Origin of the sequence: Pseudomonas sp. BJa5 (assembly GCF_030272875.2) — a bacterium.
Classification (GTDB): domain Bacteria; phylum Pseudomonadota; class Gammaproteobacteria; order Pseudomonadales; family Pseudomonadaceae; genus Aquipseudomonas.
Window position 1 is genome coordinate 57,672 of sequence record NZ_JALRNG020000016.1, and the last position, 56,278, is coordinate 113,949.

54 protein-coding genes and 1 pseudogene (2 of these 55 only partly in view) are annotated in these 56,278 nt (G+C 64.2%); 34 read left to right on the forward strand and 21 right to left on the reverse strand.

All coding sequences use genetic code 11. The features are described 5' to 3' along the window. Together selO and trxC are read left to right on the forward strand one after the other, a co-directional pair. Positions 1-1,003, forward strand: the 3' portion of a protein-coding gene (gene selO, locus M2D63_RS11580) for a protein adenylyltransferase SelO (protein WP_285863054.1). The gene continues 458 nt to the left of window position 1, outside the view; 1,003 of the gene's 1,461 nt are visible here — the last part of the coding sequence; the start codon falls outside the window, past its left edge; the stop codon is at positions 1,001-1,003. Between the two features lie 102 nt (positions 1,004-1,105). After that, the gene (gene trxC / locus M2D63_RS11585; RefSeq protein ID WP_285863055.1) at positions 1,106-1,540 is read left to right on the forward strand and encodes a thioredoxin TrxC; all 435 of its coding nucleotides are present in this window, start codon (positions 1,106-1,108) and stop codon (positions 1,538-1,540) included. Here trxC and M2D63_RS11590 read toward each other — a convergent pair. Beyond that, complete coding sequence (locus tag M2D63_RS11590) at positions 1,537-2,310, reverse strand: ParA family protein (protein WP_285863056.1); 774 nt, start codon at positions 2,308-2,310, stop codon at positions 1,537-1,539. The genes trxC and M2D63_RS11590 overlap by 4 nt on opposite strands. 316 nt (positions 2,311-2,626) lie before the next feature. Here M2D63_RS11590 and M2D63_RS11595 point away from each other — a divergent pair, with 316 nt between their 5' ends. The 17 genes from M2D63_RS11595 to M2D63_RS11675 are packed head-to-tail and all read left to right on the forward strand — an operon-like array spanning position 2,627 to position 17,482. Further along, a complete protein-coding gene (locus M2D63_RS11595; protein WP_285863058.1) occupies positions 2,627-3,340 on the forward strand; it encodes a beta-ketoacyl synthase chain length factor in 714 nt (237 codons plus the stop codon). Next, positions 3,316-4,128 (forward strand): 1-acyl-sn-glycerol-3-phosphate acyltransferase, encoded by an 813-nt coding sequence (locus M2D63_RS11600; RefSeq protein ID WP_285863059.1) that lies wholly within the window; start codon positions 3,316-3,318, stop codon positions 4,126-4,128. The genes M2D63_RS11595 and M2D63_RS11600 overlap by 25 nt, the downstream gene beginning before the upstream one ends. Continuing rightward, positions 4,103-4,375 (forward strand): phosphopantetheine-binding protein, encoded by a 273-nt coding sequence (locus M2D63_RS11605; protein ID WP_285863060.1) that lies wholly within the window; start codon positions 4,103-4,105, stop codon positions 4,373-4,375. The genes M2D63_RS11600 and M2D63_RS11605 overlap by 26 nt, the downstream gene beginning before the upstream one ends. Positions 4,376-4,384: 9 nt before the next feature. Next, complete coding sequence (locus M2D63_RS11610) at positions 4,385-4,639, forward strand: acyl carrier protein (protein WP_285863061.1); 255 nt, start codon at positions 4,385-4,387, stop codon at positions 4,637-4,639. Continuing rightward, positions 4,636-5,181, forward strand: a complete 546-nt coding sequence (locus tag M2D63_RS11615) for a hypothetical protein (RefSeq protein WP_285863062.1) — start codon at positions 4,636-4,638, stop codon at positions 5,179-5,181. Before M2D63_RS11610 ends, M2D63_RS11615 begins: the two co-directional genes overlap by 4 nt. Then, positions 5,178-6,857 carry an acyl-CoA synthetase family protein gene (locus tag M2D63_RS11620; protein ID WP_285863063.1) on the forward strand — a complete coding sequence of 560 codons (1,680 nt, stop codon included), beginning with the start codon at positions 5,178-5,180 and terminating at the stop codon, positions 6,855-6,857. Before M2D63_RS11615 ends, M2D63_RS11620 begins: the two co-directional genes overlap by 4 nt. Then, positions 6,850-7,584: a glycosyltransferase family 2 protein gene (locus M2D63_RS11625; RefSeq protein WP_285863064.1), complete on the forward strand. Its 735-nt coding sequence runs from the start codon at positions 6,850-6,852 to the stop codon at positions 7,582-7,584. Before M2D63_RS11620 ends, M2D63_RS11625 begins: the two co-directional genes overlap by 8 nt. Beyond that, entirely contained in the window at positions 7,581-8,519 is a 939-nt protein-coding gene (locus tag M2D63_RS11630; RefSeq protein WP_285863065.1) for a glycosyl transferase, read from the forward strand. Before M2D63_RS11625 ends, M2D63_RS11630 begins: the two co-directional genes overlap by 4 nt. Beyond that, positions 8,500-10,044: a histidine ammonia-lyase gene (hutH, locus tag M2D63_RS11635; RefSeq protein ID WP_285863066.1), complete on the forward strand. Its 1,545-nt coding sequence runs from the start codon at positions 8,500-8,502 to the stop codon at positions 10,042-10,044. Before M2D63_RS11630 ends, hutH begins: the two co-directional genes overlap by 20 nt. Beyond that, on the forward strand, positions 10,037-10,462 hold the full coding sequence (locus M2D63_RS11640) for a thioesterase family protein (protein WP_285863067.1): 426 nt from the start codon (positions 10,037-10,039) through the stop codon (positions 10,460-10,462). The genes hutH and M2D63_RS11640 overlap by 8 nt, the downstream gene beginning before the upstream one ends. Beyond that, positions 10,459-11,061, forward strand: coding sequence for an outer membrane lipoprotein carrier protein LolA (locus M2D63_RS11645; protein ID WP_285863068.1), 603 nt, complete (start codon positions 10,459-10,461; stop codon positions 11,059-11,061). The genes M2D63_RS11640 and M2D63_RS11645 overlap by 4 nt, the downstream gene beginning before the upstream one ends. Further along, positions 11,051-13,369 (forward strand): MMPL family transporter, encoded by a 2,319-nt coding sequence (locus M2D63_RS11650; protein WP_285863069.1) that lies wholly within the window; start codon positions 11,051-11,053, stop codon positions 13,367-13,369. Before M2D63_RS11645 ends, M2D63_RS11650 begins: the two co-directional genes overlap by 11 nt. Then, positions 13,366-13,872, forward strand: a complete 507-nt coding sequence (locus tag M2D63_RS11655; RefSeq protein ID WP_285863071.1) for a hypothetical protein — start codon at positions 13,366-13,368, stop codon at positions 13,870-13,872. The genes M2D63_RS11650 and M2D63_RS11655 overlap by 4 nt, the downstream gene beginning before the upstream one ends. Next, positions 13,869-15,068 (forward strand): beta-ketoacyl-[acyl-carrier-protein] synthase family protein, encoded by a 1,200-nt coding sequence (locus M2D63_RS11660; RefSeq protein WP_285863072.1) that lies wholly within the window; start codon positions 13,869-13,871, stop codon positions 15,066-15,068. Before M2D63_RS11655 ends, M2D63_RS11660 begins: the two co-directional genes overlap by 4 nt. Next, the gene (locus M2D63_RS11665; protein WP_285863073.1) at positions 15,065-15,535 is read left to right on the forward strand and encodes a hotdog family protein; all 471 of its coding nucleotides are present in this window, start codon (positions 15,065-15,067) and stop codon (positions 15,533-15,535) included. The genes M2D63_RS11660 and M2D63_RS11665 overlap by 4 nt, the downstream gene beginning before the upstream one ends. Next, on the forward strand, positions 15,528-16,256 hold the full coding sequence (gene fabG / locus M2D63_RS11670; RefSeq protein WP_285863074.1) for a 3-oxoacyl-ACP reductase FabG: 729 nt from the start codon (positions 15,528-15,530) through the stop codon (positions 16,254-16,256). Before M2D63_RS11665 ends, fabG begins: the two co-directional genes overlap by 8 nt. Next, positions 16,256-17,482 (forward strand): beta-ketoacyl-ACP synthase, encoded by a 1,227-nt coding sequence (locus M2D63_RS11675; protein WP_285863075.1) that lies wholly within the window; start codon positions 16,256-16,258, stop codon positions 17,480-17,482. The genes fabG and M2D63_RS11675 overlap by 1 nt, the downstream gene beginning before the upstream one ends. 11 nt (positions 17,483-17,493) lie before the next feature. On the opposite strand, the gene M2D63_RS11680 is transcribed toward M2D63_RS11675, so the two are convergent. Beyond that, positions 17,494-18,384 (reverse strand): LysR family transcriptional regulator, encoded by an 891-nt coding sequence (locus M2D63_RS11680; RefSeq protein ID WP_285863076.1) that lies wholly within the window; start codon positions 18,382-18,384, stop codon positions 17,494-17,496. 119 nt (positions 18,385-18,503) lie between these two features. Between M2D63_RS11680 and M2D63_RS11685 the strand changes: the two genes are divergently transcribed. After that, positions 18,504-19,766: an MFS transporter gene (locus M2D63_RS11685; RefSeq protein WP_405309819.1), complete on the forward strand. Its 1,263-nt coding sequence runs from the start codon at positions 18,504-18,506 to the stop codon at positions 19,764-19,766. Positions 19,767-20,010: 244 nt separating this feature from the next. Here M2D63_RS11685 and M2D63_RS11690 read toward each other — a convergent pair whose 3' ends face one another. From M2D63_RS11690 to pilM, 11 genes are all read right to left on the reverse strand, one after another. Next, on the reverse strand, positions 20,011-20,358 hold the full coding sequence (locus M2D63_RS11690) for a YgiW/YdeI family stress tolerance OB fold protein (protein ID WP_285863078.1): 348 nt from the start codon (positions 20,356-20,358) through the stop codon (positions 20,011-20,013). A gap of 111 nt (positions 20,359-20,469) precedes the next feature. Further along, positions 20,470-21,534, reverse strand: coding sequence for a uroporphyrinogen decarboxylase (gene hemE, locus M2D63_RS11695; protein WP_285863079.1), 1,065 nt, complete (start codon positions 21,532-21,534; stop codon positions 20,470-20,472). Between the two features lie 191 nt (positions 21,535-21,725). Continuing rightward, the gene (locus M2D63_RS11700; protein ID WP_285863081.1) at positions 21,726-23,144 is read right to left on the reverse strand and encodes an FAD-dependent oxidoreductase; all 1,419 of its coding nucleotides are present in this window, start codon (positions 23,142-23,144) and stop codon (positions 21,726-21,728) included. A gap of 33 nt (positions 23,145-23,177) precedes the next feature. Then, entirely contained in the window at positions 23,178-27,623 is a 4,446-nt protein-coding gene (gltB, locus tag M2D63_RS11705; RefSeq protein WP_285863082.1) for a glutamate synthase large subunit, read from the reverse strand. A gap of 363 nt (positions 27,624-27,986) precedes the next feature. Then, entirely contained in the window at positions 27,987-29,609 is a 1,623-nt protein-coding gene (locus M2D63_RS11710) for an AAA family ATPase (RefSeq protein ID WP_285863083.1), read from the reverse strand. A 16-nt stretch (positions 29,610-29,625) separates the two neighbouring features. Continuing rightward, positions 29,626-30,723, reverse strand: coding sequence for a 3-dehydroquinate synthase (aroB, locus tag M2D63_RS11715; RefSeq protein ID WP_285863084.1), 1,098 nt, complete (start codon positions 30,721-30,723; stop codon positions 29,626-29,628). A gap of 99 nt (positions 30,724-30,822) precedes the next feature. Then, entirely contained in the window at positions 30,823-31,341 is a 519-nt protein-coding gene (gene aroK, locus M2D63_RS11720; RefSeq protein WP_274294971.1) for a shikimate kinase AroK, read from the reverse strand. Between the two features lie 4 nt (positions 31,342-31,345). Next, the gene (locus tag M2D63_RS11725; RefSeq protein ID WP_285863085.1) at positions 31,346-32,635 is read right to left on the reverse strand and encodes a type IV pilus secretin PilQ; all 1,290 of its coding nucleotides are present in this window, start codon (positions 32,633-32,635) and stop codon (positions 31,346-31,348) included. A gap of 23 nt (positions 32,636-32,658) precedes the next feature. Continuing rightward, positions 32,659-33,594: a pilus assembly protein PilP gene (locus M2D63_RS11730; RefSeq protein ID WP_285863086.1), complete on the reverse strand. Its 936-nt coding sequence runs from the start codon at positions 33,592-33,594 to the stop codon at positions 32,659-32,661. Continuing rightward, entirely contained in the window at positions 33,591-34,109 is a 519-nt protein-coding gene (locus M2D63_RS11735; protein WP_285863087.1) for a PilN domain-containing protein, read from the reverse strand. Before M2D63_RS11735 ends, M2D63_RS11730 begins: the two co-directional genes overlap by 4 nt. Continuing rightward, on the reverse strand, positions 34,106-35,044 hold the full coding sequence (gene pilM, locus M2D63_RS11740) for a type IV pilus biogenesis protein PilM (RefSeq protein ID WP_285863088.1): 939 nt from the start codon (positions 35,042-35,044) through the stop codon (positions 34,106-34,108). Before pilM ends, M2D63_RS11735 begins: the two co-directional genes overlap by 4 nt. 178 nt (positions 35,045-35,222) lie before the next feature. On the opposite strand from pilM, the gene M2D63_RS11745 reads away from it, so the two are divergent. Further along, positions 35,223-37,676 (forward strand): penicillin-binding protein 1A, encoded by a 2,454-nt coding sequence (locus M2D63_RS11745; RefSeq protein WP_405309845.1) that lies wholly within the window; start codon positions 35,223-35,225, stop codon positions 37,674-37,676. Positions 37,677-37,846: 170 nt separating this feature from the next. Here M2D63_RS11745 and M2D63_RS11750 read toward each other — a convergent pair whose 3' ends face one another. The 3 genes from M2D63_RS11750 to rpmE all read right to left on the reverse strand — a co-directional run bounded on the left by M2D63_RS11750 (position 37,847) and on the right by rpmE (position 40,333). Next, positions 37,847-39,115, reverse strand: coding sequence for a malic enzyme-like NAD(P)-binding protein (locus M2D63_RS11750; protein WP_285863090.1), 1,269 nt, complete (start codon positions 39,113-39,115; stop codon positions 37,847-37,849). 178 nt (positions 39,116-39,293) lie between these two features. After that, the gene (locus tag M2D63_RS11755; RefSeq protein WP_285863091.1) at positions 39,294-40,115 is read right to left on the reverse strand and encodes a thermonuclease family protein; all 822 of its coding nucleotides are present in this window, start codon (positions 40,113-40,115) and stop codon (positions 39,294-39,296) included. Positions 40,116-40,117: 2 nt separating this feature from the next. Further along, complete coding sequence (gene rpmE, locus M2D63_RS11760) at positions 40,118-40,333, reverse strand: 50S ribosomal protein L31 (RefSeq protein WP_128321752.1); 216 nt, start codon at positions 40,331-40,333, stop codon at positions 40,118-40,120. A 168-nt stretch (positions 40,334-40,501) separates the two neighbouring features. Between rpmE and M2D63_RS11765 the strand changes: the two genes are divergently transcribed. The 3 genes from M2D63_RS11765 to M2D63_RS11775 all read left to right on the forward strand — a co-directional run bounded on the left by M2D63_RS11765 (position 40,502) and on the right by M2D63_RS11775 (position 45,299). After that, positions 40,502-42,721, forward strand: coding sequence for a primosomal protein N' (locus M2D63_RS11765; RefSeq protein WP_285863092.1), 2,220 nt, complete (start codon positions 40,502-40,504; stop codon positions 42,719-42,721). Positions 42,722-42,871: 150 nt separating this feature from the next. After that, positions 42,872-44,608, forward strand: coding sequence for an arginine--tRNA ligase (gene argS, locus M2D63_RS11770; protein WP_285863093.1), 1,737 nt, complete (start codon positions 42,872-42,874; stop codon positions 44,606-44,608). Position 44,609: 1 nt separating this feature from the next. Further along, complete coding sequence (locus tag M2D63_RS11775; RefSeq protein ID WP_285863094.1) at positions 44,610-45,299, forward strand: SPOR domain-containing protein; 690 nt, start codon at positions 44,610-44,612, stop codon at positions 45,297-45,299. Between the two features lie 43 nt (positions 45,300-45,342). Here the strand turns inward: M2D63_RS11775 and M2D63_RS11780 are convergent, their stop codons facing one another. Next, on the reverse strand, positions 45,343-45,762 hold the full coding sequence (locus M2D63_RS11780) for a TM2 domain-containing protein (RefSeq protein ID WP_285863095.1): 420 nt from the start codon (positions 45,760-45,762) through the stop codon (positions 45,343-45,345). A gap of 153 nt (positions 45,763-45,915) precedes the next feature. Between M2D63_RS11780 and M2D63_RS11785 the strand changes: the two genes are divergently transcribed. Next, entirely contained in the window at positions 45,916-46,560 is a 645-nt protein-coding gene (locus tag M2D63_RS11785; protein WP_285863097.1) for a C40 family peptidase, read from the forward strand. Here the strand turns inward: M2D63_RS11785 and M2D63_RS11790 are convergent. After that, positions 46,557-47,585, reverse strand: coding sequence for a type IV pilus twitching motility protein PilT (locus tag M2D63_RS11790; RefSeq protein WP_285863098.1), 1,029 nt, complete (start codon positions 47,583-47,585; stop codon positions 46,557-46,559). The genes M2D63_RS11785 and M2D63_RS11790 overlap by 4 nt on opposite strands. Before the next feature lie 66 nt (positions 47,586-47,651). Here M2D63_RS11790 and M2D63_RS11795 point away from each other — a divergent pair, with 66 nt between their 5' ends. From M2D63_RS11795 to M2D63_RS11805, 3 genes are read left to right on the forward strand one after another with little or no spacing between them, the layout of a single operon-like run. Then, positions 47,652-48,338 carry a YggS family pyridoxal phosphate-dependent enzyme gene (locus M2D63_RS11795; RefSeq protein WP_285863099.1) on the forward strand — a complete coding sequence of 229 codons (687 nt, stop codon included), beginning with the start codon at positions 47,652-47,654 and terminating at the stop codon, positions 48,336-48,338. Positions 48,339-48,376: 38 nt separating this feature from the next. Further along, positions 48,377-49,195: a pyrroline-5-carboxylate reductase gene (gene proC, locus M2D63_RS11800; RefSeq protein WP_285863100.1), complete on the forward strand. Its 819-nt coding sequence runs from the start codon at positions 48,377-48,379 to the stop codon at positions 49,193-49,195. Between the two features lie 11 nt (positions 49,196-49,206). Beyond that, positions 49,207-49,797 carry a YggT family protein gene (locus tag M2D63_RS11805; RefSeq protein ID WP_285863101.1) on the forward strand — a complete coding sequence of 197 codons (591 nt, stop codon included), beginning with the start codon at positions 49,207-49,209 and terminating at the stop codon, positions 49,795-49,797. Between the two features lie 409 nt (positions 49,798-50,206). On the opposite strand, the gene M2D63_RS11810 is transcribed toward M2D63_RS11805, so the two are convergent. Both M2D63_RS11810 and M2D63_RS11815 read right to left on the reverse strand, forming a co-directional pair. Then, a complete protein-coding gene (locus M2D63_RS11810; RefSeq protein ID WP_353050862.1) occupies positions 50,207-50,674 on the reverse strand; it encodes a DUF2778 domain-containing protein in 468 nt (155 codons plus the stop codon). Then, positions 50,671-51,152, reverse strand: a pseudogene (locus tag M2D63_RS11815) (Hcp family type VI secretion system effector). The gene M2D63_RS11810 and the pseudogene M2D63_RS11815 overlap by 4 nt, the downstream one beginning before the upstream one ends. 589 nt (positions 51,153-51,741) lie before the next feature. On the opposite strand from M2D63_RS11815, the gene M2D63_RS11820 reads away from it, so the two are divergent. From M2D63_RS11820 to M2D63_RS11845, 6 genes are read left to right on the forward strand one after another with little or no spacing between them, the layout of a single operon-like run. Beyond that, the gene (locus M2D63_RS11820; RefSeq protein ID WP_285863102.1) at positions 51,742-52,881 is read left to right on the forward strand and encodes a homoserine O-acetyltransferase; all 1,140 of its coding nucleotides are present in this window, start codon (positions 51,742-51,744) and stop codon (positions 52,879-52,881) included. A 7-nt stretch (positions 52,882-52,888) separates the two neighbouring features. Further along, positions 52,889-53,509, forward strand: coding sequence for a methionine biosynthesis protein MetW (gene metW / locus M2D63_RS11825; protein ID WP_285863103.1), 621 nt, complete (start codon positions 52,889-52,891; stop codon positions 53,507-53,509). Between the two features lie 24 nt (positions 53,510-53,533). Beyond that, a complete protein-coding gene (locus M2D63_RS11830; protein WP_285863104.1) occupies positions 53,534-53,968 on the forward strand; it encodes a DUF4426 domain-containing protein in 435 nt (144 codons plus the stop codon). Beyond that, positions 53,965-54,561, forward strand: a complete 597-nt coding sequence (gene rdgB / locus M2D63_RS11835; protein ID WP_285863105.1) for an RdgB/HAM1 family non-canonical purine NTP pyrophosphatase — start codon at positions 53,965-53,967, stop codon at positions 54,559-54,561. The genes M2D63_RS11830 and rdgB overlap by 4 nt, the downstream gene beginning before the upstream one ends. Then, positions 54,558-55,772, forward strand: a complete 1,215-nt coding sequence (hemW, locus tag M2D63_RS11840) for a radical SAM family heme chaperone HemW (protein ID WP_285863106.1) — start codon at positions 54,558-54,560, stop codon at positions 55,770-55,772. The genes rdgB and hemW overlap by 4 nt, the downstream gene beginning before the upstream one ends. A gap of 9 nt (positions 55,773-55,781) precedes the next feature. Then, on the forward strand, positions 55,782-56,105 hold the full coding sequence (locus M2D63_RS11845; protein ID WP_285863107.1) for a DUF3392 domain-containing protein: 324 nt from the start codon (positions 55,782-55,784) through the stop codon (positions 56,103-56,105). A 68-nt stretch (positions 56,106-56,173) separates the two neighbouring features. Here the strand turns inward: M2D63_RS11845 and trmB are convergent, their stop codons facing one another. Then, positions 56,174-56,278: the end of a tRNA (guanosine(46)-N7)-methyltransferase TrmB gene (gene trmB, locus M2D63_RS11850; protein ID WP_285863108.1), read on the reverse strand. The gene runs 618 nt beyond the window's last position; the window shows 105 of its 723 coding nt (coding positions 619-723); the start codon falls outside the window, past its right edge; its stop codon occupies positions 56,174-56,176.

The window sequence follows — 56,278 nt, forward strand, 5'->3', positions numbered from 1 at the left end:
ACTGTGCGTGATCGGCTCCAGCACCCCGGTGTGGCGCGAAACCCAGGAGCGTGCCGCCATGCTCCTGCGCCTGGCCCCGAGCCACGTACGTTTCGGCCACTTCGAGTACTTCTACTACACGCGCCAGCCCGAACAGCAGCGGATCCTTGCCGAGCATGTGCTCAACCTGCATTTTCCCGAGTGCCGGAACGAGCCCGAGCCTTACCTGGCCATGTTCCGCCAGATCGTCGAGGCGAACGCCGAACTGATCGCCCTGTGGCAGGCCTACGGGTTCTGCCATGGGGTGATGAACACCGACAATATGTCGATCCTGGGCATCACCTTCGATTTCGGCCCGTTCGCCTTCCTCGACGATTTCGATGCCAACTTCATCTGCAACCACTCCGATGACAGCGGACGCTACAGCTACAGCAACCAGGTGCCCATCGCCCACTGGAACCTCAGCGCCCTGGCCCAGGCCCTGACGCCGTTCATCAGTGTCGAAGCCCTGAAGGAAGCCTTGGCCCTGTTCCTGCCGTTGTATGAAGCCCACTACCTGCACCTGATGCGCCTGCGTCTGGGCCTGACCCAGGCCGAAGCGGACGACAAGGCCCTGATCGAACGCCTGCTGCAACTGATGCAACAGGGTGCCGTCGACTACACCCTGTTCTTCCGCAAGCTTGGCGATCAACCGGCCGAACAGGCACTGCATGTGGTGCGCGACGATTTTGTCGACCTGGCCGGTTTCGACCGCTGGTCGCAGGACTACCTGGCGCGCCTGGCCCGCGAGCCCGACAACGCCCAGGGCCGGCGCGAGCGCATGCATGCGGTCAACCCGCTGTACATCCTGCGCAACTACCTGGCCCAGCGCGCCATCGAAGCGGCCGAGGGCGGTGACTACGAAGAAGTACGGCGCCTGCACCAGGTGCTGTGCAAGCCGTTCGAAGAACAGCCGGGGATGGAAGCCTATGCCGAGCGCCCACCGGAGTGGGGCAAGCATCTGGAGATCAGTTGCTCGTCGTAAGCCGCCCCACACGTGTAGGAGCGGGCTTGTCCCGCGATTGAACGCACCGCCCCCTCGCGGGACAAGCCCGCTCCTACACCCACCTTCAACCCTGGAGTACCAATGACCGATCCATTAGTAATCCCCTGCCCCCAGTGCAACGGCCTGAACCGCATCCCCGCCGACCGCCTGGGCGACGCGCCCAAATGCGGCCGCTGCAAAAGCCCGGTACTGCTGGATAAACCCTTCGAACTCAAGCAAGGCGACTACGCCAGCCAGATCAAGGGCGACCTGCCGTTGCTGATCGATGTGTGGGCCGACTGGTGCGGGCCGTGCAAGTCGTTCGCGCCGATCTTCGAGCAGGCCGCCAGCCAGCTCGGCGGACGCTGCCGCCTGGCCAAGCTGGACAGCGAGGCCAATGCGCAACTTTCGGGACAACTGGGCATTCGCTCGATTCCCAGCCTGATCCTGCTCAGGAACGGCCGGGAAGTGGCGCGCCAAAGTGGTGCATTCCCACTCCAGCAACTGCTGGAGTGGCTGCGCAGCCAGGGGATCTAGGCGTTTTCTTCGAGCAGCGCGTGCAACTCGACAAACTGCTGGGTCAGCTTGTGGCGCGGTTCAAGGTGAATCAGCGGCAGGTTGGCCTGGTGTGATTCACGCATCTTCACCGAACTGTTGAGGTACACCGGCAGCACCGGCAAGCCTTCGGCCAGCAGCTCGTCGAGCATCTGCTGGGGCAGGCTGGCACGGGCCTGGAACTGGTTGACGACGATGCCTTCGACTTGCAGGTCTTCGTTGTGATCGTCCTTGAGCTCTTCGATCTCGGCCAGCAGGCCATACAGCGCCTGGCGGGAAAAGCTGTCGCAGTCGAAGGGGATCAGCACACGATCAGCGGCGATCAACGCAGAAACCGCATAGAAGTTCAAGGCAGGCGGGGTATCCAGGTAAATCCTGTCGTAGTCTTCGTCCAGTTCGTCGAGCAGCTTTCGCAGCTTGTTGATCTTGTGCTTGGCCTCAAGCTTGGGCTGCAGGTCGGCAAGCTCGGGCGTGGCCGTCACCACATGCAGGTTGTCGAACGGGGTTTCGTAGATGTCGACCTTGTTCTTCTTGGCGAACGGCCCGGTGGAGAGGGTTTGCTTGAAGAAATCGGCAATGCCCATGGGAATGTCTTCGCCGGTCAGTCCGGTGAGGTACTGGGTCGAGTTGGCCTGGGCATCCAGGTCGATCAACAGGGTCCGATAGCCTTCACTGGCACTCACCGCCGCCAGGTTGCAGGCAATGCTCGACTTACCCACACCACCTTTCTGATTGAACACCACGCGCCGCATGGAAAGACCTCCGTGTGTCAGGGAAGGTCCGAGTATGTGGGGCTGGCCCCGGCTTGACCAGCACCGTCTGGCTCAAGTTGCCAGAGAAACGACCGACAACCGTTTACCGCCGTATGTCGGAAAATTGCAGAACTGTCTGACAAATCCTGTGGCTGGAGGTCTTTTACAGATCGGGATCCTTGTATCCACCATTTGCTACGTACCCACGTCACCGGGATAATGCGCGCCACTCGGCGACTGCGCCAACCCCTGTCAGGTCGTGAAGCCCGAGTCACACCCTCGGCAAGGCAGTCCTTCAGGGCGGGAAACGAGTATTGTGATCACCTTCAATATCAGCCAATGGCGGGCGTGGGCGCCCGGCCTGCAGTCGGCCGCCGACTGGCAGGGCTGGAGCCAGGCGCGCCAACCCTTCGAGCCAGGCGATGCGGCGCCGGATGTGTCGTTCTTGCCCGCCATGCAACGCCGTCGCCTGAGCCACCTGGCAAGAATGGCGTTCGCCGTGGGCTGGCCGCTGGCCGAAGGACTGCAGGACCTGCCGCTGGTGTTCATCTCCCGCCATGGAGAAACACCGCACACGTTCGCCATCCTCAGTGACCTGGCAAACGCGCAGCCCTTGTCGCCTACCCGCTTCAGCCTGTCGGTGCACAATGCCGTGATCGGCCTATGGTCGATCATGCGCGGCGAGACCTGCGAGATGACCGCCCTGGCCGCTGCCGGTGACGGCTTCGAACACGGCCTGCTGGAAGCCGCCGGCCTGTTGCACGAGGGCGCTGCGGCCGTGTTGCTGATCATTACCGAAGAACGACCGCCCCAGGCCTACAACGACTGGGTCAAGGACGTGCCGTTCGACTACGCCCTGGGGCTGATAGTGACCCCCGGTGACGACTGGACGCTGAGCCTGAGCGAAGGCGCCGCGCCCGTCGCCAATGAACCGCATGCGCTGCACTGGTTGCGCAGCCTGCTCTGCGGCCAAACCACCTGTACCCATCGCTGGAACAACCGTACATGGAACTGGCAACACAAGCCTTGAGCAGACCACGGGACGCCTTCTACTGGCGCCTGCTGGCCACCGCCTGCAGCTTCCTGCTGTTCGGCGTCGGCAGCCTGTGCCTGCGCGTGCTGGTTTTCCCGCTGCTGGCCTGCCTGCCCGGTGACCGCCTGCACCATCGTCAACGGGCACGGCACACCATCAGTTGGCTGTTCTGGCGGTTCGTTCGCTTCATGTACTGCAGCGGCGTGCTCACCTATGAGGTGCAGGGCGCCGAGCGGCTCGGGCGTCCCGGGCAGATGATCGTTGCCAACCACCCGTCGCTGATCGATGTGGTGTTTCTCATCGGCCTGGTGCGCCAGGCCAACTGCGTGGTCAAGCAGACCCTGTTTCACAACCCCTTCACCCGTGGCCCCGTGCGCGCGGCACAATACATCAGCAACGATGGCAGCATGGCCATGCTCGACACTGCGGCCCAGGCCCTGCAGGCGGGCCAGACCCTGGTCATCTTTCCCGAAGGCACCCGCACCGTGCCCGGCCAGGCCCTGGCCTTTCATCGTGGCGCCGCCGCCATTGCCTTGCGCGGTGCGAAAATCATCACGCCAGTGACCATCAAGGTCAGCCCCACGACCCTGACCAAGGCCGAACCCTGGTACCGGATTCCCCGACGCCGCGTGCATTTCAGCCTGCGGATCGGCGAGGATATCGACCCCCAGGCGTTCGCCGCCCAAGGGCCTGCGCCCCAGGCCTCGCGCAAGCTGAACGATTACCTGCACCAGTATTTCACCAAGGAGCTCGCCACAGATGAGCGTTCCACAGCAAGACCTTAACCGTGACATCAAGCTGCTGATCATCGAGGCCCTGGGCCTGGAGGACATCAGCGCCCAGGATATCGACGACGAGCAGACCCTGTTCGGCGAAGGCCTGGGCCTGGACTCGGTGGACGCCCTGGAGCTCGGCCTGGCGATCCAGAAGCGCTATGGCATCAAGATCGACGCCGATGCCAAGGACACCCGCAACCACTTCACCAGCGTGGCCAGCCTTGCGGCTTTCGTCACCGCCAAACAGGCAGCCTGAGACAGCACCATGCAAACCCGCGAAGACATCTTCAACATCCTGCGCGATGCGCTGGTCGAACTGTTTGAACAGGACCCCGACGACATCAAGCTGACCTCGAACCTGTACCAGGACCTGGAAATCGACAGCATCGATGCCGTCGACCTGCTCGACCACATCAAACGCCAGACCGGCAAGAAAATCTCCGCCGAGGATTTCAAGGCCGTGCGTACCGTCAATGACGTGGTAGAGGCGGTGCATCGCCTGGTCAATGCTGCTGCATGAAACGCCTGATCGGCCTCGGCCTGGTCCTGGCCGGTCTGCTCTACCCGTTTGCGGTGTACTTCGGCATGGCCCACTTTGCCCCCTGGCAATTCGCCCTGCTGCTCGGCGGGCTGTGGCTGGGCCGCGCCTTGAGCCAGGCGCAGCAGCCCGGTGGGCGCTGGATGGCCGTGGCCGCCCTGGCGTTCTGCGCCCTGCTGGCGCTGTTCAACAGTCCGCAATGGCTGCGCTGGTACCCGGTGCTGATCAACACCTTCATGCTCGGCCTGTTCGGCTTGAGCCTTAAATTCGGGCCGCCACTGGTCGAGCGCCTGGCGCGCCTGCGCGAACCTGAACTGCCCGACGCCGCCGTCCGCTACACGCGGCAGGTGACCCAGGTCTGGTGCCTGTTCTTCCTGGCCAATGGCCTGGTCGCCGGCGCCTTGACCCTGTGGGCGCCGCTGAGCTGGTGGACCCTGTACAACGGCTTGATCGCCTATGGCCTGATGGGCCTGCTGTTCGCGGTTGAATGGCGGGTAAGACAACGCGTGCGAGGACGCTCATGACCTGGCTGAACCTTGAGCAACTGCTGCACCCCACGGGGGCTGCGCGCCCGGTGGCACTGGCACCGTTGCTGGACCACAGCGATCTGAGCCGGCAAGCCCTGCAACTGGCCGCCGGCCTGCAGCGGCGCGGCGTGCGCCGCCTGGCCCTGTACCTGGAAGATGCCGGGCTGCTGGCCGTGGCCCTGCTCGGTGCCTGGCGTGCCGGGGTGCAAGTGCTGCTGCCTGCGGACCTGCAGGCGCAAACCCGCCAGCGCTGGCTTGGCGAGGTCGACCTGTGGATCAGCGAACAGCCCCAGGACCAGTCGCTGCAAGCGCTGTTCGAAGCCCCCCTGCCCGCCGCCGACCTGGACCTCGACAACTGCCACCTGAGCCTGTGCACCTCCGGTTCCAGCGGCGAACCCAAGCGTATCGACAAGCAGCTGCGCCAACTGGCCAATGAAGTGCTGGCCCTGGAGCAGCTGTGGGGTGAAGACCTGGGTGAGGCCTGCATCATCGGCAGTGTGGCCACCCAACACATCTACGGCCTGCTGTTCCGGGTGCTCTGGCCGCTGTGCGCCGGGCGACCGTTCCTGCGCCGCCAATTGCCGTTTCCCGAAGACCTGCAACGGGCCAGCCGCGAACACCCGGCCTTTGCCTGGGTCGCCAGCCCCGCGCTACTCAAGCGCATGGGCGACAACCTCGACTGGCCGGCCCTGAGCCGGGTACGACGGGTGTTCTCTTCCGGTGGCGAACTGCCGTTGAGCGCAGCACGCGCCCTGCAGCAACGCCTGCAGCAGTGGCCAACGGAAATCCTCGGCAGCTCGGAGACCGGCGGCATTGCCTGGCGGCAGGCCGACCAGCCCTGGCAGCCCTTTGCCGGGGTGCGCCTGAGCCAGAACGAAGACGGCGCACTGCGCATCGAATCGCCTTACCTGCCGGCCGGCCATGTCGAGCAGAGTGCCGACGCCGTGGCGTTCACCGCGGATGGTCGTTTCCACCTGCTCGGTCGCCTGGACCGCATCGTCAAGCTGGAAGAAAAGCGCATCTCCCTGCCGATGCTGGAAAAGGCCTTGCTCGACCACCCTTGGGTCGAAGACTCGCGCCTGGCGCTGATCCAGGAAAACCGCGCCTCGCTGGGGGCCTTGCTGGTACTCACCAGCGCCGGGCTGCATGCCCTGCGCAACCGGGGCCGACGTGCCGTCACCGAGGCGTTGCGTATGCACTTGAGCCAGCACTGCGAAGCCCTGGCCCTGCCGCGCCGCTGGCGACTGCTGCGCCAGTTGCCGTTCAATGCCCAGGGCAAAGTGCTCCAGGCCGAGGTCGAGGCCCTGTTGCTGGCGCCACGCCCGAAGGGCCCGGAGGTCATCAGTCGCGAGCACAAGGATGCTGAGCTGCAGCTGCAACTGGCGGTGTCCGCAGACCTGGCCTACTTCAGCGGACACTTTCCACAGACACCGGTGTTGCCCGGGGTGGTCCAGGTCGACTGGGCGATCGAACTGGGCCAGGCGCTGCTCGATCGGCCACGGCGCTTCGCCGGCATGGAAGTGCTGAAGTTCCAGCACCTGGTGCGCCCGGGTGACACCCTGGAGCTGACCCTGCGCTTCGACGCCGAACGCGGCAAGCTCTATTTCACTTACCGCAATGCCGGGGTGCCCTGCTCCAGTGGCCGCATCGTGCTGGAGGCCAGCGGTGAATAAGCCCTGTGCGGTGATTCCGGTGTACAACCACGAGCAGGCCGTGCCCGCCGTGGTGGCCGGGCTGCTCGCCGCCGGGCTGCCCTGCGTGCTGGTGGATGACGCCAGCAGCCCGGCCTGTGCACGTGTGCTGCGCCAGCTGGCCGAACAGGAGCATGTGTTCCTGCTGCCGCTGGCGCACAACCAGGGCAAGGGCGGTGCGGTCATGGCCGGACTGCGTGAAGCGGCGCGCCTTGGCTTCAGCCATGCCTTGCAGGTGGATGCCGACGGCCAGCACGACCTGGCCGATGTCGAGCGCTTCCTGCAGCAGTCCTGCGAACACCCTCAGGCGCTGATCTGCGGTTATCCACAGTACGACGCCAGCGTGCCCAAGGGCCGCCTGTACGCACGCTACCTGACCCACGTGTGGGTGTGGATCAACAGCCTGTCGCTGCAGATTCCCGATTCCATGTGCGGCTTCAGGGTCTACCCCTTGCCACCGACCCTGGCGCTGATCGATTCGGTCAACCTCGGCCGGCGCATGGACTTCGACCCGGAAATCCTCGTGCGCCTGAGCTGGCGCAACCAGCCGATGCGCTGGTTGCCGACCCGGGTGCACTACCCGGCGGACGGGCTGTCGCACTTTCGCCTGGTGCATGACAACGCGCTGATCTCGAAGATGCACGCCAAGCTGTTCGTCGGCATGCTCCTGCGCGCCCCGGCGATCCTCTGGCGACGGTGGCTGGCATGAGCAACGCTGAGCAGCACTGGGCCGGGCACCAGGAGCGCGGCAGCTTCTGGCTGATGAAACTGACCGCCCTGGGCATCAAGCTGCTCGGCCGGCGGGTGTTGAGCCCGGTCCTGCATGGCATCGTCCTGTACTTCTTCCTGTTCGGTGGCCGGGCGCGGCGCAGTATCTGGCAGTACCAGCAACACCTGGCCGACTGGAGCGGGCAAGCCAGCCTGGCCCCCAGCTACCGGCGGGTGTTCGGCCAGTTCATGGCCTTCGCCGATGCCCTGCTGGACAAGCTCGACGTGTGGAACGGCAAGCTCGACCTTGAGCAGGTCGAGATGATCGACCCGGCTCTGCTACGCCCGCAATTGCATGGCGGACGCGGGCAGATGCTGGTCGGTGCGCACCTGGGCAACCTTGAGGTCTGCCGCGCCCTGGCCGAGCTGGGGGAGCGGGTCACCATGAACGTGCTGGTGCACACCCGTCACGCCGAACACTTCAACCGCCTGCTCGGCGAATCGGGGGCCAGCAACCTGCGCCTGATCCAGGTCAGCGAACTGGACCCGGCGACCATGCTGCAGCTGAGCCAGCGCCTGGACCGTGGCGAATGGCTGGCGATTGCCGGCGACCGTGTGCCGCTGCAGGGTACGCGGACGGTCGAGGTGGATTTCCTCGGCCACCGCGCCGCCTTGCCCCAGGGCCCCTGGCTGCTGGCCGGGCTGCTCAAGTGCCCGCTCAACCTGTTCTTCTGCCTCAAGCAGCACGGCCGCTACCAGGTGATCCTCGAACCCTTCGCGCCGGCCATCGAATGGCGCCGCGGCCAGCGCGACCAGGTGATCGCCGACTGGGCCGGCCGCTATGCCGAACGCCTCGGTCACTATTGCCTGCAGGCACCGCAGCAATGGTTCAATTTCTACCCTTTCTGGAAGTCCGATGACGATGCATCCCCATGATCCCGTAACCTTCGGCGAGTCGCCGCTGGCGATCGAAGACATCCTCGCCCTGGCCCACGGCCAGGCCGAAGCCCGCCTCCAGGACGATGGCCAGTACCGTGCGCGCATCGCCCGTGGCGCGCAGTTCCTCGACACGCTGCTGGACCAGGAAGGGGTGATCTACGGGGTTACCACCGGCTACGGTGACTCCTGCGTGGTCGCGGTGCCGCTTGAACATGTCGAGGCGCTGCCCCGGCACCTGTATACCTTCCACGGTTGCGGCCTGGGTCAGTTGCTCGATGCGCCGGCGACCCGCGCCGTGCTGGCCGCCCGCTTGCAGTCGCTGTGTCATGGCGTCTCCGGCGTGCGGGTCGAGCTGCTCGAACGCCTGCAGGCCTTCCTCGCCCACGACATCCTGCCGCTGATTCCGCAGGAAGGCTCGGTCGGCGCCAGCGGCGACCTGACGCCACTGTCCTATGTCGCCGCGACCCTGTCCGGTGAGCGCGAGGTCATGTACCGCGGCGAGCGGCGTTCGGCCGCCGATGTCCACCGCGAGCTGGGCTGGCAGCCGCTGGTGTTGCGGCCCAAGGAAGCCCTGGCATTGATGAACGGCACTGCGGTGATGACGGGCCTGGCCTGCCTGGCCTTCGCCCGCGCCGATTACCTGCTCAAGCTGGCCACACGCATCACCGCGCTCAATGTCATCGCCCTGCAAGGCAACCCCGAGCACTTCGACGAGCGCCTGTTCGCCACCAAGCCGCACCCGGGGCAGATGCAGGTGGCGGCCTGGTTGCGCCAGGACCTCGCCATCGATGCCCCGACCGCGCCGTTGCACCGCCTGCAGGACCGCTACTCGCTGCGCTGCGCCCCCCATGTGCTGGGCGTCCTGGCCGACAGCCTGGGCTGGCTGCGCGGCTTCATCGAGACCGAACTGAACAGCGCCAACGACAACCCGATCATCGACGCCGAAGCCGGGCGCGTGCTGCATGGCGGGCACTTCTACGGCGGGCATATCGCCTTCGCCATGGACAGCCTGAAGAACCTGGTGGCCAACGTCGCCGACCTGCTCGACCGCCAGCTCGCCCTGCTGGTGGATGAACGCTACAACCATGGCCTGCCCAGCAACCTCTCCGGCGCCAGCGCCGAGCGCGCCATGCTCAACCACGGTTTCAAGGCCGTGCAGATCGGAGCCAGCGCCTGGACCGCCGAGGCCCTGAAAAACACCCTGCCGGCCAGCGTGTTCTCACGCTCCACCGAATGCCACAACCAGGACAAGGTGAGCATGGGCACTATCGCCGCCCGCGATGCCTTGCGCGTGCTGGAGCTGACCGAACAGGTCGCCGCCGCCACCTTGCTGGCCGCCAACCAGGGTGTCTGGCTGCGCCGTCGTGAGGCCGATGCCCGTGACCTGCCACCGGCGCTGGCCGCCATGCATGAGCAACTGCTTGAAGACTTCGCCCCAGTCATCGAAGACCGCGCCCTGGAAGGTGAGCTGCGCCTGTGCCTGGAACGTATCGCCGGACAACACTGGAGGCTGCATGCGTAGTCAGGGTGTTGTACACGTCGACTGCGAAGTGCTGGTGCCGTTCTTCGACGTCGACAGCATGCAGGTGGTCTGGCACGGCCACTACGTCAAATACCTGGAGGTGGCGCGCTGCGCGCTGCTCGACCGGCTTGGCCACAACTACCTGCAGATGCAGGCCTCGGGCTTCATGTGGCCGGTGATCGACTTGCAGTTGCGCTACATCCGCGGCGCCACCTTCGGCCAGCGCCTGAACGTGCGCGCCAGCCTGGTGGAATGGGAGAACCGCCTGAAGATCAACTACCTGATCAGCGATGCCGTCAGCGGTGAGCGCATGACCCGCGCCAGTACCGTGCAGGTGGCGGTGGAGATCACCAGTGGCGAGATGCAACTGGCCTCGCCCCAGGTGATGCTCGATGCCGTGGCCAGGGTGCTGGAATGATCACCCTGCTGCGCAGCCTGCTGTGCATGGCCCTTATGGCCGCCGCTGGCCTGGCCCAGGCCTTTGGCCTGGACGACCTGAGCAAACAACTGGGTGAACCGGCGGTGATCAAGGGCCCGTTCATCCAGGAAAAGCACCTGCGCGCCCTGCCGCAGCCCCTGGTCAGCAAGGGCGAGTTTGTCCTGGCCCGCGATCATGGCCTGCTCTGGCTGTTGCAGACCCCACTGAAACAGGACTACCGCCTCGACGCCCAGGGCATTGCCCGCCGCGATCCCAACGGCTGGCAGACGCTGCCGGGCAACAGCGCCGGCAGCCAGCAGAACCGTCTGTTCTTCGCCGTGCTGCAAGGCGACAGCAGTGGTCTGCAGCGCGATTTCGACCTCAGCCTGCAAGGCGATGCGCAGCACTGGCAATTGCGCCTGACGCCGCGCTCGCTGCTGCTCAAGCAGGTGTTCAAACAGATCGATATCGACGGCGGGCGCTTCGTCGAACGCATCCAGCTCCTGGAAACCCAGGGCGACAGCACGGTATTGCGCATGCCATCGAGCAGCAGCGCCGGCAGTCTGAACGACACGGAGCGCCGCGACTTTGCCCAGTGAGCGTTGGTGGCCGCGCCTGTTTCTGCTGTTGCTGGTCGCGGTCATGGCCCTGGCCGGCTGGCAGTGGCACCGCGCCGCGCCCTTGTCTGCCGACCTGATGACGCTGGTGCCCGGAGCCATCCACGATCCCCTGGTGCAGCGCGCCGAACAGCGCATGCAGGAGCCCTTGAACCGCGAGATGCTGGTGCTGGTCGGCCATCCCCAGCGTGAGCAGGCTATTGACCTGGCCCGCCACCTGGGCGAGCAGTGGCAGGCCAGCGGCCTGTTCGAGAAGGTCCAGTGGAGCCTGCAGACCGACCTGCAGGCCGTGCGCGAGCAACTGCTGCAGGGGCGCCTGGCACTGCTCTCGCGTACCGACCGCAAGAGTCTGGTCGACAACCCCCGAGGCTTTATCGAGCAACGCGTCGAGAACCTCTACGATCCTTTTTCCGGGGTCAGCCTGGTACCCAGCCAGGACGACTGGCTGGGCCTGACCGGGCGCATCCAGAACAGCCAGCCACGACCGGCGTCAGTACAACTGGACACCGCCAGTGGCGCTCTGGTGGCTGAAGCGGACGGCCAGCACTGGGTCCTGCTGCGCGCCCGTACCCTGGGCAACGCCTTCGACATGCAACTGCCGCTGCAAGTGGCCGACCTGCTCGCCAGCAGTCGTCTTCAGGCCGACCAGGGCGGTGCCCGCCTGCTGGCCGCCAGCGGCCTGCTGTATGCCGCCAGCGGCCAGCGCCAGGCCAGCCAGGAAATCACCTGGGTCGGCGGCGGCGCCAGCGTCGGCATCCTGCTGCTGTTGCTGCTGGCATTCCGGCGCCTGCGCGTGCTGCTGGCCTTCGTGCCGGTGCTGGTCGGCATGCTGTTCGGTGCCGTGGCCTGCGTGGCGCTGTTCGGCCAGATGCATGTGATGACCCTGGTGTTGGGTTCGAGCCTGATCGGCGTCGCCGTGGACTATCCGCTGCACTACCTGTCCAAGAGCTGGAGCCTGCGTCCCTGGTACAGCTGGCCGGCGTTGCGCCTGACCTTGCCGGGGTTGAGCCTGAGCCTGGTGACCAGTTGCATCGGCTACCTGGCCCTGGCCTTCACGCCCTTCCCGGCGCTGACCCAGATCGCCGTGTTCTCCGCCGCCGGCCTGCTCGGTGCCTACCTGAGCGCCGTCTGCCTGCTGCCGGCTCTGCTCAAGGGCAGCGACCTGCGACCGTCGCACTGGCCCTTGCAGGTCGCGCAATGGTTGGTCGAGCTGCGCCTCAGATTGCTGAACAAAGTGCCCAGCCCGCTGTTGCTCGGCGTGCTGATCCTGTTCTGTGCCGCCGGCCTGTGGCGGCTGGACAGCCGCAACGACGTTCGCCAGTGGGTTGCCAGCCCGGCGCAATTGCTCGAGGAGGCCCAGGCCGTGGCGCGGATCACCGGCTACCAGCCGACCAGCCAGTTCTACCTGGTCCGCGGCGCCGACCAGAGCCAGTTGCTGGAACGCCTGCAGGCCCTGGGCAAGCGCCTCGACCCACTGGTCGAGAGCGGCAAACTAAAGGGCTACATGGCCCTCAACCAGTTTGTCGCCAGCCCCGCTGACCAGCAGCAGGCGCGGGTAGCGTTGCGGGCGCTGTCCGAACACTGGCAGCCGCTACTGGCCCTGGGCGTCCCGCAGAGCGCGCTGCAGGCCGAGCTGGACCGACTGCTGGCGCTACCCACCCTGGATATCGATCAAGCCCTCAGCGGCCCTCTGGGCGAGCCCTGGCGCACCTTGTGGCTGGGTGCCGACGGTGAAGGCGTGGCCGCCATCGTCAGCCTGCAGGGCCTGAACGATGCGGCGCTGTTGCGCCTGCAGGGCGCTGACCTGCAAGGCGTGCAACTGGTGGATCGCCTTGGCGACCTGAATCGACTGTTCGCCGCCACCCAGGTCAGCGCCGCCGAACTCAAGCTGTTGTCCTGCGCGCTGATCGTAGTGCTGCTGGTCCTGCCCTTCGGCCTGGGCGGTGCCCTGCGTATTGTCGCCCTGCCGCTGCTTGCCGCCCTGTGCAGCCTGGCAAGCCTCGGCTGGCTGGGACAACCCCTGACCCTGTTCAGCCTGTTCGGCCTGCTGCTGGTCACCGCCATCAGCGTCGACTACGCCATCCTCATGCACGAACAGATCGGTGGCGCCGCCGTCAGCCTGCTCGGCACCCTGCTGGCCGCCAGCACCACCTGGTTGTCGTTCGGCCTGCTGGCAGTCTCCAGCACCCCTGCGGTGAGCAATTTCGGCCTGGCGGTCAGCCTCGGGCTGGCCTTCAGCTTTGTCCTGGCGCCCTGGGCCGCCAGCGGGCACAAGGAGGTCTCCCGATGAGTGCGCGTCCATGGTTCAAGGCACGCCTGTGGCTGATGCTTGCCCTGGCGCTGCTCAGTGCCTGCGCAGGCCAAGCTCCCCTGCCTGAACGGCAGCCCGCGCTCAGCCTGCCGATGCAGCTGCACATCCAGCGCGAGCAGGCCGGTCAGCGCCAGGACTGGCTGCTGGTGATCCAGCAGGAGCAGGCCAGCCTGCGCTTCTCGCTGCTCGACCCGCTGGGAATTCCCCAGGCTCGCCAGCTACTGGTCGAAGACCACTGGCAAGCGGATGGCCTGCTGCCGCCCAACCCCGCCGCCCGGGAACTGTTCGCCGCCCTGCTGTTCGCCCTGGCCCCGGACGATCAGCTGCAACGCCTCTATCCCGACGCCCGCCGACAAGGCCAGCAACGCTGGCTGGGCGAGCGCTGGCGGGTCGATTATCGGCACGCCGACGACTTCACCTTGAACCTTGCCCGGGGCCTGCGTTATCAAGTCAGCCCACTGCCCCGCGAGACCACGCCATGACTGCTTTTCTCAACGCCCTGGGCCTGGTCTGCGCCCTGGGACGGGATCAGGCCGAGATTGCGTGCAGGCTGTTTGCCGGCGACTGCTCTGGCCTGCGCGAGGAAGCCGGCTGGGTGCCGGAGCGCCGCCTGCCGGTGGCCGCTGTGCCCGGCGCGCTGCTCGACCTGCCGAGCGCGTTGCAGGCGTCCCATAGCCGTAACAACCAGCTGCTCTACGAAGCCTGCCTGCAGATTGCCCCGCAGATCGCCCAGGCCATTGCCCGGCATGGCCGCCATCGCGTCGGCATCGTCCTGGGTACCAGTACCTCGGGCATCCACGAGGCCAGCGACGCCATTGCCCATTACCTGGGCGAGCACCATTTCCCGCCCGGCTATGACTACGCCCAGCAGGAACTCAGCGCACCGGCCAACTTCCTTGCCGACTGGCTGCAACTGAGCGGACCGGCCTATGTCATCTCCACCGCCTGCACCTCCGGCGCCCGCGCCCTGATGAGCGCCCGCCGCCTGCTTGACCTCGGGGTCTGCGACGCGGTGATCTGCGGCGGTGTCGACAGCCTGTGCAAGCTGACGCTCAACGGCTTCAGCGCCCTGGAGGCGGTCAGCGGCCAGCGCTGCAACCCCTTCTCGGTCAACCGTAACGGCATCAACATCGGCGAAGCCGCCGCGCTGTTCCTGATGACTCGCGAGGCCAACAGCGAGGGTGCAAGCGTCGCCCTGCTCGGCGCTGGCGCCAGCTCCGACGCCCACCATATCTCGGCCCCGGAACCGGGTGGCAGAGGCGCCTTGCAAGCGATGACCAAGGCGCTGGACAATGCAGGTCTGCAACCGGCGCACATCGACTACCTGAACCTGCACGGCACCGCCACGCGGCACAACGACGCCATGGAAAGCCTGGCCGTCCATGCCCTGTTCGGCAGCACCCTGGCCTGCTCCTCGAGCAAGCCCATGACCGGCCACACCCTGGGTGCGGCGGGTGCACTGGAAGCCGCGTTCTGCTGGATGATCCTGGCCGCCGACAATGCCCGGGGGCACCTGCCGCCGCATGTCTGGGACGGCGAGCACGACCCGCAGCTGCCACGCCTGAACCTGGCCGCTGCCAACCAGTGCCTGGCAGGCCAGGGTCCGCGACGCCTGATGAGCAACTCGTTCGCCTTCGGTGGCAACAATGTCAGCCTGATTCTCGGAGACACCCCATGATCACCTGGCCATTGGCCGAACTGCTGCCCCACGCCGGCGACATGATCCTCATCGATCAGGTCGAGGCTTTCGACCAGGAGCAGATCCACACCCGCCTGAGCGTCCGCCCTGGCGGCCTGTTCAGCCGTGCCGACGGCAGCCTGCCGGCCTGGGTCGGTATCGAGCTGATGGCCCAGAGCGTGGCGGCCTTTGTCGGCTGCCACGCCCGCCAGCAGGGCAAGCCGGTGGAGCTGGGTTTTCTCGTCGGCACGCGCAAGTTCGAGTGCAATGTCGAGCACTTCCCCGTCGATGCCCAATTGCGCATCCATGCCCAGCGCTCACTGGAAGACGAGGGCGGCATGAGCGTGTTCGAATGTCATCTGCACGGCCCGGGCATCCACGCCATGGCCCGCCTGAACGTTTTTCGCCCGCCGCAGCCTGCCAGCTACCTGGCCGAGTCGGGTCCCGAGGAGTCTTCCCATGACTGACACCATCCTGGTCACCGGTTCCAGCCGCGGCATTGGCCGGGCCATTGCCCTGCGCCTGGCGCAGGCCGGCTTCGACCTGGTCCTGCACTGCCGCAGCGGGCGCAACGAGGCCGACGCCGTGGCCGACGAAGTCCGGGCGCTGGGCCGGCAGGCGCGTGTGCTGCAGTTCGATGTCGCCGACCGCGCCGCCTGCGCCAGCCTCCTGACCGAGGATGTCGAGGCGCACGGCGCCTATTACGGTGTGGTGTGCAATGCCGGCCTGACCCGCGATGGTGCCTTTCCGGCACTGAGCGAAGACGACTGGGACCAGGTGCTGCGCACCAACCTCGACGGTTTCTACAATGTCCTGCACCCGCTGATCATGCCGATGATCCGCCGGCGCGCCCCCGGGCGCATTGTCTGCATCACCTCGGTCTCCGGGCTGATCGGCAACCGTGGCCAGGTCAACTACAGCGCCTCCAAGGCTGGTGTGATCGGTGCCGCCAAGGCCCTGGCGATCGAGCTGGGCAAGCGCCGGATCACGGTCAACTGCGTCGCGCCCGGCCTGATCGACACGGCCATGCTCGACGAGCAGGTGCCGGTCGACGAGCTGCTGAAGATGATCCCTGCGCAGCGCCTGGGCACACCGGAAGAAGTCGCCGGCGCGGTGAATTTCCTGATGTCGGCCGAAGCCGCCTACATCACCCGTCAGGTCCTGGCGGTCAACGGGGGGTTGTGCTGATGAAACGCGTGGTCGTCACCGGCATGGCCGGTATCACGTCACTGGGCAGCGACTGGCAGACCATCGCCGGCCACTTCTCCGACAACCGCAGCGGCATCCGGCGCATGGACGAGTGGGACCGTTTCGAAGAACTCAACACCCGCCTGGCCGGTCCCATCGATGACTTCAAGGTGCCGGGCGCCTGGACCCGCAAGCAACTGCGCAGCATGGGCCGGGTCTCGCGCCTGGCGGTGGCGGCGTCCGAGATCGCCCTGCGCGATGCCGGCCTGCTGGACGACCCGTCGATTCGCGACGGGCGCATGGGCGTGGCCTGCGGTTCGTCCACCGGCAGCACCGACGAGATGAAGACCTTCGGCAACATGCTGGCCAACTCGGTCTCCGAGGGTTTGAACGCCAACTCCTATGTGCGCATGATGCCGCACACCACGGCGGCCAATATCAGCATCTTCTTCGGCCTCACCGGGCGCCTGATTCCCACCTCCAGCGCCTGCACCAGCGGCAGCCAGGGCATCGGCTACGCCTATGAGGCGATCAAGTACGGGCGCCAGCCCCTGATGCTCGCAGGCGGTGCCGAAGAGCTGTGCCCGACCGAGGCCATGGTGTTCGATGCGCTGTACGCCACCAGCCTGAAGAACGACACCCCGAACAAAACCCCGAGCCCCTATGACAGCGGCCGCGACGGCCTGGTGATCGGCGAAGGCGGCGGCATGCTGGTGCTTGAAGAGCTGGAGCACGCCCTGGCCCGTGGCGCGCGCATCTACGCCGAGATCGTCGGTTTCGGCACCAACGCCGACGGCCAGCACATCACCCGCCCGGAACAGGTGACCATGCGCCGGGCCATGGAACTGGCCCTCGAAGACGCCAGCCTGGCACCCGAGGCCATCGGCTATGTGAATGGCCACGGCACCGCCACCGAGCAAGGCGATATCGCCGAAACCCTGGCCACCAGCAGCCTGTTCGGCCCGCACATGCCGATCAGCTCGCAAAAGAGCTTCCTGGGCCACACCCTGGGCGCCTGTGGCGCGCTGGAGTCCTGGTTCAGCATCGAGATGCTCAACAGTGACCGCTACGTGCACACCCTCAACCTGGTGGACATCGACCCGCGTTGCGGCGAGCTGGACTACCTGTGCAACACCTGGCGGACCTTGAGCAACGAGTTCGTGATGAACAACAATTTCGCCTTTGGTGGCGTCAACACCTCGTTGATCTTCCGCCGCTGGCACTGATCCGCAGTGCACTAGCGGGCCTGGCGGGTCACCAGTTCGGCGAAGGCCCCGGCCATGGCGGACGGCGTACCGCGGCGCTGCACCAGCCAGACCGCGGTAACGGCCTCATCATCGAGCAAGGTGCGGTACACCACCCCGTCCAGGCGCATGCGCTGGAACGAAGCAGGCAGTACCGACACGCCCAGCCCCGCCGCCACCAGGCCGATAATGGTCATCGCCTCCCCCGCCTCCTGGGCGAAATGCGGGCTGAACCCGGCCGCTCGCGCCAGGCTCTGCAGTTGCGCGTACAGCCCACTGCCGTAACTGCGCGGAAAGAATACGAAGGGCTCGTTGGCCAGGTCCGCCATGCGCAGCCCGGCTTCGCTGCCCCGGGCCAGGGGATGGGCCGCGCCGATCACCGCCACCAGCGGCTCACGAAACAGCTCCACGACCTCAAGGCTCTCGGGCAGCGCCAGCGGCCGGATCAGGCCGACCTCGATCGACTCGTCGAGCAGGGCGTCGGCCACGTCGCGGCTGCTCATCTCCTTGAGATGCAGGTGCACCGCCGGGAAGCGCTGGCGAAAGGCATGAATGGCCTTGGGAATGCTGGAGTTGATCGGCGCCGATGAGGTGAAGCCGATCTTCATTTCGCCCAGCTCACCCAGCTGTGCTCGACGGGCCACATCCGCCGCTTTGTCGACCTGGGCCAGCACCAGGCGCGCCTCCTCCAGGAACAACCGCCCGGCCTCGCTGAGCTCGACCCGACGATTGGTGCGCTCGAACAGCCGTGCCCCCAGCTCCTGTTCCAGCGCCTGGATCTGCTGGCTCAAGGGCGGCTGTGAGATCCCCAGTTGCTGGGCGGCGCGGCCGAAATGCAGCTCTTCGGCCACGGCGATGAAATAGCGGAGATGGCGCAGTTCCATGGTCGCTCCAATAGGTCGTAAAACCTCTTAAACAGGTCGAACAATATATTGGAAATGATCATTAGCCAGCTATATGCTTTTTTCACTGCCTGCCAGGCTGTAGCGCCCCGAGGTCCCCCGTGAAAACTGCTGTTGCTGCGCACGTCCCCGAACGGCCCCACGCCCCTGTCGACGAACGCGTCATGTCCCTGTCTGAAAGCTGGATCGAAAAAGGCACCCCGGCCTTCATGCGCACGGTGCTGGCATTGTTCTGCGGCGGCTTCGCCACCTTCGCCCTGCTCTACTGCGTACAGCCGATGATGCCGTTGCTGTCCCAGGAGTTTTCCATCAATGCGGCGCAAAGCAGCCTGATCCTCTCGGTGTCGACCGCCACCCTGGCCGTCGGCCTGCTGATCACCGGGCCCATCTCCGACCGTATCGGCCGCAAGCCGGTGATGGTCGCCGCCTTGTTCTGCGCGGCATTGAGCACCATCGTCAGTGCGCTGATGCCGAGCTGGCACGCCGTGCTGCTGACCCGCGCCCTGCTCGGCCTGTCGCTGAGCGGGCTGGCCGCGGTGGCCATGACCTACCTCAGCGAAGAGATCCACCCGCAGCACATCGGCCTGGCCATGGGCCTGTACATCGGCGGCAATGCCATTGGCGGCATGAGCGGACGGCTGATCACTGGCGTGCTGATCGACTTCGTCAGCTGGCACACCGCCTTGCTGGTGATCGGCAGCCTGGCCCTGGTGGCGGCGCTGGTGTTCTGGAAGATCCTCCCCGAATCACGCAACTTCCGCCCCCGCTCGCTGCACCCACGCAGCTTGCTGGAGGGTTTCACCCTGCACTTTCGCGACGCCGGGCTGCCCTGGCTGTTCCTCGAAGCCTTCCTGCTGATGGGGGCCTTCGTCACCCTGTTCAACTACATCGGCTATCGCCTGCTGGCCGGGCCCTATCACATGAACCAGGCACTGGTGGGGCTGCTGTCGGTGGTCTACCTGTCGGGCATCTACAGCTCCGCACAGATCGGTGCCCTGGCGGACAAACTGGGGCGGCGCAAGGTGTTCTGGGGCACCATCGTGCTGATGTTCGCGGGCCTGCTGATGACCCTGTTCACACCCTTGCCGCTGGTGATCGTCGGCATGCTGGTGTTCACCTTCGGCTTCTTCGGCGCCCACTCGGTGGCCAGCAGCTGGATCGGCCGGCGCGCGACCCGGGCCAAGGGCCAGGCCTCGTCGCTGTACCTGTTCAGCTATTACGCGGGATCGAGTGTGGCCGGGACGGCCGGTGGGGTGTTCTGGCATCACGCCGGCTGGAACGGCATCGGGCTGTTCATTGGCAGCCTGTTGCTGGTGGCCTTGCTGGTGGCGGTGCATTTGAGCAGGTTGCCGGCCAAGGCCTGAACGCCAGGCTGCGGTCTGTGGGAGCGGGGGGGGGGCCCCGGGCGAAAGGACGCACACAAAACGGGGCAGGCGCCCCCCCCCAAACCCACCCACCGAGGGCGCCCGGCGGCCCCGGCTCTCCCGGCCTGGGGGGGGTGGGGGGGGGGGGGCGGCCCGTGTTTGTCTTCTTCCCCCCTTTGGGGGGGCCCCCCCCGCTCCCACAGACCGCAGCCTCGTTCCTCGGCAGCGGCTACAAAGTCGCTCTTCAGTTGATCACTTCAACCAGATCGACATCCACCTCACGGCTCATCAGGTGTTTCTCGACCTCACCGGTCAGCTTGACCCGGGTCTTGTCGTTGAACGCCACCGCCGGCAGGTCTTCATCATCGATCTCGACCTTGATGGTGCCGGTGCTGTCCTTGAACTCGTACTTGTCATCATTGTTCAGCTTCTTCACCACGAAGCCCTGCAACACCACCGGGGTGTCGTCGGCGGCATCGTTAGCGGCACTCACCGTGGTCACCGGCTGGGCACCAGGGCCGGTATAGCCGGCAGCCAGGGCGGCGGTACTGAACAGCGGGGCAAGCAGCAGGGCGAGGTAACGGATTTTCATGATCTGGATCCTGTTCGGGTTTCGATAGGAACAGGTTACCCAGGCAGGCTGAATTGAAACTTAATGGCAAAACGCCCGGCATTGGCCGGGCGCTTTGTGGTGCAGCAGAATTTACTGGTGGTACTGCGCCGACAGCTCGTGCACGGCGTTGATGAACGCGCCGGCATGCTCCGGATCGACTTCCGGGGTAATGCCGTGGCCGAGGTTGAACACATGACCGCTGCCATGGCCGTAGCTGGCCAGGATACGTCCGACCTCGGCACGGATGGCCTCAGGCTTGGCGTACAGCACGGTCGGGTCCATGTTGCCCTGCAGGGCGACTTTGCTGCCGACCCGCTGGCGGGCTTCGCCGATGTCGCAGGTCCAGTCCAGGCCCAGGGCATCGGCACCGGCGTCGGCAATGCTTTCCAGCCACAGGCCGCCGTTCTTGGTGAACAGGATCACCGGTACCTTACGCCCTTCGTGCTCACGGATCAGGCCGCTGACGATCTTGCGCATGTAGGCCAGGGAAAACTCCTGGTAGGCCGCCGCCGACAGGTTGCCACCCCAGGTGTCGAAGATCTGCACGGCTTGCGCACCGGCGAGGATCTGGCCATTGAGGTAGCTGGTGACCGACTGCGCCAGCTTGTCGAGCAGCAGGTGCATGGCCTGCGGGTTGTCGTAGAGCATGGCCTTGGTCTTGCGGAAGTCTTTCGACGAGCCGCCTTCGACCATGTAGGTGGCCAGGGTCCAGGGGCTGCCGGAGAAGCCGATCAGCGGCACACGGCCATTGAGCTCACGGCGGATGGTGCTGACCGCGTCCATCACGTAGCCCAGGTCTTTCTGTGGATCAGGGATCGGCAGGGCTTCGATATCGGCCAGGGTGCTGATGACTTTCTTGAAGCGCGGACCTTCGCCGGTCTCGAAGTACAGGCCCTGGCCCATGGCATCGGGAATGGTGAGGATGTCGGAGAACAGGATCGCAGCGTCCAGGGGATAGCGGTCCAGCGGCTGCAGGGTCACCTCGCAGGCGAACTGCGGGTTCATGCACAGGCTCATGAAATCACCGGCCTTGGCGCGGCTGGCGCGGTATTCCGGCAGGTAGCGGCCGGCCTGGCGCATCATCCACACCGGGGTGACGTCTACGGGTTGCTTGAGCAGGGCGCGCAGAAAACGATCGTTCTTCAAGGCAGTCATGTCGGCATCCGGAAAAAAAGTGCGGGCATTTTCTCAGACACCAACAGAAAAGGCACGGTGGGAGCCGTGCCTTTTGTCTATTGGCCTGCGGTAGGTCAATAGATTTTGTTGAATTCATCGCGGGGCAAGCCCGCTCCCACAGGGTTTGTCGAATTTCCTGTGGGAGCGGGCTTGCCCCGCGAAAAGGCTTGTCAGACCTCCAGGTAATCCAGGATCCCTTCGGCGGCATTGCGCCCTTCGAAGATCGCCGTCACCACCAGATCGGAACCGCGGACCATGTCGCCACCGGCGAAGATCTTCGGGTTGCTGGTCTGGTGCTTGAACGCGCCCTTCTCCGGCGCCACCACGCGGCCCTGGCTGTCGGTCTGGATGCTGAACTGCTCGAACCACGGCGCCGGGCTCGGACGGAAACCGAAGGCAATGACCACGGCGTCGGCCGGGATGATTTCCTCGGAACCCGGGATCGGCTCGGGGCTGCGACGGCCACGGGCATCCGGCTCGCCCAGACGGGTCTCGACCACCTTCACGCCTTCGACCTTGTCTTCACCGACAATGGCGATCGGCTGGCGGTTGTAGAGGAACTTCACGCCCTCTTCCTTGGCGTTCTTCACCTCTTTGCGCGAGCCCGGCATGTTCGCCTCGTCACGACGGTAGGCGCAGGTGACGGCCTTGGCGCCCTGGCGGATGGAGGTGCGGTTGCAGTCCATCGCGGTGTCGCCGCCGCCCAGTACCACGACCTTCTTGCCCTTCATGTCGACGAAATCTTCCGGCGACTTTTCAAAGCCCAGGTTGCGGTTGACGTTGGCCACCAGGAAGTCCAGCGCGTCATGCACGCCCGGCAGGTCTTCACCGGGGAAGCCGCCCTTCATGTAGGTGTAGGTGCCCATGCCCATGAATACGGCATCGTACTCGCTGAGCAGCTGCTCCATGCTGATGTCCTTGCCCACCTCGGTGTTGAGGCGGAACTCGATCCCCATGCCGGTGAAGACTTCGCGGCGATTGCTCAGCACGGTCTTTTCCAGCTTGAACTCGGGGATGCCGAAGGTCAGCAGGCCACCGATTTCCGGGTTGCGGTCGAACACCACCGGGGTCACCCCGCCGCGCACCAGCACGTCGGCACAGCCCAGGCCCGCCGGGCCGGCACCGATGATGGCGACACGCTTGCCGGTCGGCTTGACCTTGGACATGTCCGGGCGCCAGCCCATGGCGAAGGCCGTGTCGGTGATGTACTTCTCCACCGAACCGATGGTCACCGCGCCGAAACCGTCGTTGAGGGTGCAGGCACCCTCGCACAGGCGGTCCTGCGGGCACACCCGGCCGCACACTTCCGGCAGGGTGTTGGTCTGGTGCGACAGCTCCGCGGCGGCGAGGATGTTGCCTTCGGACACCAGCTTCAACCAGTTGGGGATGAAGTTGTGTACCGGGCACTTCCACTCGCAGTACGGGTTGCCACAGCCCAGGCAGCGGTGGGCCTGTTCGGCCGACTGCTGGGGTTTGAAGGGCTCGTAGATTTCCACGAACTCTTTCTTGCGTTGACGCAACAGTTTCTTCTTCGGATCCTTGCGCCCGACCTCGATGAACTGGAAGTCATTACTCAGACGTTCAGCCATGTTCAAAACCTCATCAAACTCTTCAGGCGCATATCACTGCGGGTTGGCACGGGTGCTGGACAGCAGGTTCTTCAGGTTCGCCGCCTTCGGCTTGACCAGCCAGAAGCGACGCACGTAGTCGTCCAGGTTCTCCCAGAGCTCACGCCCCCATTCACTGTCGGTTTCTTCGACGTACTCGGTCAGCACGCGGTGCAGATGGCTGCGATAGGCCTCCATCGCTTCACCGGTGATGCGCTGGATTTCCACCAGTTCATGGTTGAGCTTGTCGACGAAGCTGTTGTCCATGTCCAGCACGTAGGCGAAACCGCCGGTCATGCCAGAGCCGAAGTTGTAGCCGGTCTTGCCCAGTACGCAGACAAAACCACCGGTCATGTATTCACAGCAGTGATCGCCCGTGCCCTCGACAACCGCGTGGGCACCGGAGTTACGCACGGCAAAGCGCTCGCCCGCGGTGCCGGCGGCGAACAGCTTGCCGCCGGTGGCGCCATACAGGCAGGTGTTGCCGACGATGGCGCTGTGCTGGGTGGCGAACGGGCTGCCCGCAGGCGGCACGATCACCAGCTTGCCGCCGGTCATGCCTTTACCGACGTAGTCGTTGGCATCACCTTCGAGGTACAGGTTCAGGCCACCGGCGTTCCACACACCGAAGCTCTGGCCGGCAGTGCCCTTGAAGCGGAAGGTGATCGGCGCCTTGGCCATGCCCTGGTTGCCATGCAGGCGCGCGATCTCGCCGGAGATCCGCGCACCGATGGAGCGGTCGCAGTTGCAGATGTCGAGGCTGAACTCGCCACCGCTGAGGTCGCGAATGGCCGGCAGGGCCATGTCGACCATCTTCTCGGCCAGCACGCCCTTGTCGAACGGCGGGTTGCGGTCGACTTCACAGAACTGCGGCTTGTCGGCCGGCACGTGCGGGCTGCCCAGCAGCGGGCTGAGGTCCAGGTACTTCTGCTTCTCGGTTTCACCGGGGAGCATTTCCAGCAGGTCGGTGCGCCCGATCAGCTCACCGAGGCTGCGCACGCCCAGCTTGGCCAGCCACTCACGGGTCTCTTCGGCCACGTAGGTGAAGAAGTTCACCACCATGTCGACGGTACCGATGTAGTGGTCTTTGCGCAGCTTGTCGTTCTGGGTGGCGACGCCGGTGGCGCAGTTGTTCAGGTGACAGATGCGCAGGTATTTGCAGCCCAGGGCGATCATCGGCGCAGTACCGAAGCCGAAGCTTTCGGCGCCGAGGATCGCCGCCTTGATCACGTCCAGGCCGGTTTTCAGGCCGCCGTCGGTCTGTACCCGGACCTTGCCGCGCAGGTCGTTGCCACGCAGGGTCTGGTGGGTTTCAGCCAGGCCCAGTTCCCACGGCGCACCGGCGTACTTGATCGAGGTCAGCGGCGAAGCGCCGGTGCCACCGTCGTAGCCGGAGATGGTGATCAGGTCGGCATAGGCCTTGGCCACGCCGGCGGCGATGGTGCCGACGCCCGCTTCTGCCACCAGCTTGACCGAGACCAGCGCCTGCGGGTTGACCTGCTTGAGGTCGAAGATCAGCTGCGAGAGGTCTTCGATCGAGTAGATGTCGTGGTGCGGCGGTGGCGAGATCAGGGTCACGCCCGGTACCGCATAACGCAGGCGGGCAATCAGGCCGTTGACCTTGCCGCCTGGCAGCTGGCCGCCCTCGCCCGGCTTGGCGCCCTGGGCCACCTTGATCTGCAGCACTTCGGCGTTGACCAGGTACTCGGGGGTGACACCGAAACGACCGGTGGCCACCTGCTTGATCTTCGAGCTCTTGATGGTGCCGTAGCGGGCCGGGTCTTCGCCGCCCTCGCCGGAGTTGGAACGCGCGCCCAGGCGGTTCATGGCCTCGGCCAGTGCTTCGTGCGCCTCAGGCGACAGCGCGCCCAGGGAAATACCGGCGGAGTCGAAGCGCTTGAGGATTGCCTCCAGTGGCTCGACTTCTTCCAGGGCCAACGCCTGGTCGGCGACCTTGACCTTCAGCAGGTCGCGGATCATCGACACCGGACGGTTGTCCACCAGCGCGGTGTATTCCTTGAACTTCTCGTAGTCGCCCTGCTGCACGGCGGCTTGCAGGGTGTTGACCACGTCCGGGTTGTAGGCGTGGTATTCGCCACCGTGGACGAACTTCAGCAGGCCACCCTGCTGGATCGGCTTGCGCGGGCTCCAGGCTTCGGCGGCCAGCAGCTTCTGCTCGCTCTCAATGTCGACGAAACGCGCGCCCTTGAGGCGGCTGGCAACGCCCCTGAAGCTCAGGCCGACCACTTCCTCGGACAGGCCGACGGCCTCGAACAGCTGCGCACCGCGGTACGAACCGACGGTGGAGATGCCCATCTTCGAGAGGATCTTCAGCAGGCCCTTGGAGATGCCCTTGCGGTAGTACTTGAAGACTTCGTCCAGGTCGCCCAGCACTTCGCCGGTGCGGATCAGGTCGGCCAGCACTTCATAGGACAGGTACGGGTACACCGCCGAGGCGCCGAAACCGATCAACACGGCGAAGTGGTGCGGGTCGCGGGCGGTCGCGGTTTCGACCAGGATGTTGCTGTCGCAACGCAGGCCCAGTTCGGTCAGGCGGTGGTGCACGGCACCGACGGCCAGCGAGGCATGGGCCGGCAGCTTGCCCGGCGCGATATGGCGGTCGCTCAGCACCAGCTGGGTCTTGCCGCTGCGCACGGCTTCTTCAGCCTGGTCGGCGATATTGCGCACGGCCGCTTCCAGGCCGATGCTCTCGTCGTAGTTCAGGTCGATCAGCTGACGCTCGAAGCCCGGGCGGTCCAGGTTCATCAGCGAGCGCCACTTGGCCGGGGAAATGACCGGCGAGCTGAGGATCACCCGCGAAGCGTGCTCCGGGGATTCCTGGAAGATGTTGCGCTCGGCACCCAGGCAGATCTCCAGCGACATGACGATCGCTTCGCGCAGCGGGTCGATCGGCGGGTTGGTGACCTGGGCGAACTGCTGGCGGAAGTAGTCGTAGGGCGAACGCACGCGCTGCGACAGGACCGCCATCGGCGTGTCGTCGCCCATCGAGCCGACCGCTTCCTGGCCTTGTTCGCCGAGCGGACGCAGCACCTGGTCACGCTCCTCGAAGGTGACCTGGAACATCTTCATGTATTGCTTGAGCTGGTCAGCGTCGTAGCTGGCCACGCCCTGGTCGTCGCTCAGGTCAGCCTGGATGCGCAGGGCATTCTGGCGCAGCCAGCGCTTGTACGGATGGCGCGACTTGAGGCGGTTGTCGATGGCGTCGGTGTCGAGGATCTGGCCGGTCTCGGTGTCCACGGCGAAGATCTGGCCCGGGCCGACACGGCCCTTGGCGATGACGTCTTCAGGCTTGTAGTCCCACACGCCGATTTCCGACGCCAAGGTGATGTAGCCGTTCTTGGTAGTGACCCAGCGCGCCGGACGCAGGCCGTTGCGGTCGAGCAGGCAGACCGCATGGCGACCTTCGGTCAGCACGATACCCGCCGGGCCGTCCCAGGCTTCCATGTGCATGGAGTTGTATTCGTAGAACGCGCGCAGGTCGGCGTCCATGGTCTCGACGTTCTGCCAGGCTGGCGGCACCAGCATGCGCACGCCGCGGAACAGGTCGATGCCACCGGTGACCATCAGTTCCAGCATGTTGTCCATGCTCGAGGAGTCGGAACCGACGCGGTTGACCAGCGGGCCGAGTTCTTCCAGGTCCGGGATCAGGTCGTTGGCGAACTTGGTGCGACGGGCCTGGGCCCAGTTACGGTTGCCGGTGATGGTGTTGATCTCGCCGTTGTGGGCGAGGAAGCGGAATGGCTGGGCCAGCGGCCATTTCGGCAGGGTGTTGGTGGAGAAGCGCTGGTGGAACACGCAAATGGCGGTCTGCAGGCGCTCGTCATCCAGGTCCGGATAGAAGGCGGCGAGGTCCGCCGGCATCATCAGGCCCTTGTAGATGATGGTCTTGTGCGAAAAGCTGCAGATGTAGTGGTCGGTATCGGCGGCGTTGGCCACCGAGGAGCGACGACGGGCGCTGAACAGCTTGATGGCGAATTCCTGATCGCTCAGGCCTTCACCGCCGACGAACACCTGCTCGATCTGCGGCAGGCGCTCCAGGGCCAGGCGACCGAGGACGCTGGTATCGATCGGCACCTTGCGCCAGCCCACCAGTTGCAGGCCGGCCGCGAGGATTTCGCGATTCATGTTCTCGCGTGCGGCTTCGGCGCGGGTGTTGTCCTGATTGAAGAACACCATGCCCACCGCGTACTGCTTGGGCAGCTCGACGCCGAACTGCTCCTGGGCCACGGCCCGCAGGAACTGATCGGGCTTTTGCATCAACAGGCCGCAACCGTCGCCGGTCTTGCCATCAGCGTTGATACCGCCGCGGTGCGTCATGCAGGTCAACGCCTGCATAGCCGTTTGCAGAAGGTGGTGGCTGGGTTCACCCGTCATATGGGCGATCAGGCCGAAACCACAGTTATCCTTGAATTCTTCGGGATGGTACAGACCTGTTTTCATAGACACTTTCTCACCAGGTTCGCCTCTCACCAAGGCAAATCTCTTTTTAGTACAACCACTTACCATCCACGCCGAACGAACGCCAGCTTTGCGGGGGCAATAGGGGAGCCATTGTTGCACAGCGACAGGGAAGCCCACAAATTTACGACGAATTGTCGTAAACCCATGTCGCATTTTTGAATGTTTTTAAGCGTGCGCCGTGGTAACGGCATGGCTTGAGTCTGAAGCGTTTCAGCCTGGACTGCAAGATGGGCTTTTGGCCGGCAGTCTGGGACAGAAAAGCCTGCCGCGTAGTACGCAGCAGGCTTGACCGAGTTTCAGGAGTCGCTCAGCAGGTGGCGGGGGTAGTGCCACCAGGCTATGTCAGCGGGTCGCAGCCAGTTCTTGTTGGACACTGGCGACGGTACGAGGCCAAGGTTTACCAGCCTGGACCTTGGCTGGCAAGGCCTTGATTGCAGCGAGCGCTGCATCGCGGCTGGCGAAGTTGCCGTAAGTGATCACGTACAGCGGCTTGCCCTGCAGGGTTTTCTTGAAGTAGCGATAGTCGCCACCCTGGGCCTTCACATAGGCCTGGGCGGAAGCCTCGGAGCTGGTGCCAAGGATTTGCACGACATAATTGCCCGGCTTCTGCCCGGCGTACCAGCTACCACCTGCAGCGGGCTTGGCGGCAGGCTGGGCGGCGGGCTTGACCGTTGCAACCTGGACAGGCGCAGGCTTGGCTGCTGGCGCAACCGGCTTGCTGGCAGCAGGTGCAACCGGTTTTGGCGCCGGCGCGACAGGTTGCGCCTTGGCAACGGGCGGCGTGGCCGGTTGAGCTTGGGCTACAGGCTGTGCCGGCGCTGGCGCAGGGCCAGGCTGAACGCCAGCAGGCGGCGCAATGGTGGTGACGGTCGGTGGCTGCAGCGCGGTGTCACCGGCCGGACCCCCTTCGTCACCCTCGCCCATGCCAGCGGCTTCGGCCAGCGGGCCACGCATTACCGGCTGCGACTGCCCCACCAGCGGCAACGGCATCGGCTGCGAGTTGCCGGCGAATTCGATGGCCGGGCTGCCGTTGTTAGACTGCGCGTCGCCAGGCTGGCCCTGCCCCAGTGGCAGCTGCGCCTGTTCGGCCGGCGCCGTCGGCGCCTGGTCGCTCTTTTTCGGCATCAGCACAGCCGCACCCACGGCGACCACGACGACAGCAGACAGCGCCAGCACATGTTTCTTAGGCATATTGAACCCCATTGATGGTCGCTTCGCCGTGGTCCGGCTGGCGATCATGGCTTCGATCAAGGTATCGCGGGCGACCTGGTTGATTGCCCCAGGCCAGCCATCGGAGTGTTGGTGAATATCGACGATCTGTTCATTGGTGAACACCTCGATGCCCCGCCCGGCACCTTCCAGGCGCTGCTCCAGGTATTCCCGGGTTTCTTCTTCGCTGTAGGGCGCAAGCTCGATGACATGGAAACGCTCCATGTCGGCGCTTTGCGCCTCCAGCCCGGCGATCAGTGACGGTTCGCCGAACAGGAACACGTGCGGACGCCCTTCCGGGGTACCCGCCGCCAGCTCCAGCAAGGCTTGGAGTGCCGACTCTTCCAGTTGTTCCGCATCGTCCACCAGCAAATAGACTTCCTGGCCGGTCAAGGCCAGTTGCACGATCTGGGCGAGCAGTTCAGGGACTTCCGGCTGGGCAACGCCAAGGGCCTGGGCCACCTGGCCGAGGACGCTGGCGGCATCGCTGGCACCGCGCGCGGAAACCACCACGCTTTGCACCGACTGCTTGTTGGTGCTGGCGACCAGCGCCTGACGCAGCAGGGTCTTGCCGCTGCCCTGAGGACCGGTCACCACCAGCAGCAACTGGCTGTAGCGGGCCAGGTGGTGCAACTGGCCAAGCACCGGCTTGCGCTGGGCCGGGAAAAACTTGAAACCCGGCACCCGTGCAGCGAAGGGGTCATGGTTCAACTGGTAATGGCCGAGAAAGGCCTCGTCGGCATGCAGACTAGTCATCGAACTCTCATCAACCTCAAAGCTGGGCCACGATAGCGCGGTAATCCGCCGCCAGCGTGGCCTGAAGAATCTCTTTCGGGTAGTCGTCGGTGACCACCGCCTCGCCCATGTGGCGCAGCAGGACCAGCCGCAGACGACCGTCGAGTACCTTTTTATCGACCGCCATGTGCTCCATGAACTGGGCCGGGGTCATTGCTTCCGGTGGCACCACCGGCAAGCCGGCGCGCTGGAACAGGCGGATACCCCGGTCACGCTCCTGCTGGCTGATCCAGCCCAGGCGCATGGACATCTCCAGTGCCATCACCGTGCCAGCTGCAACGGCCTCACCATGCAACCAGACACCATAGCCCATGTGGGTCTCGATGGCGTGGCCGAAGGTATGGCCGAGGTTGAGGGTGGCGCGCACGCCGGACTCGCGCTCATCGGCGCCGACCACGGCGGCCTTGGCCGCACAGGAGCGACGGATGGCTTCGGTCAGGGCAACCTGGTCCAGGCCGCGCAAGGCGTCCATGTTCGCTTCGAGCCAGCCCAGGAAGGGTTCGTCACAGATCAGGCCGTACTTGATGACCTCGGCCAGCCCCGCCGACAGCTCGCGCGCAGGCAGGGTGCTGAGGCTGGCAGTGTCGATCAGCACCGCGTTGGGCTGGTAGAAGGCGCCGACCATGTTCTTGCCCAGCGGGTGGTTGATGCCGGTCTTGCCGCCCACCGACGAATCGACCTGGGACAACAGGGTGGTCGGCACCTGGATGAAGTCCACGCCACGCTGGTAGCAGGCCGCGGCAAACCCGGCCATGTCGCCGATCACGCCGCCGCCCAGGGCAACCACGGTGGTGCGACGATCGTGCCGCGCGGTCAGCAGGGCATCGAAAATCAGTTGCAGGGTTTCCCAGTTCTTGTGGGCTTCGCCATCGGGCAGCACCACCGGCAGCACCGAATAGGCACCCAGGGTACGGCTCAGACGTTCAAGGTAGAGGGGCGCGACCGTCTCGTTGGAGACAATGGCAACCTGCCGGCCGGCAATGTGCGGTGCCAGCAGTTCCGTTTGATCCAGCAAGCCTTCGCCGATGTAGATCGGGTAGCTACGTTCGCCCAGTTCGACCTTTAGTGTCTGCATGTGTCCCCACAATGAACAAGGCGCGGCATCGATGGCTCGAACCGCGCGATAACGGTGTGCCCTGTCACGGCATGACGGGTGGCCGAGGATAAGCCCGGCTCAACGGGGCGGCAACTTCTGCAAGCGCTCGAGAATATCCTGCACCACCATCCGCGGCGGCCGCTCGTCGGTTTCCACCACCAGGTCGGCGATCTCGCGATACAGCGGATCACGGATCTCCAGCAAGGCGCGCAGGGTCGCTTCCGGGTTGGCGGTACGCAGCAACGGGCGGTTGCGGTCACGCGCGGTGCGCCCGACCTGCTGCTCGACCGAGGCGTGCAGGTACACCACCCGGCCACCGGCATGCAGGGCCTGGCGGTTGGCATCGCGCATCACCGCGCCACCGCCGGTGGCCAGGACCACGCCGTCGAAGGCACAGAGCTCGGCGATCATCGCCTGCTCACGATCACGAAAGCCCGGTTCGCCTTCCTTGTCGAAGATCCACGGGATATTGGCGCCCGTGCGCAGTTCAATTTCCTTGTCGGAATCCTTGAACGGCAGGCGCAGCTCTTTGGCCAGCAGGCGGCCGATGGTGCTTTTACCAGCACCCATGGGCCCCACAAGTATCAAATTTCGCACAGAATCAACGACTCACAGCAATCGCCTGGTCACTCATGATACGCGGAGTCAGGAAGACCAGCAGCTCGGATTTTTTCTCTTGTAGAACATCGCGACGAAACAGCCGACCAACATACGGCACATCGCCGAAAAATGGCACCTTATCGACAACTTTACTTTGCACCGTCGAGTACACGCCACCGATTACGATGGTGTCGCCGTCACTGACATGGACCTTGGCATTGACCTCGTTCTTGCGGATCGGCGGCACCTGGGCCAGGGCATTGAGGTAGTCCGGCTCGTCCTTGGTCACCTTCACGGCCATGATCACCCGGTTGTCGGGCGTGATCTGCGGCGTTACCTCCAGAGACAGCGACGCTTCGCGAAAGGTCACGGACGTGGCGCCACTGCCACTGGTTTCCTGGTAGGGCACCTCGGTGCCCTTGAGGATCCTCGCGGTCTCCCGGTCAGCGGTCACGACCTTGGGCTGGGAGATGATTTCGCCGTTGCCGGACTTTTCCATGGCACTGAGTTCAAGGTCGAGCAGCACAGTGTCGCGCAGCACGCCCACACCAATGGCGGAAGTGGCGCGCTCCACGCCCAGGTCGACAAAGGCATCGCCGGCACCCAGGCTCAAGCCGTTGCCCAACTGCACCTCGCCACCCCAGCGCACCCCCAGGCTTTTCTCGTAATCGACATTGGCCTCGACGATCCGCGCCTCGATCATCACCTGACGCACCGGCACATCCAGGCGGGCGATCAGTTGCCGCAGTTCGTCCAGGCGCTGCGGGAGCTCCCGCACGATCAAGGTGTTGGTGCGCTCGTCGACGCTCACCATACCGGGCGTGACGCCCCGGGGGTCGGTGGCTTTCATCGACTGGAAGATGGTCGCGATATCGGCGGCACGCGCATAGTTCAAGGGCAACAACGCCTGCTGCAGCGGCAATGACGCTGCGATCTGCTGGCGGCCCTCCAGCACCTGGCGCTCCTGCTCGGCCAGCGCGCCCACGGGTGCCACCAGCAGGACATTACCCTGCTCACGCTTCTCCAGCCCCTTGCTGCGCAGCACCAGGTCCAGCGCCTGCTCCCAGGGCACATCCTGCAGACGCAGGGTCAACCGGCCCTGCACCGCGTCGCTGGCAACCAGATTGACCCCGGAAAAGTCCGCCAGCACCTGCAACACCGCACGTACCTCGACATCCTGGAAGTTCAGCGACAGCACCTCATGTCGCGATCCTTTGTCAGTCGACGCTGCCAGCGCTGCCTGGGCAATGAACAACACCCCGAACACAACCAACCTGCTTCCTGCTGCCATTGCCACCTCCCTGGCTTACCCCTTCAACCTGCTCTTGCCGACGGCTTGAGGCGCAAAGTGCGACGCCGCTCGACCCAACCCTTGTCGACCACGAACACCGCTTCGACGACTTCAACCTGCCCCTCCTCGATGCTCACCACCCGGCCATGGTCGCGCCCCAGCCGATCGCCCAGCTGCAGGCGGTACACAACCCCGGCCGCACGCAGCAAGGCAAAGCGCACCTGGCGACGAACAAGACTGCCGACCATCTCGAACTGCTCCAATGGCAATCCCTGCAGATCGCCTCGCTGCTGCATGAGCGATGGCTCGAACGGACTGCGCGAAATGCCGGCGGCCGGTGGGGCGAGATCAGCGGTAGCAGTCATCTGCGCGCCCCGCGCACTCGTTCCACGCGCGCGATAGGCACTGGCTCGCACCTGCATACGCAATTGCCCCGGAGCCTGCTCACCGGCCGGGACCAGGGAAAAATCCTGCAGCGTGACCAGCCGGGGCAATCGGGCCAGCCCCAGGGCAAAGGCGGCCAGGGCTGCGTAGCTTCCTTGCAGTTGAAGCTGCATGGGCAACTCGATGTGCTGGTCATGCATGACGTCCGGCAGCCGCTCCAACTGCTCGACGAACAGGCCGTGCTCGTACCCCAGCTGCGCGACATTCTCCAGCAGGCCAGCCATTTCACCACCCGCAGCCAGGCGCCACCTGAGCGTATCGAGGGCCTCGCGTGCCGCAGCCAGTTGCGCCTCACTGTCGGCGAGCGCCTGGACGCGCTCCGCCTTGCCGGCGACCTCGCCGGACAAGCGCCGTGACTGCTCGGTGCGCTCGTCGACATCAACGAACAGCGCACGCAGGTGGACGAAGTAGGCCACTCCCAGCAACACTCCCAGGATGCCCAGCAGCAGCGCCCCTTGCCGCATCCGCGAAGCGCCCGCCAACTGCTGCCAGAGCGGGCCCGACAGCTGACTCATGACGCGCCCCTCGCGATCAGGCTCAACTCGAACGCCTCCCCGGCATCCACCGCCTTGATCTGATGCACATCAGCGTCGCCAAGCTCGGAAGACAGGTTGCGCAATAGTTGAGCGATCAGCGAGCCGGAGTCGGCCACTCCTGTGAGCCGTAATCGCTGGCCTTGAGCTGTCAGCGCCGTCAAGTACACCCCCTGGGGCACGGCGTCTGCCAGCCGCTCCAACAGCGCCACCCGGGACAATCGTCCCGCCTGCAACTGCTCCAGCACCTCAACCCTGTCGCGGATCTGCTCTTGGGCGGCCTTGTGCTGCGCCAACTGTTCCAGCTGGGCATCCAGCGCCTCGATGACCTGCCGCGTGGTGGCATCATCGCGCGCCTGACGCAGCAAGGCCTCCCGAGCGCAAGCATCCACCCGCCAGATCACCAGCAGGGCAACCAGACCCACGCCCAGCATCCCTCCTTGCAGGTGCCGGATACGCCGCTGTAGGCGTTGCTCGCGCCAGGGCAAGAGGTTCATACCAGGCATCGGTCGCCCTCCCGCAGTGCCAGGCCGCAGGCAACCGCCAGGCACGGCGCCTGTGCAGCCAGCGCCTGAGGATCCAGGCCCGGCGCCAGGTCCATGACCCGGAAAGGGTCGGCCTGATGCACAGGCATCCCGAGCCGCTGCTGCAACTGCCCGGGCATGTGACGCTCCAGCGCAGCATCCCCCAGCAGCAGTAACTGCCCCGGCAGTTCGCGCCCGGGGACGGACAACAGGTAACGGTCCACCGCCCTTACCAGCACCTGGGCATCGCGCCCCTGCCCACCCAGCGACAGCTCCCGACGCAGCGGCATCGGCCCCGCATCCTGCTCGTGAATGACCAGGGCATCGCTTTCCAGCTGCAGCAGCAACCTGCGCTGTGCATCGGTGACCGGCAATGCACGGTGCAGGGCATGGTGATCGGCCTCAACCAGGCAAGCGTGCAGCCCGGTAGCATCGAGCGCGACCTCCAGCACCTCCAACAGTGCCAGATGGCAAGCCGCGACCACCATCTGCCGGCGCCCCGGATCGCCAGGGTCGAGGCCGACGACCTGGAAATCGAGGGCGACCTCTTCAAGCGAGAACGGAATGAACTGGGCCGCTTCGGACGGTATTTGCTCGGCAATGGCCTGCTCATCGAGCGACGCCGGCATCGAGATCAGCTTCTCGATCACCAGGGCACCGGGCAACGCCACGGCCACACGCCGGGCGGGCCGCTCCATGCGCCCCAGCGCCTTGAGCAAGGCTGCTGCAACCTGCTCGGGGTCGCCGATCCAGCCATTGTGCATGGCCGCCGCAGGCAAGGGCTCGAGCGCCCAGGCCTGCACCCGGCAACGACCACGACGGCGCTGCAATTGCACCAGTCTGATGAACGGCGGGGTGATTTCTACCCCCAGGAGTGAACCGGCATCCCTGCCAAAGCGTCCAAGCATCGGTCAATTCCTTGCTCGCAGCAGGCCACCGGGCGGACATCGCCCTCACCTGGCTGACACCTCAAACGCCGCGCCCATAACGCGGCGGTGCGAAAAATGCTTATAATGGCCAGCGTTTTTCCTTGTCCGCTGGCCCCGCGCGCAACCCACTTTTCAACCTGGACGCCCAAAAGCCTTGATACGCCTGCTGAAGTTCTTCTGGTGGTCTTTCGTCGCAGTCATTTGCGCTCTCGTGCTCGGTGTGAGCGGCGCGTTTCTGTATCTTAGCCCCAGCTTGCCCTCGGTAGAGGCCCTCAGAAGCATCCAGTTGCAGATCCCTTTGCGGGTCTACAGCAGCGACGGAAAGCTGATTGCCGAATTCGGCGAAATGCGCCGTTCTCCCATACGTTTCGCCGACATTCCACCGCATTTCATCCAGGCTTTGCTCTCGGCCGAAGATGACAACTTTGCCAATCACTATGGCGTCGACCCCAGCAGTCTGATGCGTGCTGCAACACAATTGCTCAAGTCCGGGCACATCCAGACCGGCGGCAGCACCATCACCATGCAGGTGGCGAAGAACTTCTTCCTGACCAGCGAACGCAGCTTCTCGCGCAAGACCAACGAGATTCTCCTGGCCCTGCAGATCGAGCGTGAACTGACCAAGGACGAGATCCTCGAGCTGTACGTCAACAAGATCTACCTGGGCAACCGTGCCTACGGCATCGAGGCCGCCGCACAGGTCTACTACGGCAAGTCGATCCGCGACATCAGCCTGGCGCAGATGGCCATGATCGCCGGCCTGCCCAAGGCGCCGTCGCGCTTCAACCCGCTGGCCAACCCGGTGCGCGCCAAGGAGCGCCGCGACTGGATCCTGGGGCGCATGTACAAGCTGGGCAAGATCGACGAAGCCAGCTACCAGGCCGCCCTGGCCGAGCCGATCAACGCCAGCTATCACGTTCCTACGCCCGAGGTCAGTGCCCCCTACATCGCCGAAATGGCCCGCGCCGAAATGGTCGGCCGTTACGGCAGCGACGCCTACACCGAAGGTTTCCGGGTCACCACCACGGTGCCGAGCGACCTGCAGGAAATCGCCAACAAGGCCGTCCTCGACGGGCTGAGCACTTATGACGAGCGTCATGGCTACCGCGGACCGGAAGCACGCTTCCCGGGCAAGACCCTGGCAGCCTGGCAGCAGGAACTGAGCAAGCAGCGCAGCCTTGGCGGCCTGGAGCCGGCCATCGTCACCCAGGTCAGCAAGACCGGCCTGCAAGTGCTGACCCGCGCCAACCAGCAGGAAAGCGTGGCCTGGGACACCATGAAATGGGCCCGCCCGTTCCTCAACACCAACAGCCAGGGGCGCGCACCGCAGCAGCCTGCCGACGTTGCCCAGGTGGGCGACCTGATCCGTGTCCAGCGCCTGGACGATGGCAGCCTGAAGTTCAGCCAGGTTCCCGCGGCGCAAAGCGCGCTGGTCTCGCTGGACCCGAACAGCGGCGCCATCCGCGCCCTGGTCGGTGGCGTTTCCTTCGAGCAGAGCAACTACAACCGTGCCATGCAGGCCAAGCGCCAGCCGGGTTCGAGCTTCAAGCCCTTCGTCTACAGCGCCGCACTGGACAACGGCTACACCGCCGCCAGCCTGGTCAACGATGCCCCCATCGTGTTCGTCGACGAGTACCTGGACAAGGTCTGGCGTCCGAAGAACGACACCAACACCTTCCTCGGCCCGATCCGCATGCGCGAAGCGCTGTACAAGTCGCGCAACCTGGTATCGATCCGCCTGCTGCAGGCCATGGGCGTCAGCCGCACCATCGACTACATCAGCAAGTTCGGCTTCAACAAGCAGGACCTGCCGCCCAACCTGTCCCTGGCCCTGGGCACCGCGACCCTGACACCGATGGAAATCGCCACCGGCTGGAGCACCTTTGCCAACGGCGGCTACAAGATCACCCCGTACCTGATCGAGCGTATCGAAAGCCGCAACGGCGAAACGCTGTTCACCGCCAACCCGCCACGGGTTCCGCAGACGACCCAGGATCAGCTCGGCATCGCCGCACCTGAAACGCCGATCAGCATCCAGCTGCCGGGCGAAGCCGCCACCAGCGCCTCGTTCGATGCCGCGCAGACCGCCACCCAGGCGCCGGCCGTGGCCGAGCGCATCATCGATGGTCGCACCACCTACATCCTCACCAGCATGCTCCAGGACGTGATCAAGCGCGGTACCGGGCGTCGCGCCCTGGCCCTGGGCCGTACCGACCTCGCAGGCAAGACCGGTACCACCAACGAATCCAAGGACGCCTGGTTCTCGGGCTACAACGCCGACCTGGTGACCACGGTCTGGGCCGGATTCGATCAGCCGGAAACCCTGGGCCGTCGCGAATATGGCGGTACCGTAGCGCTGCCGATCTGGATGAACTTCATGGGCCCGGCGCTCAAGGACAAGCCCAACCATGCCCCGGCCGAACCGCAAGGCATCCTCAGCCTGCGGGTTGACCCGGTCAGTGGCCGGGCCGCTTCGCCGGACAACCCCAACGCCTACTTCGAGCTGTTCAAGGTCGAAGACACCCCGCCTACGGGCAGCGAACTGGGCAACGGCTCCGCCCCCGGCAGCCCGCTGCCAGCGGACGAGGCAGCGCCGATCGACCTGTTCTGATCACTTCACTGTGGGAGCGGGCTTGCCCCGCGATTGCGATCTACCGCTCACATCGCAATCGCGGGGCAAGCCCGCTCCTACAGAGGCAGCCACAAAAAAGCCCCGGCTCTCGCGAGCCGGGGCTTTTAGTTACGCGTTGCAGCTAATCGCGAGACAAGCCCGCTCCCACATTAGCCGTTGAACACGTCATCCACGCTCTTGAGCGGGTAGTTCGTCGGATACGGCAGGGTCGCCACACCGGTCTCGATCGCAGCCTTGGCCACGGCGTCGGAAACGACGGTGATCAGACGGGCATCCATTGGCTTCGGAATGATGTACTCACGGCCGAATTCCAGCGCGTCGACGCCGTAAGCTGCGCAGACTTCCTTAGGCACTGGCAGCTTGGCCAGGTCTTTCAGGGCGTTGGCGGCAGCGATCTTCATTTCTTCGTTGATGCGCTTGGCGCGAACGTCCAGGGCACCGCGGAAGATGAACGGGAAGCCCAGTACGTTGTTGACCTGGTTCGGGTAGTCGGAACGACCGGTGGCCATGATCACGTCGCTACGGGTAGCGTGCGCCAGCTCCGGGGAGATCTCCGGATCCGGGTTGGAGCAGGCGAAGACGATCGGGTTGGCCGCCATCGACTTCAGGCCTTCAGGGCTCAGCAGGTTCGGGCCGGACAGGCCGACGAACACGTCAGCGCCTTCCAGGGCATCGGCCAGGGTGCGCTTGTCGGTGGCGTGGGCGAACACAGCCTTGTACTGGTTCAGGTCGCTACGGCCAGCGTGGATCACGCCAGTGCGGTCAACCATGAAGATGTTCTCGATCTTCGCGCCCATGCTCACCAGCAACTTCATGCAGGAGATGGCGGCAGCGCCAGCGCCCAGGCAGACGATCTTGGCTTCTTCGAGTTTCTTACCGGCGATTTCCAGGGCGTTGATCATGCCGGCAGCGGTCACGATCGCGGTACCGTGCTGGTCATCGTGGAACACCGGGATGTCGCACTGTTCGATCAGGGTGCGCTCGATCTCGAAGCACTCGGGTGCCTTGATGTCTTCGAGGTTGATGCCACCGAAGGTGATGGAGATGCGGCGGACGGTGTCGATGAAGGCTTGCGGGCTCTCCGACTCGACTTCGATGTCGAACACGTCGATGCCGGCGAAGCGCTTGAACAGAACACCCTTGCCTTCCATGACAGGCTTGGAGGCCAGTGGGCCGAGGTCACCCAGGCCGAGGATGGCGGTGCCGTCGGAAATGACTGCTACCAGATTGCCCTTGCCGGTGTACTTGTAGGCCAGCTCCGGATCGCGACCAATTTCACGTACCGGCTCGGCCACGCCAGGGCTGTAGGCCAGCGCCAGGTCGCGAGCAGTCGCGGTAGGTTTGGTGAGCTCGACGCTCAGTTTCCCCGGACGAGGCTGAGCATGGTATTCGAGAGCGGCGGTTTTCAAATCTGACATGGTGGGCATTCCGCTATTTACTGTTCTGACGGACCGCCGAGGATACGCAAAGAGCAAAGGGCCGACAAGACTGGCCGGTCACTTGTGTCAAGGCCTTTAACCTACGACTTTCCGCCAAGAGCCGCAGCCCGCAAGGGTTTCAATGTGTACAATCGTACAAAAAAATGTTCACAATTTTTTATCCAGAGACCCTTTCCAGCATCGATGGATCGGTCAATGGCAGCAACCAGCGCCTCTGCCCTTGCTTCAAGCCGCCTTTGCGGGAACGATCCAGCACCCAACCGCGAGCTTCGATGGTGCGCCCCTTGAGGCCATCAAAGAATGAAGCGGGGAAATTGCGCTGCAGTTTCGCCGGCACCTGAAGCACCAGGGCGCTGTCGATTTCGATCCAGATTCCGCCGCGATTGCGCTCGATACCCATCACTTTGCCGCTGATGATCGCAAAACCGGATTGCTGCACCTGAGCCGACGAAACCACCGGAGAGCGCCGCCACACCCCCACGCCTTGCTGACGAGCGGTACGCTCGGCCTGCTGCTGGCAGCCACTCAGGTCGACGTTCGGGGCAACGGCCACGCGATAGCCAAGGCCTTCACTGAGCAGTCGGGCCTCGAAATTGTCGCCAGAGCGACCGTAGATATGTGCCAGGGTCCGACCGTACTTGTCCCGGGACTCGACGCCCGGCACCAGCCCAACCTCGCCGCCACTGGCCTTGACCAGCGCCTGCAGACGCTGACGGGCGGTCTCGGCAAAGGCTTCGCTGGCCCGGCCCTTGCGGCCGATTTCCGGTGCATTGAGGCCAATCAGACGAACGCTGCGACCATCTTCCAGACGCAAGGTATCGCCGTCGACCACCTGGCGCACGCTGACGCGCTGGGGATCGACCGGGGCCGGGCAGAAGGCCAGCGCCGGCAACTGCCAAATGACGCCCACAAAAAAGGCGCCCACAAGGGACGCCTTTTTCAGCAACATTGCCAGACCCGCGGGGCCAGCATTGCGCATTCTTACTTCTTGGCACCGAACATGCCGAAGCGATCTGCGAACTTCTGTACGCGGCCGCCGGTGTCCAGAACCTTTTGCTTACCGGTGTAGAACGGGTGGCATTCGTTGCAAACGTCGGTGCCCAGTGGAGCGCACAGGGTCGAACGGGTTTCGAACGAGTTACCGCAGCTGCAGGTGACTGCGACTACTTCATAATTCGGGTGAATTTCTGGTTTCATGGTCACTTCCTCGACTGCGTGCCGCCACCCAACACCATTGTTGAATACCGCACGTAATTAGGCGGCGAATAATACCAGAGCATGCTGCCAACGCAAGTTGTCGCTTGCACCGACCGTCGTCTGCTAGGCTCGCCTGGTCTTGGAATCCCCCTTCAGAGAACTCTTCGCGTGTCCGACGTCATTCTGCGCCTTGCCCTGCCCTCGCCCCTGCGGCGACTGTTCGACTACAGGGCGCCGGCCAGCATGGCGCGCCAGGCACTGACCCCGGGCATGCGTATCCGCGTGCCGTTCGGGCGCCGGGAGATGATCGGCATCCTGATCGAGACCAGCGACAAGAGCGAGGTGCCGGCGGACAAGCTCAAGCCGGCGATCGCCCTGCTCGATCCGGTCACACCGATTCCCCCGCCCCTGTTCAAGCTGTGCCTGTGGACCGCGCAGTACTACCAGCACAGCCTCGGCGACACCCTGAACTGGGCCTTGCCGGTGCTGCTGCGCCAGGGCGAGCCGGCAGAGGCGCGCCAGGAGCGTTTCTGGCAGATCGCGCCGGGCGCGCGCCTGGACGACCCGCGCATCGCCCGTGCCCCGCGCCAGCGCGAAGCCCTCGCCACCCTGGCGCAGCACCCCCATGGCATCGCCCACGGCCTGCTGAGCAAGTTCATGCTGAGCAAGGACAGCCTCGACCTGCTGCTGGCCAAGGAGCTGGTCCAGGTCGAAGTGCGCCGTCACGCCGTCCAGGAGCGCCATGAACGCTGGCTGGCGCAGCCCGAGCTGCCGCTGAACGACGAACAACGGGCGGCCTTCAATGCCGTACGCGCAGGTTTCGACAGTTTCCATGCCTTCCTCCTGGCCGGGGTTACCGGCAGCGGCAAGACCGAGGTCTACCTGCAACTGATCCTCGAGACCCTGGAGGCCGGCAAGCAGGCGCTGATCCTGATTCCGGAAATCAACCTCGGGCCGCAGACCCTGGCCCGCTTCGAGCAACGCTTCAACGCCCGCATCGCCCTGCTGCACTCGGCGGTCAACGACCGCGAGCGCCTGGACGCCTGGCTGGCCGCCCGCGACGGCGAGGCCGACATTATCATCGGCACCCGTTCGGCACTGTTCACCCCCATGAAGCACCCGGGGCTGATCATCATCGACGAAGAGCACGACGGCTCCTACAAACAGCAGGAAGGCCTGCGCTACCACGCCCGCGACCTGGCGCTGGTGCGCGCGCGCCAGGAAAACATCCCGATCCTGCTGGGCTCGGCCACGCCGTCGCTGGAGAGCCTGCACAACGCCCACAGCGGCCGCTACGGCCTGCTGCGCCTCAACCAGCGCGCTGGTGGCGCCCAGCAGCCGCGCTTCCTGCGCCTGGACGTGAAGAGCCGGCCCCTGGACAGCGGCATCAGTGGCCCCATGCAACAAGCCATCGGCCAGACCCTGGCCGCCGGCCAGCAAGTGCTGGTGTTCCTCAACCGCCGCGGCTTCGCCCCGACCCTGCTGTGCCACGACTGCGGCTGGATGTCCGAATGCCCGCGCTGCGATGCGCGCATGACCGTGCACCAGCGCTCCTACGAACTGCGCTGCCATCACTGCGGCTACGACGAGCGCCTGCCGCGCCAGTGCCCGCAATGCAACAAGGTCGACCTGCGCCCGGTCGGCGCCGGCACCGAGCGCGCCGAAGAGCGCCTGGGCATCCTCTTTCCGGATTACCCGGTATTGCGCGTGGACCGCGACAGCACCTCGCGCAAGGACGCCATGAACCAGCTGTTCGCCACCATCCAGCGCGGCCAGCCGTGCATCCTGGTCGGCACCCAGATGCTCGCCAAGGGGCACCATTTTCCGCGGGTGACCCTGGTGGCGATCCTCGATGCCGACGGCGGCCTGTTCTCCGGCGACTTCCGCGCCAGCGAGCGCATGGCCCAGTTGATCGTCCAGGTCGCTGGCCGCGCCGGTCGCGCCGAGGAACCCGGCAAAGTGATCATCCAGACCCACCTGGCCGACCATCCATTGCTGGTGCAACTGACCGAGCAGGGCTATTTCGCCTTTGCCGAGCAGGCCCTGAGCGAGCGCCGCGCCGCTGGCTTGCCGCCTTTTGCCCACCTGGCCCTGCTGCGTGCCGAAGCCCACAAGCCCGGACAGGCCGAGGCCTTTCTCGACGAAGCCTGCAGCGCCGCCGAGCAGTTGCTGGCCGAGCACAACCTGGGCGGCATCGAACTGCTCGGCCCGGTACCGGCCCCCATGGAGCGACGGGCGGGACGTTTTCGCGCGCAATTGTTGCTCCAGGCCAATGCCCGGGCGCCTTTGCATCGACTGATCAGCGCCTGGTTGCTACTGTTGGAGCAAATGCCGTCCGGGCGCCAGGTGCGCTGGTCGCTGGATGTGGATCCGGTGGATCTTTATTGATTGCGTCGGCCACATCGCGGGACAAGCCCGCTCCTACAGGGGCGTAACCACTCCCAAAAGGTTGGCAACCTCGCCCCGGCAACGGATAATGTCCAGTTTTTCCACCTGCGCATCGAAGCGCCGCCGCGCCTGCGGTCGAACGAGAAGCCCATGAAAGACACCATTCGCCAGCTGATCCAGCAAGCCCTCACCCAACTCGTCACCGACGGTGTGCTGCCTGAAGGGCTGACGCCGGCGATCCAGGTGGAGAACGCCCGGGACAAGACCCACGGCGATTTCGCCAGCAACATCGCGATGATGCTGGCCAAGCCTGCCGGCATGAAGCCACGCGACCTGGCGGAGAAGATCATCGCCGCCCTGCCTGCCGACGAGCAGGTCAGCAAGGTCGAAATCGCCGGCCCGGGCTTCCTCAACTTCTTCCAGAACACCCAGGCCCTGGCTGCCCGCCTGGACGCCGCGCTGGCCGACGCCAAGCTCGGCGTCAGCAAGGCCGGCCCGCAACAGAAGGTGGTGGTCGACCTGTCGGCCCCTAACCTGGCCAAAGAGATGCACGTCGGCCACCTGCGCTCGACCATCATCGGCGACGCCGTGTCGCGCGTGCTGGAGTTCCTCGGCGACACCGTGATTCGCCAGAACCACGTGGGCGACTGGGGTACCCAGTTCGGCATGCTGATGGCCTACCTGCAGGAAAACCCGATCACCAGCGACGAGCTGTCGGACCTGGAGAACTTCTACCGCGCCGCGAAAAAACGCTTCGACGAATCGGAAGAGTTCGCCGACCGCGCACGCGGCCTGGTGGTCAAGCTGCAAGCCGGCGACGAGGAATGCCTGAAGCTGTGGACCCGCTTCAAGGACATCTCGCTGTCGCACTGCCAGAAGACCTACGAACTGCTCAACGTCAAGCTGACCATGGCCGACGTCATGGGCGAGAGCGCCTATAACGACGACCTGGCCAATGTCGTCAACGACCTCAAGGCCAAGGGCCTGCTGGTCGAGAGCAAGGGCGCCCAGTGCGTGTTCCTCGAAGAGTTCAAGACCGCCGAGGGTGAACCACTGCCGGTGATCGTGCAAAAGGCCGACGGCGGCTACCTGTACGCCACCACCGACCTTGCCGCCGTGCGCTACCGCAGCAACGTGCTCAAGGCCGATCGCGCCCTGTACTTCGTCGACCAGCGCCAGGCCCTGCACTTCAACCAGGTGTTCGAAGTAGCGCGCCTGGCCGGTTTCGTCGGCCACCCGATGCACATGGAACACATGGGCTTCGGCACCATGAACGGCGCCGACGGCCGTCCGTTCAAGACCCGCGATGGCGGCACCGTCAAGCTGATCGACCTGCTGACCGAAGCCAAGGAGCGTGCCTACGCCCTGGTCAAGGAGAAGAACCCGGAGCTGGGTGAAGACGAACTGCGCGCCATCGCCGAAGTCGTCGGCATTGGCGCGGTCAAGTACGCCGACCTGTCCAAGCACCGCACCAGCGACTACAGCTTCAACTTCGAGCTGATGCTCAACTTCGAAGGCAACACCGCCCCTTACCTGCTGTACGCCTACACCCGCGTCGCCGGCGTGTTCCGCAAGCTGGGCAAAGGCTTCGATGAAGTGGACGGGCAGATCATCCTGCAAGCGGCACAGGAGCAGGACCTGGCTGCACGCCTGGCCCAGTTCGGCGAAATCCTGAACAACGTCGCCGAAAAAGGCACGCCGCACGTGCTCTGCGCCTACCTGTACGACGTGGCCGGGCTGTTCTCCAGCTTCTACGAGAACTGCCCGATCCTGGCTGCCGAAACCCCGGAACAGCAACAGAGCCGCCTGCGCCTGGCAGCCCTGACCGGTCGTACCCTCAAGCAAGGTCTGGAACTGCTCGGCCTGGAAACCCTGGAGCGTATGTAAGTTGGCTGCCAAGAAAAAACCCGCACCCAAGCGCGGCGCGAGTCGCAACCAGGCACCTGCCAAACAACCGATTCCGGGCTGGATGTGGCTGGCCATCGGCCTCACGGTCGGTGCTTTCGTTGTGTTCCTGATGAAGCTCGAGCCGGGTAAAGACGAGGTCAAGCGCACCAAGCCCGAACAGGTCAAGGCCGAGAAGGCCGCCGAAGCCAACAAGACCGCGCCGAGCCCGCAGCAACCGGTGAAGCCCAAGTACGACTTCTATACCCTGCTGCCCGAGTCGGAAGTGATCGTGCCGCCGGAAGCCGTGCCGGAGAAGACCCCACCGGTCCCGGCCCAGCCGCCGGTGACCCCGGCCGAAGCCGCCAAGATCGACACCGCACGGGCCCAGGCCGCGCTGATGGGGCAGACGCCACCGCCGGCGCCACCGGTGATCAAGCCGGCGGCGACTACCCAGTTCTTCCTCCAGGCCGGCTCGTTCCGCAAGCAGGCCGATGCCGACAAGGTCCGCGCCCAGATCATCCTGCTTGGCCAGGCGGTCAAGGTGGAGTCCGGCACCGTCAAGGAAGAGACCTGGTACCGGGTGCTGGTCGGTCCGTTCAGCAACCGTGAACAGCTGACCGTGGCCCAGAAGCAACTGGCCGGCAGCGGTTTCAGCAATCTCTTGCTGCAACAGCGCCAGACCCGCCAGTAACCGCCGTCGCGGCCTTGTCGAGCACGACAAGGCCGCGCCAGGTTCAACGCCGCTGGGCGTTGGCCAGCGACACCTGGGTGTTCAGCGTCCAGAAGTCATACAGGATCCCCACCAGAAACAACCCGCCCGTGAACAGGTAGATGATCCCGGTGATCCATTTGCCCTGGTACATGCGGTGCACACCGAAAATGCCCAGGAACGTCAGCAGGATCCAGGTCAGGCTGTAATCCAGGGGGCCAGCGTTGAAACGCAGATCCGCTTCGCGATCCATGGCCGGGATCAGGAACAGGTCGATCAGCCAGCCGATGCCCAGCAAACCCAGGGTGAAGAACCAGATCGTACCGGTCACCGGTTTGCCGTAATAGAAGCGGTGGGCACCGGTAAAGCCGAATATCCACAGCAGGTAACCGATCACCTTGCTGTGCGTGTCATGCAGTTGTCCGTCCTGTTGATAACTGTTCATTCATAGCCTCTGCGGGTTATCGGAAAATTTTCTAAAGAAAAATGTGACTTTTTTGTGTCCAGCCGACGCATGGCACATTGCGATCGACCAACGGTCAAAAATTGATCAGCCAGCTGTTATAGAGTTGCGCGCTGACCAACAAGAGCCCTGCCTATGCGCCCTCTTTTCAAGACATGGCTGACCCTTTGCCTATTATTGCCACTGGCCGCCCACGCCACCAACCGTGAGCAACGTCTACCCAACGGCTTTTCCGGGTACACCACCAATTCCTCTGCCGTGCGTTCGTCCAAGCACGTCAACAGCAAGCCCCAGCACCGCACTCGCCCGAGCAAGCAGAGCCTGTCGACCCTGCCGAGCCTGCCGGTTGCCGCGATGTCGGACAAGCAGAGCAGCGAAGTGCTCAGCCGCGCCGTCAATGTCCTGGGCACCCCTTACCGTTGGGGTGGCAGCAGCCCGAGCAAGGGCTTCGACTGCAGCGGCCTGGTCAAGTACGCCTTCAACGATATCGATGAAGTCGACCTGCCCCGCACCTCCAACGCCATGGCCCAGGGCCACGGGCTGAAGGTCAATCGCAATGACCTCAAGCCTGGCGACCTGATCTTCTTCAATATCAAGAGCCGTCGGGTCAATCATGTAGCCATCTACCTGGGCAACGACCGCTTCATCCATGCGCCACGCACGGGCAAGCGGGTCAGCATCGACACCCTGAACAAGCCCTACTGGCGCAGCCGCTATGTCGTCGCCAAGCGGGTCCTGCCCAAGAGCCAGACCCAACAGCTGAGCCTGGCCACCAACTAAGCACTGCCCGGCGCCCATTCCCGGGCGCTTTGCGAACTGACCACCCCACGCATCACCAGGCCCTGCAGGCAACTGTCCAGGGTCTGCATCCCCAGCGCTCCCCCCATCTGCATCGTCGAGTACAACTGCGCCACCTTGCCTGCGCGCACCAGGTTGCGCACTGCGGGCGTGGCCAGCAGGATCTCATGGGCCGCAACCCGCCCGCCGCCAATCCGCTCGACCAGTACCTGAGACACCACCGCCTGCAGCGCTTCAGCCAGCATGCCCCGCACCAGTTGCTTTTCTTCTGGCGCGAACACGTCCACCAGGCGGTCAATGGATTTCGCCGCCGAGCCTGTGTGCAGCGTCGCCAGCACCAGGTGACCGGTTTCAGCGGCCGTCAGGGCCAGGCGGATGGTCTGCTCATCGCGCAGTTCGCCGAGCATGATCACATCCGGGTCCTGGCGCAGTGCCGCGCGCAAGGCCTGGGGAAAACCGTGGCTGTGCCTGCCGATTTCACGCTGGCTGATCAGGCTGCTTCGGGGGCTGTGGATAAATTCGATGGGGTCCTCAAGTGTAAGGATATGCAGGGGGCGCTCACGGTTCAGATGATCGAGCAGTGCCGCCAGGGTGGTGGACTTGCCTGAGCCGGTGGGGCCGGTGACTAGCACCAGCCCTGCCGGCAGTTCGGCAATCTGCCGAAACACATCACCCAGGCCCAGCTCGGCAAGGCTGCGGACCTGCTCCGGAATCACCCGCAGCACCACACCCGGCCCCTGGCGCTGATGAAACGCATTGACGCGAAAACGCGCCAGCGCTGGCACCGCCACGGAAAAGTCGATGTCCAGATGTGTTTCGAAATCCTTTTTCTGCACTTCGGACATCAGTTGCCCGAGCATGTCATACACTTGTCCGGCGTCCAGCGCTGGCAGTTCCAGGCGGCAGATCCGCCCATCCAGGCGCAGGGCCGGCACTTCGGCGGCCGCCAGGTGCAGGTCCGAGGCCCCGGCCCGGGTTGCCAGGGCCAGCAGTTCAGTCACATCCATGAGACTCCCCAAAGGCTGCCAAGCAGGTAGAATGCCGCAGACCCAGGAAGCCGCCGGCATCGATCAATGTCCACCATAGCAGACAACCTTTCTACACTCGCCGCCCGCATCGACGCCGCCGCCCAGGCCGCCGGACGTGCGCCATCGGCCATCCGCCTGCTGGCGGTGAGCAAGACCAAACCCGCCGCCGCGATACGTGAAGCGTACGCTGCCGGGGTACGTGATGTCGGCGAGAACTACCTGCAGGAAGCGCTGAACAAACAGGGCGAGTTGGCCGACCTGCCCTTGACCTGGCACTTCATCGGCCCCATTCAGTCGAACAAGACTCGCGCCATCGCCGAGCATTTTGACTGGGTACATTCCGTGGACCGGCTGAAAATCGCCCAACGCCTCTCTGAACAACGCCCTGACGGCCTGGCACCGCTGAACATCTGCCTGCAGGTGAATGTCAGTGGCGAAGCCAGCAAATCCGGCTGTACACCGGAACAACTGCCCGCCCTGGCCCAGGCCATCGTGGCGCTGCCACGCCTGCGCCTGCGCGGGCTGATGGCGATCCCCGAACCCACTGACGATCGCGCCGCCCAGGAGGCCGCCTTCGCCCGGGTTCGCCAGTTACAGGCCAGCCTTGGCCTGGAGCTGGACACCTTGTCCATGGGCATGAGCCACGACCTGGAAGCCGCCATCGCCCAGGGCGCGACCTGGGTGCGTATCGGTACCGCGTTGTTCGGTGCCCGCGACTACGGCCAGCCCTGACCCATGCCTATTTCCACATTTCCCCTCAAGGACCTGACATGAGCAAGACTCGTATTGCCTTTATCGGCGCCGGCAACATGGCCGCCAGCCTGATCGGCGGCCTGCGCGCCCAGGGCCTGGACGCTTCGCAGATCCGCGCCAGCGACCCGGGTGCCGAACAGCGGGCAAAAATCCACGCCGAGCATGGCATTGAACTGTTCGCCGACAACGCCCAGGCCATCGAAGGCGCCGACGTGGTGGTGCTGGCGGTCAAGCCCCAGGCCATGAAGGCCGTGTGCCTGGCACTCAAGCCGAGCCTCAAGCCCGGGCAACTGGTGGTCTCGATCGCCGCCGGCATCACTTGCGCCAGCATGAACAACTGGCTCGGCGCGCAACCGATCGTGCGCTGCATGCCCAACACCCCGGCGCTGCTGCGCCAGGGCGTCAGCGGGCTGTACGCCACCGCACAGGTCTCCGAGGCGCAGCGCCAGCAAGCCGAACAACTGCTGTCGGCGGTGGGCATCGCCCTGTGGCTGGACACCGAGCAGCAGCTCGACGCCGTCACGGCTGTGTCCGGTAGCGGGCCTGCGTACTTCTTCCTGCTGATCGAAGCCATGACCGCTGCCGGTGAAAAACTCGGCCTGCCGCGCGAAACCGCGGCCAAGCTGACCCTGCAGACCGCCCTGGGCGCCGCGCACATGGCCGTCAGCAGTGATGTCGACGCCGCCGAACTGCGCCGCCGCGTCACCTCGCCGGCCGGCACCACGGAAGCGGCGATCAAGTCGTTCCAGGCCGATGGATTCGAAGCGCTGGTGGAAAAAGCGCTGGGCGCTGCGGCGCACCGCTCGGCCGAGCTGGCCGAACAACTGGGCAACTAAGGAGCCGGACAATGGTTGGATTGAACACCGCTGCCATCTACATTCTGCAAACCCTGGGCAGCCTCTACCTGCTGATCATCATGCTGCGCTTCATCCTGCAGCTGGTGCGTGCCGATTTCTACAACCCGCTCAGCCAGTTCGCCGTGCGCGCCACCCAGCCGCTGCTCAAGCCCATGCGCCGGATCATCCCGAGCCTGTTCGGCCTGGACATGTCCTCGCTGCTGCTGGCGATCATCGTGCAGATGCTGATCATGGGCCTGACCCTGCTGCTGGCCTACGGCACCACCGGCAACCCGCTGCAACTGCTGATCTGGTCGATCATCGGCGTCACCGCGCTGTTCATGAAGATCTTCTTCTTCGCCCTGATCATCAGCGTGATCCTCTCCTGGGTCGCACCGGGCAGCCACAACCCCGGCGCCGAGCTGGTCAACCAGATCTGCGACCCGTTCCTGGCGCCGTTTCGTCGCCTGCTGCCGAACCTGGGCGGCCTGGACATCTCGCCGATCCTGGCGTTCATGGCGCTGCAACTGATCGACATGCTGGTGATCAACAACCTGGCGGCCATGACGGCCATGCCGGAGATGTTGCGCCTGTTGGTCTGATCCTGATACCTCAGGGGCTGCTTCGCAGCCCCATCGCGGCTCAAGCCCACGATGCTTTTGATCTTGGCTTTTGCGCTGAAGTTGAAGTGCGCCAGTGATTACTTGATCCACCCGATAGGAGTGTTTTAATTTTCTGAGCGTGGTCGAGACTACTATTTTCTTTGAAGCCGACCCAGCACAGTTACAAAACAGAAGATCAAGAAAGCAGTAATAACCACAGAAAACGCACAGAGGCTCAAGAAATAATATTTATCCCAGTTGTCCCCCTGTATAACTCCTGTGCGCTTGGAAATAACCTCATAAAACCTAATCTCTGGGAAAGTCAAAAAAGAGATCATCAAGACAGCTTTGAATACCGAAAACTCCAAAACCCATAAAGTCGCATATTTTGCAGCTCGCATTAGTATACCTACACTGTACCAAAGGCTTTTAATGTGGTCGTTGGGTTGAAAGTCGCGACCTTCAATAAGGCTTCACGTAAAATCATAAAACCAGAAAGGCGAGGCAGTGTTATACACCCCTCACTCACACCTTTATATCCAGCTGGATGCAATCGGAAATGTCCACGCTCTACGCTATTTATAAATGTCAGGTCATCTATATTTGCGTCTTGTCGATACAGAGCAAACCATATACTCCGATCTGATCCTGATACGAAAGACGCAAAGGAGTCTCGAATACCGGTTATTAACCCACCACTTCCCCTCGTAACAATATAGTAGTTTCCGGGTGGCAGCGGTCCGATACTAGGAGTTGCTACGGCGCCGGGGTCATTTCGGCTGCTCTCCATTCCTGAGTAGGCCGGAAAAAAGCCCACCCCGGGGCACGACAGATTCGATAGGGCGCCTCCGTTCAAATGGAACGTACACCTGATCATCTTTCGTCCCAACTGTCTGAAAAAATGATATTACCGTCGCAGTGCTTCCATGTTATTTTTCGTACCGAAGCCCCACAACCTCAAGATGGTTATGCTTTTCCATCGCAGGATTTTTACAATCGTGCATCACGGGGCAAATAGATATGACCTTTACGCCCTCTAAAAACATATTGAAATATTCTTGTTCTTGCCCCGCATGTTTGATGTTATACCATTTTATTTCTACTGACTCTAGCGTCTGCCCCTGCGCCACTGCCTTATAGAGATATGGACTAGAGGAATCAAATTCTTTTTCAAATGTCAGAGGCACATGAATACGAGCACCTGTGATTTTTCCTGTCATATTGTCTGTCGGAAGGTGTAGCCCATGCCCGAACCCGAGCACTTCAACACTCCCCTCCCGACCGGCAACATTTACAGATCCTTTAATGTCCGCTCCGCCATCATCCTTCAACCACAAATATGCTGGAATAGCCATTTTGAAAGTCCTTATCTTATGAGATTCCCGATTCACACTACCACTCTATAAATCGCAATAATTTTGTCATCCAGGCCAATGAAGCATCCTTCATTCATTGATTTTTCTCCATTTCATCCGACCGACTCTAGGGTGTTCACGATCGTAGGTTGTGACCGTCAGCTTTGAGAGATCCGACTTTCCCCTTCCTTCGGTAAGCGCAATATCGGGTCGGTGATGTATAAATCGATGGGACCCTAGCAGCGTCGCGACTCCAATGGCAGGGCACCATGAGCGAATAGGAAATTTCGCAAAGAAAAACATCCAATTCCTACACGACAACCCAACCAACACACTCTGCTAACCTCTCGATCCAGTTCACACCGTCGCCATTTCGGATGTGTCCGGGCATCCCGAGCGGAGGATGCCCCGAATATGCCCGCAGTTGAGGTGGACACCGTAGGTGTTCAAGCTGCACTTCAATTCTGTGAACACCTTCGATCGCTGTGAGCGGGCTTGCCCCGCGATGCTTTCAAACCCCTTGCACATTGCTTGCCGCTTATCCCGGTGGTCTTTAGACTTACGCCTCATTCAAGCGTGAGCAGGGTCGATGTCCACTGTCTTTCCCGAAGATTCGGTCGGTCTGGTAACACCGCAACTGGCACAGTTCAACGAGCCCTTGGCCCTGGCCTGCGGTCGCTCGCTGGCCTCCTATGAGCTGGTCTACGAAACCTATGGAACCCTCAACAGTACGGCCAGCAACGCCGTGCTGATCTGCCATGCGCTTTCCGGCCACCACCATGCCGCGGGCTATCACAGTCCCAACGACCGCAAGCCGGGCTGGTGGGACAGTTGCATCGGCCCGGGCAAGCCCGTCGATACCAACCGCTTCTTCGTGGTCAGCCTGAACAACCTTGGCGGCTGCAACGGCAGCACCGGCCCCAGCAGCGTCAACCCGGCCACCGGCAAGCCCTACGGCGCCGACTTCCCGGTGCTGACCGTAGAAGACTGGGTGCACAGCCAGGCCCGCCTGGCCGACCGCCTGGGCATCCAGCAATGGGCCGCGGTGATCGGCGGCAGCCTCGGCGGCATGCAGGCGCTGCAATGGACCATCACCTACCCCGACCGCGTGCGCCACTGCCTGGATATCGCCTCGGCGCCCAAGCTCTCGGCACAGAACATCGCCTTCAATGAAGTGGCGCGCCAGGCCATCCTCACCGACCCCGAGTTCCACGGCGGCTCGTTCCAGGACCAGGGTGTGATCCCCAAGCGCGGCCTGATGCTGGCGCGCATGGTCGGCCATATCACCTACCTGTCCGACGACTCCATGGGTGAGAAATTCGGCCGCGAGCTGAAAAGCGATAAGCTCAACTACGACTTCCACAGCGTCGAGTTCCAGGTCGAAAGCTACCTGCGCTACCAGGGCGAGGAGTTTTCCGGCCGTTTCGACGCCAACACCTACCTGCTGATGACCAAGGCGCTGGACTACTTCGACCCGGCGGCCGCCCACGGCGGTGACCTGGCGGCGACCCTGGCCGGGGTCAAGGCGGACTACTGCGTGATGTCGTTCACCACCGACTGGCGTTTTTCGCCGGCGCGCTCGCGGGAAATCGTCGACGCCCTGATCGCCGCCCGCAAGAACGTCTGCTACCTGGATATCGATTCGCCGTATGGCCACGATGCCTTCCTGATCCCGACCCCGCGCTACATCACGGGGTTCAAGAACTACATGAACCGCATCGTCTGCTGAGGACCCCATGAGAGCCGACCTGGAAATCATCCAAGACTGGATCCCCGCCGGTAGCCGGGTACTCGACCTCGGCTGCGGCAACGGCGAGCTGCTGGCGTCGCTGCGTGACCGCAAGCAAGTCACCGGCTACGGCCTGGAGATCGACCCGGACAACATCGCCGAGTGCGTGGCACGCGGCGTCAACGTCATCGAGCAGGACCTGGACAAGGGCCTGGGCAACTTCGCCAGCAACAGCTTCGACGTGGTGGTCATGACCCAGGCCCTGCAGGCCGTGGAGTACCCCGACCGGATCCTCGACGAAATGCTGCGCGTGGGCCGCCAGTGCATCATCACCTTCCCCAATTTCGGCCACTGGCGTTGCCGCTGGTACCTCGCGACCAAGGGTCGCATGCCGGTTTCCGACTTCATGCCGTATACCTGGTACAACACGCCGAACATCCACTTCTGCACCTTCGAAGACTTCGAGGCGCTGTGCAGCGAACGCCGGGCCCAGGTCCTCGACCGCCTGGCAGTCGACCACTTGCACCGCCACGGGTGGGCGAGCAGGCTATGGCCTAATCTTCTAGGGGAGATCGGCATTTATCGTGTCAACAGCCCCGGCCTTGTGGAACACAAGGTCGCTGTTTAACCCACTCGCTGGAGGAGATCGATCATGCGCCGCTTGTTCAGTTTCTTACTGGTCGCCTGCCTGAGCGCAACGGCACTGGCTGCCGACCCCATCAAGGGCGAACGCAAGGAAGTCTTCGGTGATGTGACCGTGCACTACAGCACGTTCATTTCCACCTTCCTGCAACCGGATATCGCCAAGTCCGCCGAACTGGTCCGCAGCAAGAACCAGGGCGTGATCAACATCTCGGTGATGAACGCCGGCAAGCCGTCCATCGCCCAGGTCAGCGGTACCGTCAAAGACCTGACCAGCCAGTCGGTGCCGCTGAAGTTCAAGCAGATCACCGAACAGGGGGCGATCTACTACATCGCCCAGTACCCGGTCGAGCAGGCCGAAACACGTACGTTCACCATCAACGTTGAAGCCGCTGGCAAGACCAACAGTTTCAGTTTCAACCAAGAGCTTTTCCCAGGCGAATGATGAATTTTCAGCAAATCGTATTGGCCAGCCACAACGCCGGCAAACTCAAAGAACTCCAGGCCATGCTCGGCGGCACCGTGCGGTTGCGCTCGGTCGGCGAGTTCAGCAGTGTGGAGCCGGAAGAAACCGGCCTGTCGTTCGTCGAGAACGCCATCCTCAAGGCGCGCAATGCCGCCCGCCTCTCCGGCTTGCCGGCGCTGGCCGATGATTCGGGCCTGGCGGTGGACTTCCTCGGCGGCGCGCCGGGCATCTACTCGGCGCGCTATGCCGATGGCCAGGGCGATGCGGCCAACAATGCCAAGTTGCTCGATGTTCTCAAGGATGTCCCCGAGGAGCAACGCGGCGCCCAGTTCGTCTGCGTCCTGGCCCTGGTAAGGCACGCCGACGATCCGCTGCCGATCCTCTGCGAAGGCCTCTGGCACGGTCGCATCCTGCACCAGGCCAGCGGTGAGCACGGCTTTGGCTACGACCCGCTGTTCTGGGTGCCGGAGCGTGGTTGCTCCAGCGCCGAGCTGACGCCTGCCGACAAGAACCAGCTCAGCCACCGTGCCCGTGCCATGAGCCTGTTGCGTCAACGTCTGGGCCTGGCATGACCGATCATTCGCCGGCACAGCCACTGCACTTGGGCGAGGCTGGCTTTAGCTCCCAGGCACCACGGGTGGCCTTGCCACAGTTGCCGCCCCTGGCGCTGTATATCCATATCCCGTGGTGCGTGCGCAAATGCCCGTACTGCGACTTCAACTCCCATGCCGCCACGCCCGAGTTGCCGGAAGAGGCCTACGTCGATGCCTTGTTGGCCGACCTCGACCAGGAACTGGGCGCCGTATATGGCCGCCCGATCAGTTCGATCTTCTTCGGTGGCGGTACGCCCAGCCTGTTCAGCGCCCCTGCCCTGGGCCGCCTGCTGGCAGGCGTGGAACAGCGTATCCCGTTCGCCAGCGATATCGAGATCACCCTGGAGGCCAACCCCGGAACCTTCGAGCAGGAGAAATTCAAGGCCTACCGGCGACTGGGTATCAATCGCCTGTCGATCGGTATCCAGAGCTTCCAGCAGGCCAAGCTCGAAGCCCTGGGACGCATCCACAACGGTGACGAGGCGATTCGCGCCGCCGACATGGCGCGCCAGGCCGGCTTCGATAACTTCAACCTGGACCTGATGCACGGCCTGCCCGACCAGTCCCTGGACGACGCCCTGGGCGACCTGCGCCAGGCCATCGCCCTGGCGCCGACGCACCTGTCCTGGTACCAGCTGACCCTGGAACCGAACACCGTGTTCTGGAACCAGCCGCCCATGCTGCCGGAGGACGACATCCTCTGGGACATCCAGGAGGCCGGCCAGGCCCTGCTGGCCAGTCACGGCTACAGCCAGTACGAAGTCTCGGCCTACGCCCAGCCCGGCCGTGCCGCCCGGCACAACCTCAACTACTGGAGCTTTGGTGACTTCATCGGCATCGGTGCCGGTGCCCACGGCAAGCTCAGCCATCCGGACGGGCGCATCCTGCGCACCTGGAAGACCCGCCTGCCCAAGGACTACCTGAACCCGGCCAAACCCTTCAAGGCCGGCGAGAAGTTGCTGCCGGTGGACGAACTGCCGTTCGAGTTCCTGATGAACGCCCTGCGCCTGACCCAGGGCGTGGACGCCGAGCTGTTCAGCCAGCGCACCGGCCTGCCGCTCGAGCACCTCGCCGCAGCCCGCCGCGAGGCCGAACAAAAGGGCCTTTTGCAGGTCGAACCGACGCGGCTGGTCGCTACCCCGCGCGGCCAGTTGTTCCTCAACGACCTGTTGCAGTATTTCTTGACCTAAGGATTGCGAATGGACCTGGTACTCGACCTACTCTCGACCGTTTCCCGCTGGAGTCGTGGCAACCTGTCGGAGATCTCGCTGGCGCTTGTAGGCTGTTTGCTAGTGCTCTTTGGTACCGACATCAAAGGCTGGGTGGAACAGCGCCTGGGCGGCCTGGCAGGCGCCTTGCGCGTGCCGTTCATGGCCCTGTTGGTGATGATCGGCAGTGGTGCGGCGCTGATCTATGCCACGCCCTGGGTGGTGAAAGGCCTGGCGCAGTTCAACAACTATGCGTTGGCGCCGGTGTTGCTGATTGTGCTGGTACTGATCGGCGTGGTTGCCGACCGTCGCTAAAACGCATCGCGGGGCAAGCCCGCTCCTACACAGATCGCCTGTAGGAGCGGGCTTGCCCCGCGATCGGGTTACGCCAGTTTTTCGAACTTCAAATCCCACACCCCATGCCCAAGTCGCTCGCCACGGCGTTCGAACTTGGTGATCGGGCGCTCGGCCGGACGCTCCACGCACTT

Excerpts from the sequence above, each read along its gene's own strand:
- M2D63_RS11710 (WP_285863083.1), bottom strand. The coding sequence starts at position 29,609 with ATGACTAGTCTGCATGCCGACGAGGCCTTTCTCGGCCATTACCAGTTG.
- hutH (WP_285863066.1), top strand. The coding sequence starts at position 8,500 with ATGACGATGCATCCCCATGATCCCGTAACCTTCGGCGAGTCGCCGCTG.
- M2D63_RS11680 (WP_285863076.1), bottom strand. The coding sequence starts at position 18,384 with ATGGAACTGCGCCATCTCCGCTATTTCATCGCCGTGGCCGAAGAGCTG.
- trxC (WP_285863055.1), top strand. The coding sequence starts at position 1,106 with ATGACCGATCCATTAGTAATCCCCTGCCCCCAGTGCAACGGCCTGAAC.
- M2D63_RS11845 (WP_285863107.1), top strand. The coding sequence starts at position 55,782 with ATGGACCTGGTACTCGACCTACTCTCGACCGTTTCCCGCTGGAGTCGT.
- M2D63_RS11780 (WP_285863095.1), bottom strand. The coding sequence starts at position 45,762 with ATGAACAGTTATCAACAGGACGGACAACTGCATGACACGCACAGCAAG.
- M2D63_RS11735 (WP_285863087.1), bottom strand. The coding sequence starts at position 34,109 with ATGAACCTCTTGCCCTGGCGCGAGCAACGCCTACAGCGGCGTATCCGG.
- M2D63_RS11725 (WP_285863085.1), bottom strand. The coding sequence starts at position 32,635 with ATGGCAGCAGGAAGCAGGTTGGTTGTGTTCGGGGTGTTGTTCATTGCC.
- M2D63_RS11590 (WP_285863056.1), bottom strand. The coding sequence starts at position 2,310 with ATGCGGCGCGTGGTGTTCAATCAGAAAGGTGGTGTGGGTAAGTCGAGC.
- M2D63_RS11690 (WP_285863078.1), bottom strand. The coding sequence starts at position 20,358 with ATGAAAATCCGTTACCTCGCCCTGCTGCTTGCCCCGCTGTTCAGTACC.
- M2D63_RS11620 (WP_285863063.1), top strand. The coding sequence starts at position 5,178 with ATGACCTGGCTGAACCTTGAGCAACTGCTGCACCCCACGGGGGCTGCG.
- M2D63_RS11615 (WP_285863062.1), top strand. The coding sequence starts at position 4,636 with ATGAAACGCCTGATCGGCCTCGGCCTGGTCCTGGCCGGTCTGCTCTAC.
- aroB (WP_285863084.1), bottom strand. The coding sequence starts at position 30,723 with ATGCAGACACTAAAGGTCGAACTGGGCGAACGTAGCTACCCGATCTAC.
- M2D63_RS11795 (WP_285863099.1), top strand. The coding sequence starts at position 47,652 with ATGTCCACCATAGCAGACAACCTTTCTACACTCGCCGCCCGCATCGAC.
- M2D63_RS11645 (WP_285863068.1), top strand. The coding sequence starts at position 10,459 with ATGATCACCCTGCTGCGCAGCCTGCTGTGCATGGCCCTTATGGCCGCC.
- pilM (WP_285863088.1), bottom strand. The coding sequence starts at position 35,044 with ATGCTTGGACGCTTTGGCAGGGATGCCGGTTCACTCCTGGGGGTAGAA.
- M2D63_RS11675 (WP_285863075.1), top strand. The coding sequence starts at position 16,256 with ATGAAACGCGTGGTCGTCACCGGCATGGCCGGTATCACGTCACTGGGC.
- M2D63_RS11805 (WP_285863101.1), top strand. The coding sequence starts at position 49,207 with ATGGTTGGATTGAACACCGCTGCCATCTACATTCTGCAAACCCTGGGC.
- proC (WP_285863100.1), top strand. The coding sequence starts at position 48,377 with ATGAGCAAGACTCGTATTGCCTTTATCGGCGCCGGCAACATGGCCGCC.
- gltB (WP_285863082.1), bottom strand. The coding sequence starts at position 27,623 with ATGAAAACAGGTCTGTACCATCCCGAAGAATTCAAGGATAACTGTGGT.
- M2D63_RS11820 (WP_285863102.1), top strand. The coding sequence starts at position 51,742 with ATGTCCACTGTCTTTCCCGAAGATTCGGTCGGTCTGGTAACACCGCAA.
- M2D63_RS11700 (WP_285863081.1), bottom strand. The coding sequence starts at position 23,144 with ATGGCTGAACGTCTGAGTAATGACTTCCAGTTCATCGAGGTCGGGCGC.
- M2D63_RS11610 (WP_285863061.1), top strand. The coding sequence starts at position 4,385 with ATGCAAACCCGCGAAGACATCTTCAACATCCTGCGCGATGCGCTGGTC.
- argS (WP_285863093.1), top strand. The coding sequence starts at position 42,872 with ATGAAAGACACCATTCGCCAGCTGATCCAGCAAGCCCTCACCCAACTC.
- M2D63_RS11790 (WP_285863098.1), bottom strand. The coding sequence starts at position 47,585 with ATGGATGTGACTGAACTGCTGGCCCTGGCAACCCGGGCCGGGGCCTCG.
- M2D63_RS11830 (WP_285863104.1), top strand. The coding sequence starts at position 53,534 with ATGCGCCGCTTGTTCAGTTTCTTACTGGTCGCCTGCCTGAGCGCAACG.
- M2D63_RS11810 (WP_353050862.1), bottom strand. The coding sequence starts at position 50,674 with ATGATCAGGTGTACGTTCCATTTGAACGGAGGCGCCCTATCGAATCTG.
- M2D63_RS11730 (WP_285863086.1), bottom strand. The coding sequence starts at position 33,594 with ATGAGTCAGCTGTCGGGCCCGCTCTGGCAGCAGTTGGCGGGCGCTTCG.
- M2D63_RS11640 (WP_285863067.1), top strand. The coding sequence starts at position 10,037 with ATGCGTAGTCAGGGTGTTGTACACGTCGACTGCGAAGTGCTGGTGCCG.
- M2D63_RS11605 (WP_285863060.1), top strand. The coding sequence starts at position 4,103 with ATGAGCGTTCCACAGCAAGACCTTAACCGTGACATCAAGCTGCTGATC.
- M2D63_RS11600 (WP_285863059.1), top strand. The coding sequence starts at position 3,316 with ATGGAACTGGCAACACAAGCCTTGAGCAGACCACGGGACGCCTTCTAC.
- hemW (WP_285863106.1), top strand. The coding sequence starts at position 54,558 with ATGACCGATCATTCGCCGGCACAGCCACTGCACTTGGGCGAGGCTGGC.
- rpmE (WP_128321752.1), bottom strand. The coding sequence starts at position 40,333 with ATGAAACCAGAAATTCACCCGAATTATGAAGTAGTCGCAGTCACCTGC.
- rdgB (WP_285863105.1), top strand. The coding sequence starts at position 53,965 with ATGATGAATTTTCAGCAAATCGTATTGGCCAGCCACAACGCCGGCAAA.
- fabG (WP_285863074.1), top strand. The coding sequence starts at position 15,528 with ATGACTGACACCATCCTGGTCACCGGTTCCAGCCGCGGCATTGGCCGG.
- M2D63_RS11655 (WP_285863071.1), top strand. The coding sequence starts at position 13,366 with ATGAGTGCGCGTCCATGGTTCAAGGCACGCCTGTGGCTGATGCTTGCC.
- hemE (WP_285863079.1), bottom strand. The coding sequence starts at position 21,534 with ATGACTGCCTTGAAGAACGATCGTTTTCTGCGCGCCCTGCTCAAGCAA.
- M2D63_RS11630 (WP_285863065.1), top strand. The coding sequence starts at position 7,581 with ATGAGCAACGCTGAGCAGCACTGGGCCGGGCACCAGGAGCGCGGCAGC.
- M2D63_RS11750 (WP_285863090.1), bottom strand. The coding sequence starts at position 39,115 with ATGTCAGATTTGAAAACCGCCGCTCTCGAATACCATGCTCAGCCTCGT.
- M2D63_RS11665 (WP_285863073.1), top strand. The coding sequence starts at position 15,065 with ATGATCACCTGGCCATTGGCCGAACTGCTGCCCCACGCCGGCGACATG.
- M2D63_RS11660 (WP_285863072.1), top strand. The coding sequence starts at position 13,869 with ATGACTGCTTTTCTCAACGCCCTGGGCCTGGTCTGCGCCCTGGGACGG.
- M2D63_RS11785 (WP_285863097.1), top strand. The coding sequence starts at position 45,916 with ATGCGCCCTCTTTTCAAGACATGGCTGACCCTTTGCCTATTATTGCCA.
- M2D63_RS11755 (WP_285863091.1), bottom strand. The coding sequence starts at position 40,115 with ATGCGCAATGCTGGCCCCGCGGGTCTGGCAATGTTGCTGAAAAAGGCG.
- metW (WP_285863103.1), top strand. The coding sequence starts at position 52,889 with ATGAGAGCCGACCTGGAAATCATCCAAGACTGGATCCCCGCCGGTAGC.